The following is a 55,781-nucleotide window of genomic DNA, read 5'->3' as shown; positions in this document are numbered from 1 at the left end:
CGAGGTGCCCCCACCGGTGATACACATCAAGTCCCGCCAGTTGGTATTGGTGTTTTCGACCGCTTGTTTTCTCAGTGCTCCCACAAATTCAGCGGTAAACCCGCCGTTGGAACCGTTGAGGTCCGTATTCTGATTAAAGTTTTCGAGTTCGAACCGGCACTCGTAGTCCAAGGTCAGTGTTTTGCCATTGGGCAGGTTCAGGGCTGCAGGCAGTACGTCGCGGGCATAGAGGGTGGCAATGGTGTTGATTTCATGGCGGTTAACGTTGATATGCGTCATCAGCCCCATTTCGGTAATGGCAAGGTCGCCCCCCGAGTCGTTGGTAAACGGGGCAGATACGGTAAAGACGCTTTTTTGCTGGTCGGTAACTACGCCGGAAACTGTACGAGCTCCACGAGCCAGCAGCGCGTCGATAGGGTTGTGGAGTCCCAGGTCAGAGATGCTCACGGGTCGATTGCCTTGTCCAATCGTGGGCAAAATAACGCGAAAAGGTGGGCAGTAGCTTTCGGTAGTCGTAATGGGATGGTAGTGTTTGGCAATAACTTGCGCCTGGTCGGCTACGTAAATCGCTGGGTCAAAGTTAGTTGGCGCGTCTTTCAGCCGGATATAATAATCGCCATGGGTACTTTCAATCTCCCAGGTGCCGTTGATCTGCGGGACGGAGCTGCACCCCCAGATGTGTACCCACACCGGTTTTTCCCCGTTGGGATTGACCCCGTTCATGCCGTTAAATATATATTCCAGATAGTACTGGCTATAAATTTCCAGCGCCCCATCTACAATATGCAGGGATGTAATTTTGCCGTCCTGCACGAAATCGTCACCGGGGCTAATCAGACGATCCGTCTTACCGCCGTGCATCATCCCGTGAACGTCGCGCAGAAGGTTGCCCACGAACGACTCGCAGTGCATCCGAAACAGGTGCTCCCCGTCGATGCTAACGTTACAAAACAGGTCCATCCCTGATTTGGGTGTGCCAATAGAAAGGGTTTGATTAATGGTATTCATAAGTTCAGGTAATAATGGTAATGGGGTTGGTCGTGGCATTGCTGCTGGTGGCTCCGGTCAGTTCTGACAGGTTTATATCCGTTGATAGTCCACTTGTAAGAGATTGTGATATGGCTTCCGGCTGGTGGTCCGCTCGGATATCCGTCACTGGGGTGCAAACTAGATACTCTTCTTGCTCGTCAATAGGTTGCAGCTCTAAGATGACTTGGCCGGTCGGAGACTGGGTAGTCCGCTGGACATCATTGGGGGTAATAACCGAGTAAATACGGGATTGGCCGACCTGCCCACCTGCGGTCTTGGATCGAACCCGGAAGTAATGGCGGGCATCCAGGTAGGTGATGGGGAAATAGAGCGTGTGGTAGCGGACCATCTCCGCAGCCTCGCGGTGATATTCAGGGGTCGTTGCCAGGTTCTCTGGATCCAAGCCCCAATCCATTTGGGATGAGGCTTTTTTGCCGGTGGCCCAAGATACCTGGATAGAGCCGTCGACCAGCATGCCACTGACCACGCGCATTTTAAATCCTTCGGAAAACTCTTTGCCGGTAATTTCGCTCATGCTAGGTGGTCCAGAAGATTTCGGTTACGAGGGCTTTTGAGGTTTCCAGTGCTCCGCTAGTCTCATCCCACAGGCCCATCATGCCGCCTTTGTAAAGCTCTTTAAACTGTCGCTCGTCCATGTGCAGGGTTTCCCCGGGCTTCAGCCGAAACGTATAGTACATGTCGTCGATGCGATTTTCGTCCAGGGCGACCATGAATTCTCCGTCGCTGTTATTTTGGATGATGACCCCAAGGCGCATTGGGTTGCCGTTCACGAGTTTGATAGGACTTGCCCCCTGCTTGAGGACTGGGGAAATAGAGGTCCCGATACGTCCGGCGGCTCCGATCCCGATGGAAGGTGCATTTACCTTGAGTTGATCTAATAGGGCATCCATTTTCTGGGTGAGCTCGCAAAGCGACTGGATGAGGCTGTTCCACATCTGTTATACCTCCAGCGGGTTCGGCTCGGACTTCTGCACCACGTAGGATTCACACAGAAAACTTACGCCAGCCTGCTGCGCTCCTTTGTTTGAAGCGTACACCTGAAACGGCATGTTGGAGCCAATGATAAAGGGGACATTGGCATAGAACTGGCCGAACTCGTCGTTAATCTGCTCCAGGAAGACCTCGTTGCGGATAGTCGTATTATAGACTTTCAGGCTGGCAGTGATATCGCCCGGTCGGTCGCTGCTCATGGCCAGGCGTCGGGCTTCTACGTCGATGCTTTTGGCTTTGACGCCCATATCGATATTGACTGCACCCGGGGCCAATGCGGCTTGCCCGTAGAGAAAGCGTGGTTGGGGCATCGGACTGCCAATGTCGGCGTAGATGTTGATCAGCTTGGTAAGGCTGTAATGATCGTAGCCAACCAGCTGGATGTTCACCGTCTGGGCCGCGTTGTGGGTATTGGTCAGCTCGAAGACCAGGCTGTTACTTTTTTGGATAATAAATGGGGCTAACAATCCATCAATGTGGTGGAACAGCCGGTGTACTACGGAAAGCTGCAGGTCGCGAAACAGGTACAGGTCTTCATTAAGACGAGCGGAGACAAACACCTTGTTCATATCCAAGGCATAGGGCAATATCTTTCGGACGCCAAAACTTTCCCCGCCCATGCCATTCATCATAATATGTCCGGTGCCCCCGGCTGGGATTTCAACAGTTTTGGCCGGATTAAAAGGCGTAGATTCGGTTGGTGGAATAAAATTCTTTACAATTTTCATTTATGGTCAGCTAGGAGTTAGGGCAATAAAAAAGCCGGCAACGACCCGATGGCCGCTGCCGGATAGAGGGATTATTTTTCGGGCTTCATTTCAGCCACGACAATGCTTGCGCGCAGGTACAGCAGGCCTTGGCCAGAAGTCGTCCAGTTTTCGTCACTGGGGAACACTGAGGAATCCTCGAAGTGAACTGATAGTGACAAGGTCTGATTGACCGCCAGATCAAACGGATCTGCCAAACGGTACTCGTCTGCTGAACGAAGGGCAGCGATGCGTTTGAAGACCACCGGAGCATCAACGGTATTTGCCGTGCCTGCTACCAACTGCACGTCCGTGCCGGAGAAGTTGGAATGCTTGGAGATGGGCACGCGCAGGAACTCCTTGTTGTCATTATCGGCCTGCAAAATAACGCCGGCATCTTTCAACGAGTTGACGATCCCGCGGGCATCGATGCCGTTGGCCTCATCGTCTTCGATGAACTGCTTGGTCACCTCGAAGGAAAGGGCCAGAACGCGACGTTTAAGCTCTCCCGGGAAGGGATTCCCAACATAATTGTTGCGGGTGATTTTCCGCGTGGAGTTGGGCGGGAAGAAGTTGACGACAGCGCCGTTTTTGGTGACTTGCTGGGTATCAAAATAGGTTTTGATGCGCGCGCTGGCGGGGACAATAGCTTTTTTAGAAATTTGGTTACTCATAGTTCGTTGTTAGTTAAAAGGGTTGTAAGTGGGGCCTTTGTGGCCTACTGCTTGTTCCCGCAGGCAGTCCCTAGTCAGCAAGAGCTATGAGAAAAATGGGTTGCCGATTACACCTCCACGGTATCTTCAAATACGGTTTCAATTTGAGAAACGTGTCCGGTTTCGACAGGAAGTTGTACTGGTGGTGTGGGTTGTGGAGTGAGGTTTTGCTCATCCCATAGGTATTCACTTCCTTCCATTAGTCCCTGGGAGGGGGTCCAGTCAGGCATGACGAACTTGATCAGCTCCATCACGCCTTGCACGCCTAGACCCATGGCCAGACCGCGAAGGTGTTTGTTTTTGGTGAACATGGTAAAGGCCATGCCTAGGGTGAGCGGGAGGCCAACACGGGCCGCTTGCTGGACGGTAGCTGAGCTTCCGCCAAGGATAGCGGGTACGGCCAGCCCATTAAGCTGCGCACCAATTGCCTGGCCGCCCACAATATATCCGGCAGTGATAAGCTGCTGCTTAAATTCGCTGACAGCTTTTTCGGTTGTTAGTTGTTTTGCCATAGTTGCAGGTTTTGGGGTTGTTGGGTTTTCGATTACATCCAAGTGAGTTGGATTTTTTGCAAATATTCGTTGGGTCATGGTTGATTTTCTGATAGTTAATTAAGGATGCCGCGTCCGTCAATGTTCAGGTTCGTAATGATGTATACGTCCCCATATTGGAAGACAGGACGTTTGCCGTCGTCGAAATAATGATAATAATGATGGTCGTCTCCTTTCTGGTCGCCCGAGTAGATCACCTTGTCGCTGCTGTACATGATGCGTTCGGCATGACCGATAGAGACGAAGTCAGCATCAACCGGTGGAAACAGTTCGTAGTCGTAGCCGTCGGCCGGGAAATGGTGGAACTCCTGGTACATCTGTTCGGCCTCGCCGCTGGTGTAGGCACCTTTGATCAGTTTCATGCGGGTGGTCGGAAAGGCGAACAGCGTGGTTCCTTCGGCGTCGATAATCATGGCTAGATCCTCATCCTCAGAAAGTATGCGCTGCATAAATCCTTTAGGGTCAATAAACTCCAGTTCACCAACGGAGCCCGCGTACACCAGTGGGTCGCCAAATAAGGTTTTCAGAGGCATGGGGAGAGATTTCGTTGTCTGTTTACTAGATCGATTCGGGCGTATTTTTTCCTCCGATGAACTGTCGCGATAAATACCAACCTCACGCACCCGAACGGTTCCTTCCACGCCGTAGGTAGGCGCAATACGGTTAAGCTCTTCGTACAATTCAGACCGGTCAGTAAACTTGGTTTTCACCAACTCGTTGACCACATCTTGGAGCCGGGTGACCGTGTCCTGGTTGGTGGTGAGATAAGACTGGGCTTGCTCCAATTCTTTTTGGGTTTGCTGGTGGGTAGTCTCCAGTTCTCGCAGCGTCTTCTTGGAACGGTCCAGCTCTGAGGTAATCTGCTCAATGCGAGTCTGGGCCGATTGCTGCCAGCCTTGTTCCAGGGCCAGGAAGAGTCCGGCCAGTTTTTGTTTTATGATCGGCAGCCAGCGCTCCGTTTTGTACATGCCCAGCTGCTGCTTGATCTGGTCGTAGGTAACCTCGCTGCCGTCCGGGCCCGTTTTCTGTTTTTCGGCCTCGATATCTACCTGATAATGGGCGAAAAAGTCAGATTCGTCGGCGATGATATTCCCTCTGTTTCCCGCCAAGCTTCTGCCTGATTGGACCGGCTCGTCCATACTCCAGCCAAATTGGTTATTTAGCTGGTCGCCTGCCATCTGTTTGATGGAACTCCATTTAATCTTATTGTAGAAACTACGATTCGGAGTATTCGGATCAGGAATGAGGTTAAACAGCACCCTCCCGTTGGCGTTATTTTTAGGCACTTCCAAAGCCAGCTCATGGCGGAATCGGGGGATACGTTTGCCGTCGGAAGACAGGTTGTTTTCAATGGTGCCAATTTCTCCGCTGTAGTCCAGCCAGCCGATGCGAATGAGTCCTTGGTCAAGGGCCTGTTGGGCCGAAGCCGGCAGCTCCGAATCTATAAGGGATTGCTCTCGCTGGATAGCCGACTTCATGCGCTCGGAGCGCTTGGTAACATCTTGACTTGCCTGTCCGAGGGAAGACTCCAGGCGCTGGGTTTCGCTAAGCAGGGAGTCAATGTGGGCTTTCAGCACCTTGGTTTGGGCTTTGGACTGGAAAAACTCTTTGACTCGGGGATCGGAATTGGTGGCGGCCACCATCTGCTCGTATTCCAGAGATTCTCCTTCGGCATCGGCGGAGGTTTCCCGGCCGTCGCCAAAGAAGAGCTCATCTATCCAGCTTTGCTTCTTGCTGACAAGCTCCAGGCGGTACTGATCGAAGGAATCTTTCATCAGGTAAAAATGGATATTCACTTTTCTGTGTTGGTTTCCCTGCCGGAGCCCGCGCCCGTTGCGCTGCTGAATTTGTGAGGGCGTGTAAGGCACGTCCATATGATGCAGGTCGGTGGTCCATTTTTGCAGGTTCATTCCTTCGGCGATGGATTGGTTGCCAATCAGCACTCGGTACTTGCCAATGTTGAAATCGTCCTGCACTTCTTTCTTAAGTGCTTCCTTATCATTTGAGGAAGAGACAAAATAGTCTTCTCCTTTGGAGTCGGTGCCAATTATAGAGCCGTTAATGATGGCTATTTCCTTAGCCGGAATGCCTGCTTTCGTCAGTTCCTGCTTTATGAGCTGGTGGTAACTGCCGCCTTTTTGGCCTTCCACGGAGATCCAGTCGCAGAAGATGATCTGGTTGCGAATTGCGGGAGTTATCGGATTCTTGCGCCCGCTATACAACGCTTCGACGATCATCACCGCCCGGTCAAAGGTTTCTTCCATGGGGTCGCTGCCACCCGAGAGCTTTTCGCGTTGCTTCTCGATTTTATTCAACAGGAACTGCTTGCCTACTGGAACCTCGTGGAGATTGCCTTCGGTGGCTTCGATTTCACCGGCCACTTCCCCAAAGTATCCCAGAGATTTGAGCTCTTTAATAAGTTTGTGACGAGGCTGGCCCTCATATGGGTTCGGATTTTCTCTGGCCAGCGGTACTTTTGAAAAGTAATCCCCATAGATGCTTTCTGGGATTCTGCTTGGGGCGGGGTTTTCGCGGAAGGCGTAACTTTCGGCTACGTTGTCCACCAGGGCCCCAAGCTTCAGGAATTTTCCATCTACGCCAGTAAAGCTGTGGTCATAGACGCGCAGGTCGGTCGCAATCTTGCTGCCATCGCCGGTAATCACCAGGAAGTTGTCTTTCGTCTGACACCCGCGCTGGCGCATGCAGTCCAGAATATTATCGGCCCGGAGAATAATGTCGTCAAATAACAATTTGTGAATTTCACTGGGCTCGATGACCTGCTGTTTGGTTTCCGCCTCGGGGCGTCGAAACTTCGGTTTGAGCGCTTGGGGGTTGCCTTGCTCGTCGTTAAGAATATTCCCCAATGCGTCTTTTTGGTAGTCAGGGAACTTCTCATAGAATCCCACCAACTGGTCATAACTTTTGATGTCCATCACCTCGTCGATAATGGAACGCATTTCCGGTAGGTTATAATAGCCGGCCACCACGCGCTCGGTCCGGTATTCGCCGTTGGTCTTTTTGACGATTTTTTCTTCCTCGCGGACAAACTGGTTGATGAAGTTGTCGAGGTTGGCAATCTGGTATTTGTCGAGCAGATCCGGAGCGCACAGGTTGAGCATGTGCCATACCTCCACCGGAGAGTTAACAACCGGCGTGGCCGTCAGAACAAAGACGTTTTTGTAGCCTACTTTCGAAAACAGCCACTTGGTCTTCTGGAGGGCATCTTCGGCTCGTTGGGAAGGTTTGTTAGCCGCAATACCCAGCTTGGCGGCTTTGGCGCTGCCCAGCGCATTCTTGTAGAAGTGGGCTTCGTCAAAGAAGAGGGCGTCCACGCCGAGCTCATCAAAAAAGGTATCGGTGTCCAGACGTTTGGCACTTGCTACATTGCGGAGCTTGGCCTCCCATTCTTCTTTCATCTTCTCCAGGCGCGTAACCATCGACTTCTTAGCCGTGGAGCTGAGAGCATCGTCTTCTTCGATAAGCTCGTCGAAGTTTTCGATCATCTGATCAAAGTATTCCACGCGCTCGCTGTACATATTCTGCTGCACCGATGGAGAAAGAGGCAGGCTCTTGAACGCATGGTCAGCAATAAAGATCGCATCCCAGTTATAAAGCTGGGCCATAGTGAGTTCCTTATGGCGTTCGGAGCCGCTCATTTTCATGTTGAGAATCTTGGCCTCCGGGAACAGCATCGCGTATTCCTCGACCCACTTTTCCTGAACCTTTCCAGGTACTACGAACATGGGCTTGTTGCAGGCGCCCTGCTGCAACAGCACTTGGGAAGTGATAATAGAAGAAAGCGTTTTTCCGGCGCCGACGTCGTGGCAGTTGGCGCCGCGTCCGTTCCAAACCAGTTTCTCGGCGACCGCGCGGTTGTGTTTGTACACCGCAAAATCTTTGACGCCATAGAAGGTGTCCGACATCCCGCGCACGCGAAGGGTGCTCCCATCGAACTGAGGATTGATATGAGCGTTATACTCATGGTTATATGCTCCCTCGATGAGTTCGCGGATTTCCGTGGAGGCTTTGGTGCGTACCCATTGGTTGAACTTTTGGGGCACGCGCGTGAGCATCTGGTCGTTATGGGTGCGCTGTTTGGCGCGGGAACGCTCGATCAAAGCTGTAAAGCCTTTTTCTTCGGCTCGTTTGAGCGTCATATTCGGGAGCACGTTGTCGTCCTCGTCGTAGAAGACCAACGGGAAACTGGAATCCTGGATATAGTTGTTAATGATCTTGCTAAACGGCGTCTCGCCCCAACCTTGGTTCCAGTCGTCGGCCGTTTCCTCACCACCTTTGATATACCGCCCGCCTTTGCGGAGTTTCATATAGAAGCGGTTACCGAGCTCGGCTTTGTCTTTGACGAGGCCGATATGTACGTCCCGGTAGCCCAGTTCATCTTTTATCCACTGGGTAAGGACTTTTGTTGGCAAGTAGGTGAAAATGTGGCGCGGATCGACGGTAATGCTGTAGGCATCAATCCAATCGGGGAGAACTGCCTTCAGGGCCTCGGTATTTTTTTCCAGCTGGTTGTCTTCGGCCAGCTCTAATTTACGGCGAACATTACCGGCCAGATATTGATAACGAAATTCGTAACTGTTGGTCTCGGGATTGTAGAAGAAATCTGGGTGCTGCTTAATGGCTTTGAGTAGATCGGCACGACTGGCGGTTCCGCCTTTATAGGTGGACTGGTAGAAATCCAGGCTCAACTCTTCGCCGATGGAGCGGCCATACATGGCAATTTCGGCCAAGTCATCGGAGTCGGAGACCGCAGGCACGTAATTGCGGTTGAATAGGGAATCCGCATCGATGATATCAGCGTAAACCAGGTCTCCGCTGATGGGATCGCGCTTCACAAAGGTCGTCAGTTTATACAACCGGTTGTCGTAGCGGAATATCTCGCGGATATCCTCGTCTTCATCAGGAATCCCGTAGGTGTCGATGTGGCTTTTGAGTAACTCTTTAAACTCCTGGCGTAGCGGCTCTTTCTGCTCGTTGTCTTGGGCCAGCGCCGTTACAAAATCATCGTATGTATCCAGCATTTGGCAGGCCGAGCTTATCTTGGCGCGAAGGCCGTCACTCGCTTTATCCGATCCACCTACGGTAACAGGTTTGAAATAATGGCGCTGTTTTTCGTAGAATTTCTCCCCGTGCCAGACAATATTCCCGGCGTGATAATCGCGGGTCGTCTCCAGGCGCACGCCCTCATCGGGGATCCGGTAGAACGGCCTCTTTCCCGGAAGGGGGTACGGGAAGCGAAGATCATCTCCGAGAACCTTACTGGTCAAAGCCTCATCAACTTGACCTTTTACGCCCATACGAGTGAGAAACTGCATGTCGTGGCCTTGGATGTGCTCGCCTAATACCTGCTCGGGATATTTCTGGTAATACGGGTTATAATAGGCCCCGTAGGATTCGCCGTTATGTTCGGTGATGTTGACAGCAAGTTCCTTATAGGCAAAGAGCTGATTTAATTCGCTACTTACGTCAGGATGAGTTTCGCCGTCAACATCCGGATATTTTTGAAAGAGAATCAGATCCGTTGTAACCAGCGTATCGGCATTGTCTTTGAATGCGGTGGACGGGAGCCGGTAAGCACCTACAAATCGGGCCCGCTGGACCATGGCCTGTCGGATGGCCGGATCCTTCTTGTCCATCGTACCGACCGAAGTAATAACCGCCAAAAATCCGCCGGGCTGAAGGGCGTCCAGGGATTTCAGGATAAAGTAATCGTGGATGCGTGGATTTAGGGAAGCCAGCGGATCCCGTTGGGTATGAATTTTGATATCTCCAAAGGGGACATTGCCTATGGCTCCGGTAAGGTTGTATAGCGAGAGGTCGGTCTGGGCAAAATTTTCGTGGCGGACCAGCTGGCTTGGATGCAGCAGCTGGGCAATGCGAGAACTTACTGCCGAACGCTCAACCATCAGCATGCGATAGGTCTGGCGGTTGGGAAGGAAGCCTGCAAAATTGCCTATCCCGGCCCCGGGTTCTAAGATGTTTCCGCTGTCCACGCCCATGGCCTGGAGTTTATCCCAGATGAGTTTGACTAACGGGTAAGAGGTATAATGTTCGTTGAGCAGGCCACGCTCGGTTCCGGTTGCGTCCTCACCGTACCCAAGGCCACCGGCGCCAGTGTAATGGCGAACAATATCCAAGTCGGATTCTGTAATCGCGCGATCTTCTTTTTCCAAAACAGCCAAGGCCGCTTCGTTGGCTTTTCGGCGCTCGGATTTCGAGAGTTTGATAGGCTGAAAATTCTTCAGATCGAGGCCAGAAAAATGGCTTTCAAATCCCGATTCTCCCGCGCGATCTTCGGTAGGTTGGTATGATGGATCGTCTTCTTTTTCAGGGGGTTTCGCTTCCTGTTGGGCCGAAAATATCTCGTCGAAATCGACGCCGATGACTTGCCCGTGCCCCCGAAACAATTCCAATGCCTGCTCGCGGTGCTCGTTGGGAAACCTGTCGAAAGAAAAAGCCAGAGCCAGTTTCTTTACGGTTTCAATAAAGGAGTCTTGGAGCGCCTGCAGCTGGTTCGAAGGATTCTCGCGGGTCGTCAATTCGCTGGTTAGTTTTTCTGGATTTCCAAGAAGGGAGTCGATCGCACTGGCTGCCTGCTCATCACCTTGATCAGCTTGCCAGGCAAGGTCGGTAAGCTCGTGCATGCGCCGGGTGTTAAGCTGTCCGTTTTTGTACGGCGAGTGAGCGGCGCTTGCAATTTGTGCCATACGCTGGGTTTTTACTTGTATCTCGACCGGAATATCACCGGCGGTGCCAGCCATCACGATAAAATGGTGGGCGCGGTAGCCACCAACAGGTTCGGCGTATTTGTCTTCATGCTCAAAAACTTCTCCGATTACTCCGGAAGAAATTTGGTTGACTACTTGATCCAGATCGGCTTGACCCGCCAGCACGATCATGCACCCTGCCATATCGGTCAGGCCCTGGGTGTAGAGCTCACCAGAATTAGCCTGCTTGATATCGGACTTAATACGCTTGCGACGGAGTTTATTGATGACCGAGTACGGGGATTTGACCCGGCCTTTGACCGTGGCTTCCGGTTGCAGGTCTTTGAGCTTGCTGGTTACCTCGTCCAAGGCTTGCTGGTAGTCGCCTCGCAATTCGATCAGCTGTTTGATTTCGTCGGTAAGCTTGGTTTCTTCGACCGTATCGGTGTCGCCAGCCCGTTGTGGGTTGGGATCGTCGGCGTTGGCGATCCCGTCCCCATCAAAGTCGCCAAAAATGCCGGGATAGTCCTCAGTTGTAATGTCTTCAAAAGGAGTAACAGTCGGATTGTCTCGCATGGGGTTAGCCTAATACTTTGGTTAGGAAGGCGTCCAGTTTAGCCTGACTTTCTTTGGCCGCTTCAATGTCTACTTGTTGCTGAGGTTTGTTAACCGATGAAGTGCTTTTTTTCGTTGATTTTTCTTTTAGCTCGTCAGAAGCAGATTTGGGTTTAGCAGCTGGTTTCTTCTTGGCCTTTGGCGCAGGTGAGTTGGTCGCAGTAGATTTTTCTTTTTTGCCAAGCGCGCGTTCCTGGCGTTTGTACTCTTTGGCGCCTAGCACGACTTTCGCGTGGTCCTGCTTATAAATTCGGATCTCCAGGTCGCCATATTTGTTGACCAGTTTTTTCCAGCACGCTTTGAGCCCGCCCCCTTTGCCTTCCGTGCAGGCTTGGTACTCCAGGTGCCCGTCCAGCAACAGATCCATGATATACCGCTTCTTGGGATAGTCGGCTGTGTATCGAATCGACAGGTGGGCATTTTCGGATTCCCCCGAATGCTTGGGCGCGTAACATGGCATTTTGCTTCCAAACATGGAGTTGATGCGTTTCCAGGATCGAATCTTGTGAAGCTTGTTGATCTCTTTTAGGGTAATCTTAAAAGGGGTATCCACAGGATTCTCGCGGGTGTCTGGGTTGCTTTCTTCTTTGGTGGTAGATTTGGCTGGTGTCACCTCGCGATCTTGGGCCGTAAAGGGGACGGCAATAGCGGTCAGTTCGCGGTAGCGGTTTTTTTCGGTTTCAGCGCCACCTTCCTTGGTGACTTTAATCTCAATATCACACTCATGGGCAATACTGGTGTTGCCTTTGTATTGCCCGTCCTTGGTGGCATGGGAAACCATGACAAACATGATCCCATTTTCGCGGCACCACTGGGCCAGCTCGACCGTTTCCTTGGCGTTGGCATCAATCACCGAAATGGAATCGAGGATGCAGGCGAAGGACCGGTTCTTGAGCAGAATTTCTTTGAGGGCCTGAATCGATTTCCATTTGGTGAAATTCAGGTTCCGGTGGGTAGCTCCCAGGCGTTTTACGCGGTCGACCAGGGTTTTCCCAAAATGTTCTTCGGCGGGGATATATTCGATGCGGCCATGTTCGGCTAAGGCGTCAGCGAGTCCCAGGCTCATCGTTGATTTACCGGCTCCTTTTTCACCCCAGATAAAAATGACGGCATTCTTCTCGGGTTCGCCGAGCAGCCGCCCGTAGGGTTGTGCTACTCGAATGCCTTTGATATTCAGTTTTGCAAGCTGCTGGGCAGTCATGGATTCCATATTAATGTCGTTTCGTTCGTTTGATTGCGATTCCAATTCCAATAAGGGCGATAGTCCCTATTACAAGGAGAGCTGGTTTGGGTAAGGCCCCTTTTGTTGGCACTTGTAGGGATTGTTGGGTAATGCCGAGCCTTTTGAGTAATATTTCATCAGCTGTTCCACTCGGTGGTAGTCCCAATTTTTGTTGGGCTCGGGTGACGGCTGCCTGCGTTTCCGGGCCAAAGATGCCGTCGACGCCATATTCGGGAAGCCCGATACCAAGGGCTTTCAGTGCTGATTGCAGGTGCATAACCTGGGGACCTTTGTCGCCTATGCTAAGAGTCATGTTGAAGATCGTTTTCTGTTATATAGGGAAAGGCCGGCCACACCAATGGCAATACCGGCCGAGAGAACACCTGCATATTTTAGTGCAGCTACGGGTTTGCTTTTGGCTACTGTATCTTCCAGGCCAATCATATCGCTTACCGCCTGCAGATCGACGTGCTCGAAATACTGGTTGATGACGTCGGCGTTTCGGGTGAACACTCCCTGGAAGGAGCGGCTGTCTTTGGTCAGATCAGCCAGGACAAGGGCCGTGGTAGCGGCTTGTCCTTTTCGTCCGCTAAGGGCGCGGTCGGCCAGGCCGATTGCTTTTTTAAAAGCGTTTCGACTGGTTTGGCGAAGGTAACTGCTGAGATCACCCATTCCGTCATCAACGATCTGGTAGTCTCGGCCTTCAATAAGCTCATCCATTGGGCTCCTCCTGTTTCTTGTTGCGCCCGGCCAACTGCTTTACGCTGTCTCGAAGGCCGGGCATGAGGGGAGCCAAGAAATACGCACCAGCGCCAATACCAATCAGCCATAAGGCTTTGGTGAGTGTACTGTTGACGCCGCTGAATGCACCCACTGGGTCCGGAAGGTTGAGTTCATACCACGACTCGGTGGGCTGGGCATACACTCCGCTTTGTTGGCCTTCCTGGATATCCAGATCAAGGGTCATCACGTTCGAGGAGGCGAGTGGCTTGGCCTGTGAGATATTTGCCTCCGTAACATTGCTGTAGTGAAGCTCAAAAATGACGGGATGATTTCGGTCCGGTCGAAACGAGCGCCCAAAAACCAGGCGGGCTTGGCCGCGACAGCCGTCCCACATGCTGGTAACAATACGGGATATTGCTAAGACCGATCGGTTTTGAGGATCCAGGGCTACGACTACCACATCCGGGCAAACGACAAAAAGGAACGAGTTCCAAAAGGTGCGGTAGATATCGACCTCCACATCCACTGAAAACGGTACTCCGGATTTCGGCAGCCCGCGCTCGGGGTGACGTCCGATGATACGAAGTTCTCCGGCCTCCGAGCTTATGATATTGCCGGATATGGCCGCCGAGCCTAAGCTGTTGTCACTATAATTAGAATGGCTCACTGGTTACCTCCTTCGTGTTATGATTCGCAGTGCCAGGTATCCACCGGCGATCCATCCCAGCGTAGACTTGTTTCGATCAAACCACGCGCGAATGCCTTTGGTGGGATCCTCTTCGGCCAGGCGCCCGCAGAGGGTTTGCTTGGGTTGATCCGTTACTTCCGCACCCTTCGCTACTTCTTGCAACTGGACGGTTGGTTGCAGGTATACGGTTTCTTGCGAAGTCGTTGGATTGGGATACCGCCCGTTGGGAATATGTCCGTCAATAAAGTGAGAGATCCCAACCGGCTGGTTTGTTGTTTGGATAGCTTCGGTCATATTAGGATTTCTTTTTTAACAGAGTGTACATAATACCTCCGCCTACGACGACAACACCGCCAATAAGCAGGAGGGAGGTCATATTTCCATTTGACTTCTGGGCTTGCATTAGCGCCATCTGTTGCTCAGGAGTAAGGCCAGTGCCCCCAGATTGGGATTTTCCGCCATTAATAACTCCATCCACAGTTACGGCGGTATCGGCCGCTGTGGTTAAAAAGCTGGACAGGTCATTGAGGATACTGCCAAACTTGGTTTTCTTTGAGGTGCTGGTTGTGGATCCCACGGGAGGGAGGAAACTGTTTGTGTAGTTAAACGGCTGGGTCGTTTGCAAAAAGTCTAACTGATCGTAGGAGCTGCTGTTCATAGGGATTGGGATATGCTTATTGGGATTTCAATTTTTTCTTTTTGGCGATAAACATGATGGCGGCTCCCAGAATGGCAACCCCGCCCACCGCTGCGCCCGCAATCATTGCCGTACTTGCGGTCTCTTGTTTGGCAGCCGTATCGGTGACGTTATGCTGTAAGGCCGTCATGAGCTGCTGCTTTTCCTGTTCGATTTTCTTCTTTTCGGCTAGCTTGCGCTCGTGGGCTTTGCAGAGGGCTTGTGATTTTTCGCGCTTGCGCCTGCAGCTTTTGAGCTTTCCGAACATTTTGCCCTTGCAGCTTTGGTTGGCATATCGGCAGGGATCATCTTCTTCCCAACCTTCCAATCCACCGTCTGGAAGCTGGCTCGATATGATCAATTGATCAGTTTCGGGTTGTATAGCAACGGGTTGCAGATAAGAACTACTCATAAACAATTGTTAATGGTTGAGGGCCCAGTAGCTGATCCCGCCAAGCGTAAGTAGCCCGGCTGAGAGTCCGCCGTACAGGAGCCATTTTTTGTTTCGGGATTGTTGTTGGCTGGCCAGGAAGCTGTTGTCCAGGCTTCCAAATTTGTTCAAGTAATCAACGGCCGGTTGCCCATGCTCTTGGATAACCATAGCGTACTGCTGGAGGATGGTGTTATCCTTTTGGGAAAATGAAATCACGTCCGAACGAACTCCTCGGGCCATTAGGTAATCCCGCCATTGTCTGCGCTGGGTACGTTCGCCCTTATCTTTGGCGCCAAACCATTTGGAAAACAGCGGTTTCATGGTGACGCCCATTTGCAGTGCTGACGAAGCAGCAGCGGTGAGGGTAACGGGGTCAATGCCTAATCCATCCGGCATCCGGTTGGGCAAATGCTTGGACTTTTTGATCAGTCGCTCATCAAAGGTAAAACCGGGATATTTAGCGACGGTGGTATCAAAAGATTTCCACCCTTCTGGTGATCGGAAGACGGTATAAATATGATCGTAGGTTCGCCCCGTTCGGCTCACAATGCGAAAGCCGGTTTGGATGCCCAGGCTTTGCAGCAGGGCCGCCGACAGGATCGCGTGGTCGTCGCAATCCCCGGCTTGTTGCCGAATGGTGACATCGGGGGATTGGATCCGCTCGATATTCCATGGGTCCCGCACGTAGTTGATATTTTTCGTTATCCACTTGTAAATGGCACCCGCAATTTGATCTACATTACGTAGATCAGGAAGACCGGTGTTAATATTCCTGGGAACCTTGCGGGTAATTTTTAGCGCTAGTCCGCGGATATCCTCGCGTCCGGTATAGGTGGTAACCAGCTTCGAGGCCAATTCCAGGACGCCTTCGATTCCCGGGTATTGCTTGCGCTGGGCAATAATAGAGGCGGCAGCATCTCCTTGGGGGGAGCCTGCTGCCGCCTTAGTGCTCGTCACTGAACCATGGGTCGTGACTGCGTTGCGGGAAGTTGGTATGGGATAGCTGCTACTCAATAGTTGGTGATATCGTTGATATGGGTATGATTACCGGCTGGATTTGACGAGCTTCTGCAACTCAGCGATGACATCGGTGAGCAGTCGCTGGACCTGCGGGCTGACACTGGTGCTCGTAAAGCTTAGCAGTTGGTTGCAAGCGAAAGGGGCAGGGATATAGCAAAGCGTATTAGCGTGTTGCCCTAATCCATCCACAAGGGGATATATTGTTTTTGCAATGCGTTCGGCTCCTATATCCCTGCTTATCGCTTCCACAGAAAGTATCTTTGCCATCTGGACCCAATCGGCCATAGTAATGGGATTCCCGCCCTGTTGCATTAAGGCCAGCTGCGAGGTTATGCGCTTGGCATAGCAGGCGTATCCGCAAGGTTGACCCGCCAGGTATTCCAAGGCTATTTTCAAGAGGGTTAGTTGTCCGGGATTCATCGTGGTCGTTACAGGCTAATGGTTGGTTCGGCGTGGCCGTTGGTATGGGGCGGGTTAAACATGCCGTTTAGAGTGGCTGGGGTTTCAAAATCGTCGGATTCCTCTGAGTTCTCCTCGGAGGGAAGGTGCCGAGGAGTTGCCTCCCCGGCACCTTTGGGTTGGCTCGCCTCGTCGGTAGAGGGGCTATGGGGTTGTTGGGGTAGCGAGCCAGAAGTGGGTCGTAGTTGGTGTTTGAGCGATTCGGCCATGGCCTTGGCCTGCTCTTCACTGATATCCGGAGTGCCAGTCGGCATATTCATTTGTTGATTTCTTGCTCCCTGACCGGCAAACAGTTGGGAGATCACGGTAAAAAACATTGGGGCATTTTCTTCCAGCATATCCAGCATGCGGCTTCCGGCATCGCGGCCGCCGGCTCGTTGTTCCATTTCCATGCGGAATTTCAGCTTTTCCAGTTCTCCGAGCTCTTTTTCGAGGGCCTTGAGGTTACTTCGTTGAATTTCTTTGAGGCGGTCAATTTCGTTGCGGTGGGATTCCTTGAGGTCGCCCAGCTCTTTCTGGTGAGTGAGCAGAGTGGCTGTTTTGTCCTCGGAGAGCTGTCGCTTTAGCCCCATGATTTCATCGACGAGCTGGCGAATCTTGCGATCGGCGTCATGCAGCTCACCTTCCAGGCGGAGGGCTCGTTGCTGGTAGTAGTTTTCGTGAGCGGTTCTGCTGTCTACGGCCGGTTCGTTGGCTTGAGTTTCTGGCTGCTCGCTGGCCCCGTCAATGCGAAAACCGATCACAATATCTTCGTCAATGCCGGTGTGGAGTGAATACAGGCCTGATTCCAACTTAAAAATGGCTTTCACTACGTTGAAAGGCTGCCGAAAATTAAAGGGGAGCTCCTTCTCTACTTGCTGGAGCCCGTCAGTGGTGCCGGTAATCCGGCCAAAGATCGGCAGGCCCTGCTCCAGCTCTTGCAGGCAGGTGGCATAGTCTCGCTCTTGGGTCTCGTTCGGCAACTTTTCCAGCGTTTCAGGCATCGACTTAGCGTTGGTTAGCGTAATGCAATAGCATCACTGTGGTCAGTAACTGATGCTAACGTAACACTAATTCAAATCAGGGAAAATACCCCGGGATGGGCTGGAACAGGGTGTAATAGGGTGTTATAGAATGGGACAGATTGGGACAAGTTTAAAATAGATGTGATTGATGAATGAGTTATATCGAAGAAGCTTGCAAGTTCAGATTTCTCGATGTTCTCACTTACTTTTATCCAGACTTTAACTCACATTAACTCGCAAGGAAGAGTTGTCTTACTCCTTATCAGGAACTATAAAGTGGTAAAATTTGTATATATAACAGAAAACACCACTATATAGTGGTTATATACTTGAATTTGGGTTGGCATATTTATTATCTTAACAGTGAAACACTGAAACTAAGATAGAATGTCAACAAATCCCGAAGAAGTACAGCAATTTTTAACACGACTGAAAGGCCTTACGCATGGTTTCGATATTATCTATCTCGATAATCGACCTAAAAACTCACAAACGCTAGCGGACTTAGAAATCACAGGTCGTGAAAGAGATGAACATATCAGAGATCTTGAAGTTGAGAATTATTCCGAAGGCCCACTACCCGAAGAGTTTCATGGGGGCAAAGAAGAGATGTGGGTCTTCGGGAAAGTGATCAAGGGTAATGAAGTATACATTAAAATTACTCTCGGTGAGTTCAATAGTAATGTGATTTGTATTTCATTTCACATTGCTGAACACAAAATGAATTATCCACACAAATAAGGGTGTAGGCTATGAAAAGTCCAATTACAGGAGGAGAAGTAAAAATACAAACGTACCTCGAAGAATTAGAATTTCGAGGAGAAAACTTTGATATCGTTTACCACAACTATAAATGTGTAGATACAGGTGAAGAATTTACTACTTCCAAGCTTGATGATTTAAACTTAAGTCAACTCCACAACAAGTATAGAGCCAAACACAAAATCCCATTTCCAGAAGACATTCAATCAATACGTAACAAATATGGAGTATCCCAAAATAAAATGTCTCTCATCTTAGGTTTTGGGAAAAATACGTATCGGAAATATGAACACGGAGATATACCCTCACTTTCAAATGCCAAATTGATTAAGATTGCGAAAGATCCAGAGGAGTTTATAAAATTGGTAGAAGATTGTGATGAGTTAAAGGATTCTGAGCAAAAAGATATTATAGAACGAGCAGAACAAGAGTTAGACGGCAAAGAATCAAAGATTTTCTTTGGAGTTTATCATTGGCTATTTAATAAATATTCAGAACCAAGTGAGCTTAACGGCTTTACTAAACCTTCGTTAGATAAGTTTATTAATATGGTCAAATTCTTTGCCTCAGAACGTGGTCAAGAGCCATATAAAACAAAACTAAACAAACTGCTATTCTATTCTGACTTCTTGCATTACAAAAAGCATGGCAGGTCAATTAGTGGGGTGAATTATAGAGCAATCACTTTGGGACCAGTACCAAATAGGTATGACTCTTTATTTGATCTTGGCGTTGATCGAGATGAGTTTTCAATTGAATACATTAAATACCCAAACTATGATAATCCCGCAGAGAAATTTATAAGCCAAAAACCAGTTGATAATGACATTATTGGGGATAAAGAAATTGAAACACTTCAATATATTAAAGACAAGCTAGGAAGTTTAGATACCCAAACATTAGTTGATATGTCACACGAAGAAGAAGCTTGGAAAAAATATCAGAATAGCAATGAAGCAATCAATTACGAAAATGCTTTTAAACTTAAATATCCCGGATGACTAAACGTAACAGAATATAAATAAGAAGCCCAGCCACGGGTGCAACCGGGCTGGGCTTCAGAAACAAATTTCAGCAGGATAACTGATTATGGTACTACTGCTGATTATATGTACCCACGAGAGGAGACTCATGGGATTTTTTGGTTGTTAGGCCAAATCCTTTCTCTCCGTCTCGTGCATTAATTAGAATACTTAATTGCTAAGAACTAATTAGTACAAGACGGACCCATTTGCATACATAAACAGGTATTAGTTGTAATTGTTCCTTGTTCATACTTAATCCTTTCAATGGACAATTACAAACCCAATATCAATTGGAAGCAAAGTATACTGTTTAAAAGGCATAATGTAAACCTTTCTTGTATGAATAGTTACTAGCACAAACCAAGTAGTTATGAACTATATAACTTTATATACATACAAAGAAGGTGAACTAAAACCCAAACGAACAAAAGTACCTGGAGGGAAAAAATTAAAGGATCTACCTGACGATCCTGATAGTTGTCACATTTTCCATTGTGAAAAAGACTGTGGGGACGATCACAATTTAGCTAAGTTAGATCCAGACTTAACAGTCAATGAAATAGGTTTCAATGAACGGGACTCGGTCCTGTTTCATAAGTGTAAGACCGTTGAAGTGACTGTAAAGTTCAATGGTGAAAAAAAATCGAGAAGATTCCCGGTGTTCAAACCGGCCAGAGATGTTTTAAAGTTTTCTCTCAATAAATTCAATATTGATGAGAATGAAGATATGGCCCTGGCACCTAAAGAAGGGGTTAGGGAGGCTATAAATTTAGAAATCCCAATTGGTTGTTATACCTCCGGGCAAACTTGTGAGGTTACGCTCTATCTAGTTACTGAAGAATTCATCCAGGGGTTTAACCACCCGGGAGTAGATATGTTATCAAAACATATCGAAGATCCACTTTTTCAACTCGGAATTGATAAAGAAAAGTGGGGAATTGTTGGTTCAAAAGCTGATATAGAATCAAATTGGCCAAAACTAATTGTCTGGATTAAACCCGCACAAAAGAAAGGTGGTCCTGAGAAATATTATTTGCGGTTCGATCTCTCAGGTTATCCAGAGAAAGCGCCATCTGCGACACTATGGGATGTAGAGGATGATAAAAAGTTATCCTTTGACAGTTGGCCTAATGGTCGTAATCGATGGGTAAACTCTGTTTTTAAACAGAACTGGAAAAATGGGGACTGCTTATATCTCCCATGTGATAGAAAATCATGTGAAGGATCCCATCGCCGGGACTGGAAGAAGAAACATCCACATCTCATGTGGGCCACTGGTGAAGATACCCTTTACAAGTATGTTTCTTATGTCCACAAAGTTCTGAACTCAAAGGACTATAAAAATGCGTAGACCACTTAAAATATCTTATTACATGTGGTTTCGCATTCTTCGGTCTTTAAGAATCAGAGGAGAGGGTGTCCGCGAAAGCGGCGCCTTTCTCCTGTCTGATTCTAACCAGAGAAAAATATCTGACTATCTCCTTTATGATGATATCGATCCTCATGCTTTAGATAGTGGTATTGTTGATTTTAACCCTGCCCTAATGGGGAAAGTATGGGAATACTGTGAGCAAAATTCATTAAAAGTTGTTGCAGATATTCATACACATCCTAAAGGTGCCAGCATCCGACAAAGCGGATTAGATAAAAAGAATCCTGCTATCCCTAAGCCAGGATATATCGCCATAATTGTCCCAGATTATTCCGAGAACTGGTTCCTACCCATTAACAAAGTTGGGGTATATAAATATCTAGGCAATAAAAAGTGGGATACAATTACGAACAGTAATGAAGTAAAGCTAACCTTACTATGAATAACCAGATTGATTCAACAAGATACGATAGAATTCTTAAAGCACTTATGATTGAGTATGGGTGTAGCAAGAAAGAGGCTTTAAATAGACTAAAGTCTTTAACGATAAAAATTGAGGCAGGTCCTTCTATCGAAGAGTCACTTCCTCTTCAAGCTGCTTTATTGACAGCAGTTAATACGGCAAAAAGAGCCTTTGCCGGTGGTTTGATAATTGATATCCCTCAGGGGATAAGTTTAAAACTGCCACTTGATGGATATTTAACAATGGATGAAGCTATTGAAAATATAGCTAAAGCCAACATTGTTAATGCCTCAGAAGCTGGTAGCCCAGCATTTACTCTTTTATTTGGCAAATCATCCAATTCTTACTCCGAATTAGAGGTGGTTTGTAATGGATGGCAAGGTGGTGTTGTGGCGAAGAATGAAAATATAAGTCTTGAAAGTATAAACTCATCGTTACCGTTAGGAGGTATATATGCTGGTGGCCTAGGTGTGGCATGTGCATTTAATGTGGCCGCACATTTAGATATAAAAGCAGCAGATAAAAGCAGGGGGTTATCCTTGTGGAACTTTAGTTCATCCGACTCGTGGCATTTACCTGAGAATAATGGTCAAAAGGTCAAAGTCCTACCGCCCAATCTTTGGCTGTTGGGCCTAGGTCATATCGGACAAGCTCATGCTTGGACAATTTCGCAATTACCTTATAGTAATAAGAAGCCAAAAATTTACCTCATGGACTTTGATTCCATTGAAGATTCTAACCTTGGTTCTGGCCTTGTCTCATTTGGCGATCATATTGGAGAAACAAAAACATCAGTAGTTTCAAATTGGTTAAAAAGTAATCAGTTTGAGACACGGATTATTGATCGTCCTTTTACATCTAATACACGCATTGAGCCTAAAGAGCCATTCAATGAGCCTCTTCTTGCTCTATCAGGTTTTGATAATGCGGTTCCTAGAATGGCTTTAAGTGAAGCGGGTTTTGACGTGGTCATCGACAGTGGTATAGGAGGTGAATTGCATAGCTTTGATTCTATAGCAATTCGCATTTTTCCTAACCAGTTTCGTACTCCAGAAGAAACCTGGACTGTTAATGAAAACGGAACAGCGAAACATGAATATGACTGTGATGATTTTGGGGAGTTGATGAAATATGAAATGGAGGACAAAGCAATTTCAACATCATTTGTTGGTGCAATAACAAGCAGTATTGCTTTTGCAGAGCTAATAAAAGCTCTACATGGAGAAGCATCAGATTATTCAATTACGTATAAAATACGTTCTAACCGGGTTAAATATTTATCGGACAAATCTGTTTCAGAGCCATTCAGAAGGCATTATATAGAGGTATAAACAACTTATAACTTTAAATTTTAGTAATAGGAGGTGAAACATTATGGCGACTAACCCACCGTCCGGAGACGGGCATCGAAATGGAGCGGTCCGTAAACGGTCTCAGTTTAAAGGTCCTGATGGAAAATGGATCAAAAGAGATACTGAAACCGGTAGAATTATGGACCGAAAGTCAGATAGTGAGCCCTTTAAAGGGGTTCGGAAAGAAAAATAATAAATAAAAAAAGAGGGGGTGTTAATATGTAATACCCCCTCTTTTCACATAAATTTTTTTTAAAGATCCCACTCAACAGATTTCAGGCGTTCAGCGACTCTTTTAATATCACTAAGAACAGCCTCATCTTCTGGAAGGTCACCGATGACCAACTCTTTAAATGTTCCGTTATAAACAGGCTTGATCTTATTCCAGGTTTCTTCGGGCTTGTTAAAAAGCAGAGCTGAGGCGGGATGCTCATATAGCCAGTCGTACTGGTCGCCATAACTTTCGATATCATCGGCTCCTACTTGAAGCAACATCTCATCCAATTTTTCGCTTTCAAAGAAATCTTGAATCGTGGGTTGCTTTAACAGCATGTGAATGTCATAAGTGTGCCGGACCTTATTTCCAAGATCCTCATAGGGATTTTCAGCATGAGAAAAGCGGACCAGAGACATTATTTTTTCGCAAAAGGTCCGTTCTATAGTTAGTACTTTCAAGGGAAAGGGAGCTAATCCATATTTTTCAACAAGCTCTCCCTGACTTCTCGCTTTCATCATGTCAGCAATGAAAGAATGGACTTCTACCTTTTTATGGGGCTCAAAATGTCCCAGCCTTGAAACCTCAACAATGATTTTATCCCGAATCTGGCCAAAGGCTTGGTCATATCCATGTTTGGCATACTCGTAGGCTACTTTCCTGTTTTTACCACGTTTCATGGTAATTCCCGGTAATTCTACTTCCTCCAAATCAGTATCGTCAACCACCTTGCTGACATCCCTGACTCTTTTGTCCATTTGGTTGTTGGATAGGTCGGGATCTTCTAACACCACAAGATCGATATCCTCCGAAAACCGGTTGATAGCCTGGTAACATTTGGAAAGTGAGGTGCCACCCTTAAATACGGCAACGTCTTTCATATCGGAATGAAAGATCGCATGAAGGGCATAGGTTACCCAGTAGTCTTTCTCGATATAGATTTCCCGAATATTCTTATGATCAGCGGTAGCCCTTATGGCATCCCGAAAGATTTCGGCATCTTCGTGTAGGTTCATCTAAACAATATTCCAGTTTTGAGCTGTAGGCAAGCTACTGCTTAGACTGCCGAACTCGTAATTCGACAAGGGATTCAAACTATTCTTCAATTTTGGAAAGGCGCTATTGAATTCCTGGTCGGTAAGTAAGGCTCCCAGCAGCGCACGTACGCGGGGAGGGTATTGCAGGGCAAAGGTGATCAGCTTGTTTCTGTCGGCAGTACACAAATCACGTATGCGGTCTTGCAATTGCCCGATAGCATTATCAATATCCAGGTCCGGGATTTTTTTGAAATCCTTTATGGCATCCAGTATCTCCAGGAAACGGATGTTCTTGTCCGTAGGATCCACGTAGCTTTTGACCGATTTTATCTTAAGGTTATCGATCTGGGTATTGATCCTTTTTTTATTGCAGGCCAGGGTAACGGTTTTGGGAACCTGCGTCGTAAGTCCCATCCGATTGTACAGAGACAAGCCTGTGATATAGGCTATGCGATTGTCGCCTTCGTACATATAGGGCTTGAGTAGCTGCACTTCATTGGGTTTTAAATCGCCAAACAGCGACTTTTTGGGCTTGTAAAACAGCCCTTTGGAAATTCTTTTTACGACATCATTAGATATCAACCGCTCGATGGCCTTGGTAGCAGCTCCGTATTCGCTGTTATCTATGCCGAGCTGCTCATATTTAAATGTTGTTCCCTCGTCGAAGGAAGAAACTTTGTCTTTTATTCTTTTGGCGGTACTCATAATGCTATGTGTTATGGTAATGGTTTTTAACAGCTTGTATAAATATAGCATTTAATTGTTAAGTATGTCAAGTTTTTTACGTTGTTTACTTGACATATAAAAGAACAATTATTTTACACAGTAACCTTTGTAAATGCTTATTGAAATAGGGTTGCCTGGTTTTCTTGGGGATCAATGGTGGGATAGAACACACCGATTATCACAAACGGATTGGTAGCCTTTCTTCTATGCCATTGTAGAGTTGTACCTAGAAATAAGTATAATTCCTTTTTTGACATAAACTCATCCCAATATTTTTTCCGAACCTGTCTTAATGCTTTTTTTTCATTGCCATCAGCACGTCTAAGACAATTCCAATAGAGGGCTCCAATCTCCCAGTCTTCGATCATTAGTCGAGATGTTTTCCCATCCTCGTCTTCAAATTTGTAGTAAAATTTATAGGGCAATTTATTAACAACATCGGTATCCCCTTCACCACCTCGCTCATCAAATAGATCTTTTTGTTGAATATTCTTCTGAAAATTACCTTGCCATTCTCTCTCATCTTCTTCCCATTCAAAATCGATAAATTTACTTGGTTTAAACGTTGCTAAAGAAATATGCTTTGGCTCTTTAGAATCCTCAATAAGTTGTGACTTGGAGGTATAAACTTTAGGCCCATCATCTAAGATAACATCCTTTCTTGCCTTCCAATGATTGTTTGTATCAAGACTTTTAATAATTTGTATATCATTAAGACCAGTATCGACAGGTGAATAACTTTCAGGTCTAAAGTCATCTTCTCTCTCTTTTAAATCTAACTCAACCCATTGGTATTTACTATACTTGCCTTCAGTATCTAAAAAACGAAAAGGGACAGGATATATCCGAACCCACTCCCCATCTTCGGTAATACCAGCAGTACAAACTAATTCGTCATATGATCGTGAAGGTAAAGGATAGGCCTTTACAGTTATGAGTACCCTCTTTCTATCTTGTCCCAATGTAGCCATAAAAAATTATTTTTTATTATAAATGTTCAATTGGTACCTCATATTTTGAGTTAAGGTAATCAGATACCTTGTGACGGTGACAACTGGTGTGCTCTTTTTCAAAGCAGGTGATTGCCACACGTTTATATTCTTTGAATAGGGAATAAAGCTCTTCTAAATGTTCGGTTCGTTCTGGTAACGTTTTTTCATATTCCTCAAACAGTTCTTCATAATCAGCTTTGGAATCCAGATTTTTTCGCTTATCAGACTCAATACCCAGCTCTGATAAGTGTATGAATTCTATTCCCAGCTTCTTGCACATGCTTTTAAGCTGGCTCTTGTTAAAACCATACTTCATACTCATTGAATTTTTGCGGACATCGACTAAAAGTCGTACATCTTTGCTGACCAGCTTATTCATATATGCTTCCGCTTTGATTCCTTCGTAGCCGACCGTATAAAGCTTTTGGCTTTTGTTTTGAGGCCGGACTAATTCGATGCTGTTTAACCCGGTAGCATCCAAATATTTTGATGCAATTTCACTGTTAATGGCATAAAACGGATACTCCCGGTAGGTATAAGATACCAAGTCTTTGTAATCGGCTGCCTTGAACCGACTATACAGTTCTTTTAATATTTCCTGATCTGTAATTTTTAGTTGACTGATGTAATCTTCATCTACATTTATTTCCCAAATATCACTGTCTTTGAGTTGTTCATATTTAATCATTGTCCCTTTATCTGAGCGGGCCTGCATGGAATAAGCTCCATATTTATATGGAATAAACTCATAGGCGGGATTTTGCTGCTGACGGGTGAAAATAAGCAACAACTTTTGGAAACGTGTAGGCTTAAGTTTCCCTCCAAATTGTTGCAATAATGCTAATATGATTTTACGGCGGTAATACATCTATTGATAACTATTTTTCTTCTATTGATTTTCTTATGGTTTTTGAGTTACTATTTAATTTATCGTGAACTTCATCTTCTTTAATTGTTTTCGTTGCTTTTCTTTTAATACGTTCACCAGGAACGAATATGTATAATATCGCTAATAATTGAAGCATTAACATTACACCGGCCCATGCAAATGAAATAGATTGAAGCATGTCCGAATATGGTTGGAAAAAGGGTAAGCTCTTCACAACTGGGTATGCGACTAAATATATTAATGAAGAAATGATAACCAATGTCGATAGATACATTGGGATCAAAAGGTGTTCAATATTATCATAAGCTGCCTTCTTATCGACCAAAGGTACTTCAGATGAAAATATTATTTTTATGCTATTTGAAAATACAATAGCGATCCAAGCACCCATTATTCCAAATACTATTCCAGATATCCTAATCAGATTTATATAGATTTCTTTTTGTGTTTCCCCGTTAACATAACTCCCAAATAAAAAACAGACGATACTTACCCCAATAAGGAGTATTGAGTAGAGTATTTTTCGTAGTGAAAGGTTCATTATTCTAATACATTAAGCAATTCTTCTCGATTTTGCTCTATCGCAGATAACAAGGAACTCCCTTCAACAACTTCGGGGTTTAGCCTATCTATGTTTAACGGATAAGTAACTTTGGCTAATGAGCTACTTAACCAGTATGTTTCCCCACTTTCCCCTGATAATTTAAAACCTATGTCATCCCAATTCCCTTCATGGGTTTCTCTCCAAAAATCGATTGTAGAATTTAATTGATCGAGAGAAGGTTGGTAATTAACCTCATATTTAATTTTGTGTTCTTCTTCTATAAAGTCATTACCTAAGTTCATTATCCCCATTTGTGAGAATAGGTTTTGGAAAAGATTTCTTTCATTCTCTATTGTATAGTTTAAATCATCTTTCCTGATAATTTTGAAAATGTCATTATGCCTATTACGCAGATACTCTATTTGCCCTTCTTGCCTCTTAGGAGACGATTGAAATGTACCATAAAGTTCTTCCCTATAAGTTTCTGGAGGACCTTCAGTATAACCGGCAATTTTATCATCAAATTCTTCTTCTACTTCATCACTTTTTATAGCATAGGAAGAAAACTTACATAAATAGTCATTTAAGTATCTTTGTAAGCCTGGGTGACCATTTAAATTATTTCCAAATCGAATTGTTGCAAATAAATTAGTATTACTTATAAACCAAAAGTATGTGGCATAACCTGGAATGTAACCGTCAGGTACTTCTTGGATTTCAATATCGGGTTCACCTACTCGGGATTGCCCATTTATACTTGCAAAATTTCCTTGATCATTTGGTGTCTCATTCCATGTTGTTAACAAATAATCACCTACATCATTATCAATTAAGTTAAAACAGTAGGTTGGGCTTAAGTTTTGATAATCATCGAATTCAAAGAGTTTTGTAAGAGCATATGTTTTGTCGTCAGCCCATTCACTTAAATCAGATAAAGCATCATCTATGGTACCGAATTCCGGATTATCGCTCCCTCTCTCATAGAACCCGCATTTATCAATTTTGTAAAAATTTATTGAGGCGTCTTCTATCATGTGAACATATCTTTGATGAAAAATTAGTATTTCCAACGTTGTACTTATAAACACATGTTGTGAAATACTTACATCGCATTCAACTTATCGCCGAGATAGTTTTTTAAATTCCATTTTTTAGACGTATCAAGGGCTCTCTCAAGACAGATAAATTTTAGCTCATCATCGCCTTTAAAATGCTCGACCGTTTTTTCGTGCAACTCACCATCCAGGCAGATCAGAGCTTCTCTGTGGTCGTCTTTTGCTAAATAGACTTTATTTTCTTCAAACTCCTCTTGCTCTTGAATTGAATAGTCCAGCATAAAACCGTTTTTAAGTAACACTTCGTCAATGATATCCTCTTCATTAAACATGGTTTGCATACTGGATTCTTTCTCGTTGATATAGTCTTTTAAAGCCTCCACATTTTCTTCTTGGGATTTCTCGGGATCGGGCTTGAACTCCACACGTGGAAAGTTCGATTTTGCCAAGGTATAAACTTTAAATCCTGAATCAATAGGTTCTGGGTCTTCACCATAACCTTTAATAACACGCTTGTTCCGTTCAATTGTGATATCACTGACTTTTTTAAATCCAGCCTTTTCTGCCTCACTATTCTCACTTACTGATTCTGGTAATTGGGCAATGATATATCTGCGATTACTATCCTCTTCTTTATTTAGTTTCATCGTTGCATGGGCTAAACTACCTGAACCAGCAAAGAAATCCATAACTAAACTATCTTCTGCTGATCCCATCCTTAAAACCTCCATCAGTAATTCGGTAGGTTTTGGAGTATCAAAAATATTTAAGTTTCCTAAGATATCTGCCATCTCTGAGGTAGCATTATTGTTATAAGCTACATCATCCCAAAGGGTACTGTACGTAACACCATCTCTTACATCACAAAGAAAGCGTTTCAATTTAGGTCTACCTTCTCCATCTTGACCAAAGTAAATCTCATCGTTATCAAGTAGCTTCTGCATATCCTCCTGATTATAGCGCCAATTCCCATTAGAAGAAGGATAATGTTTCTCACCTGTTTCGGGGTTTTCAATCGGATAATAAAGGGATTCTACATAACGTCCCCCTTTGACATTTGCCATTAAATCTCCAGATGTCCATGGTCCTTTAGGATGATTATCGGGATTACTATACCGAGCTAACTGTTCTTCACTGCGGGGTTTTAAGTTTAGCTCAACAGAATCTATATCTTTGGCACAGAGCAAAATATATTCGTGAACTGCCCCGATTCTCTTATCGTTGGGAGGGCCATTTCTCTTTTTCCAAATCACTGTTTCTAAATAGTTTTCTTCCCCAAAAACTTCATTTAATAGCTTTCTCAGGTTAGCAACTTCTGTTTCATCTATTGAGATACAGATTAATCCTTCAGGAGATAATAATTGCCTAGCAACTAACAGTCGACTATACATCATCGACAGCCAGTTGGAGTGAAACCGCCCCTGTGTTTCACGATTTGTATCTACCTTAATGCCTTCTTCTGTAGTACCCGTCTTTTCCCAATAGGCTTTTTTATCCTCACTGTAATTGTCTGAATAGACAAAATCTTTACCTGTATTATAAGGTGGGTCGATATAGATACAATCAATTTTTTCCCGATAAGAGGATCGCAAGAGTTTTAGTACTTCTAAATTTTCTCCTTCAATAATTAAGTTCCCATTCGCTTTCTCAGGGCTCTCAGATCGATCTTTATCATATTTTAATGTAGCATTACTTGGTGTAAAAGCCTGTCGTTTAGCTTGGGCCTTACCGAACCACGTAAATTCAAAGCGCTCACTTTGTTTAACATTATCAGCATCTACAGCCTTTTTAATCTCTTCAAGATCGAGCTTTCCTTCTTCGGTAAACCAATCGGGGCATTTATCTTTCAACAATTCTAAACGTTCTTGGTTGATATCCGGTGTTTCGGGCATATAGTCTTTTACTGTTTCACTCATAACTATTCTTGTTCTTGTAGGGCTTCATATTCAATATCTGACTCGCTTACAAAAGTTTTCCAGTCCTTAATGGGTCCTTTAAAGCTGGCATAATTGATTTCTAGGTTTATCCCTATAGCCTCAAAATGCTTTTGGGCACACTTTATTTTCATTCTTTCACTTTCACTAATTGCAGATGGATCATCTATGTCATTGGTATTTTTAGTCTCAATAATAAAATGAAGTTCGGTTTCCTTATCGGACTTAATCCCACGCTTTCTAATAACCACCCCAAAATCAGGGTTGTAAGTCCCCCCAGTAGGTATTGGAATTTTATAGAAGTCCGGCAGCTTTAAAAAGCATACGACTTCATCATCATTATCGGCATATCCGGCAAACTCCTTCTCTACTTTACTGTCATATACAATTTTATTATAAATGCCTCTTTTAGGAGTTGGTTTAATATTTTCGGAATGGGTTTTCACTTTCTCCTTGAGAGCAGAGATATCAAACTGCTCTCCGGTCGTATCATACTGCATCACACGGACCATTTCTTCCATTTCGACCTGGTTGATTATACGGCTTGCTTCCTGTACAAATCGTGGTGGATTCTTAGCTATCTCAGTTTCATTGGCTAACCCACTCACTATAGCCATTGTTGTATTGTAGGATAGGCCCGTGTTTTCACTTAGCTCTTCCACAATATCAATTGGAGCAAAAAACTTCTTAAGCTTTTTAGACGTAGATCCAAGATATTCATCTTCTAGTTGATCGCTGTGCAGCTCTTGAATACGATTCCGTCGAGTTTCAACCTCATATTCAGGGATAGTAAGATGATTTATTCTCTCAGTAGCTTTTTCAACAAGCTGCTCTTCATCAAAACTTACCGTATAATTGGTTTTTCGTGCTAAGCGGTCCCAGAACTCTTCAAAAGACTTGCTCTCATACAATTCATTATTTCGATGAATTGTTTTCTCAGAAACTTTATCACCCTTATGTGTATGACGAGTCTCTGCACCGGCATCAGCCGTACCAAACGACTCTTTAATTTGTTCTTGGTACTGAGAGACAAATGATTCGTACGTTTCATTAGGAACTACGGTGAGTAGATTCAGCTCGTTACCTTCCTCGACATCGTCCTCATCATAAACTCGCTGGCCATCTTGATTGACACATATCCGGAGCCCACGCCCAATTTCCTGACGTTTTTTAATTTCACTATATGAATGGTTTAGGGTGGCGATATTAAACACATTTGGGTTATCCCATCCTACTCCTAGGGCCGAGTGCGAAAAGATAAACTCTATGGGATCATCAAAATTTAGCAGAGCTTCCTTATCATTGAGAATACGGTCATATATTTCACTATTTACGCTCATCGAGTACTCATTATCCGTATAATCGCCTTTGGTAGTCTTAGCAAAATAGCTGCCCTGGACCTTCTCTATATGCTCTTTTGTAGGCTTTTCTCCGTATTCTTCTTGATAAACTTTGGCATATTCCTCTTCAAAAAGCTGTCTTACCAGCCCATCTTCTTTGATGTAATTGTCAACCTTATCAATAAAAATAAGCGAAAGGCATTTTATCCCTTGCTCACGAAGTTTATCCCGCTTTTGAAAATGACTCCAAATTAGCCAGTATAGCTGTTCTCGGAAGATACCGGAGAAATCTTTAGTCTGCTCCTTTTCAACCAGTTCTATATCGTTTGTGAACTTAACCTTAAACTGCTGATCCCGGATATCTTTGTAAATACGGTCTATCTCAAATCCCTGGTAGCTCACATTATCCGTAGCTTCAAACAAGCTATCGCCTGCCGTAAGCCAAGGTGTCTCTTTAAAGTCATACGCTTCCTTACTCTTGCTCCACCGCCAGGCATTTAGTTTCGCCTGCGGGTCCCCATTTTCTCGTGTCCGTACACGTGTCACCTCCAGCTTTAGCGTAGCCTCATCATTTTTCTCGGCCACTGAAAAGACTTCAATCTTTTTCACCAGTCCTTCCTCATACGCATCATGGGGCGTAAGACGATAAAGAAGGTTCTTCATCACCTTATGAGTAGCCGAATAACGAAGCTTATAGAGCGGATTCAATTTGGCAATACGCTCTTGGGAATTTTCGGTATCCATTCCCTCTTGGGGTTCATCCATGATAATGAACGGTTGTGTTTTCCCAATCGCCTCGATGTAAGGAATATTATTGAAGAGATCTTCACGCTGCTCACGATTCAGGATATTGTCATCTTTATTAAAGGACTGCAGCGTCATAATCATTATTTGGGGATGCTGCTCTTCAATAAAAGATCGCACGCGGTTTAGGTCATCACTATCATATTCAAAGTAGTCAGGAATAAAACCGTAAATCTCTTCTAGCTGGTCACCAAAGTCTTTTAGGGTTGAAATAACACCTTCTCTAATAGGTACACTTGGTACTAATATGATAAACTTTGTGAAACCATATTCTTTATATAGCTCAAAGATTGTTTTCAGATACACCAAGGTTTTACCAGTACCGGTCTCCATTTCGATACAGAGATCATTGTCCGTAGAGAGTTGAGCCATCTCTTCAGGAATACCATTCCTTGAAATAACCTCTTTGATATTCTCCTGTATCTCTTCCTGAGAAAGGGTCCCTATATTAGACCGAACTCCATAATGGCAGGCATTATCAAAAGTATTTTTCTCTTGCCCTTTAAATACATCGACTACCGACTGTATAGCTTTTTCCTGATATGGTAGTTGTTCGAGCTTAAATGCCATACGTACTAATGATATTTACTGATAGCTGTTTTTTACTTTTGCAAGATGTAGGAATATAAAAGAAGGCGCAAAGAGTTTTGTTATCTAATTGTACTAAATAAAGCGCTCGTATTGTTTTAGGAAAGAAATAAGATTGCCTGCGTTGATATCATTCTTATTAAGGCCTCGTTTATTCCATAACTCAATCAATTTACTTTCTGGCCGATTAGGTGGACGTCCACCCCCTGAACTAATATTTGAACAAGTTCCACTAGTTAAGGGAAGATTCACGTCACCCTCTCTTATGATCATTTTAACACATACTGATTGCCCATTTCTTTTGCGAAACTGTTGAGCAATCCATCGTTCTTCTATATTACCGTTTCTTCTCTCTTCATTGCCAATCTTGAGTGAAATCATATTGCTTTCCTTAGTTTATTAAAACTAAAATGGAGACTAATATTTAAACTAATACTGTCAACATAGTGTCAGTCTTATTTTAACATGATTGGTAAAGATTTTATCCCAACTTTTTTTGCCACAAAATAAGTCGAATTCCCATCCACAATATCAAAAAGACCTAGTTCTTCTACACTTGGTCTAATAGAAATAGGTTTTCGCCTAGGTATTATCCCTTGATACGCTTGTCTCATGTAGATAAAGCCGTTGGCAATTCCCTTTGGACGCTTTCTTGTTGGGCAAAGCCAGCTGATAGGTACAATGGCCGTAGCTTCATCCATATTGAAGAAACGATCCAGTCGGTTGGGATCCAGGCAGAACATGCTCTGGTAATTGTAGAGGTACGTCCCAACTTGTTCCATATTAAGCCAGCCTGTTAGCGGGGTACTGGTTCCAGCGTCATTGATATAGTCAATCTGAAAGAATTGGCCCGTACCATCTATGAGTACATGCAGTTTGTTGTAATCGTGATATTGGCGATTGATTTCATTTAGCTGATCAGAGAAATGTCTCAACAAAGTAGATGGTTTAGTGGTATCGGGGGTTGTTTTCATATATCCCATCTACAGGTTTTCCGCCTGCGGATTCTCCCTAATTAGGGTAATTAGGTCGTCCACTTCTGATTTTCGGCACAGCTTAATGGCCTTGCGCCCGTTTTGGATGTTGCGGCCATAGCTGCGGACGGTCAGCATCTTGCGATAACCGCAACGGTAGAACGAGGTCCGGGATATACGCCCCAGCTGTTCACACATGTAACCGATGGCTTCTCCGATGGTCATGAAGTCTTCTTGGTTGGAGCCGGTTCCCGCCGGTAAATAGTTTATCTCTTCAGGATTTTCAAAATTAGACATTATCTATCTTATTTTCTTAGAGGGTGGTGTTAAGTGCAGTAAAATTCAGTAGTTACCTGTCTAAGAAATCGGGAAAGATTCATCTTAGATATCTTAGACCGATCTTAGACTTCTTAGTCGTTTCTTAGTGGTTTTCTTAGATATATTATTATTTACTAACTAACTATTATTATTATACTTACAGGGTGTTATTCAGGCCGGATTTTGAGTTTCTAAGAAAATAAGACGCTATTTCCAGTTTCTTAGTAATTCTCATATTCCCGGCCATTTGGGTCAAAAAGGAGCCGCCTCACTGGCTCCCGCAACAGCGTATTCAGCCGGTCCTTGTTGGGACTCGCGCTGCATCATCAAATTGGCCTCTTCCCGCCGGCCAAAAGCCCGCAGCCACGACGGCGTAAGGTGCTTCCGAGGAATATGGTAGCCGTGCCGATTTTCTTTGATGGTACCCTTTATCGGATCTTCGTAGCTATAGTAGTTGGTTTTCGCCTTTCCATGCAGGTCCAGTGCTTCAATTTCTTCCCGGATGATATCCTGGCTGATATAATCGCGTCCCTTGTTGTAGTTGGTGTAGGCGTCCCAGATACCGCTCCAGTACATCACCAGCCCATCCTTGCTGTTCCAGCCGTAATAGCGTTTGGGGAGCTCCCCGTTATCGTTCATGACTTCTATGCTGGCCAAGAATTGCTGAAGCGGGGTTTGGTGGACTTCGCGCTCAGCGGAGTTGGCCAGGAACTGGATCCCGTACCGAAAGATCTCGGTGGACACTCGCGACTCCCGAAGCAGGTCCTGCATCTCCCGGAGGTCTTCCTCGCTTGCAGCCGACTTATCCTTCCCGGAAAGCGATTGGCCGACGAATTCGGCGAATTGCACGTCACTGGGCCGACAGACAAACAGATCTACCGTAATAAGCGCCGCCATATTTTCGATTTGACGGTCTTTAATCTGAAATCGCACGCCTTCTTGGTCGCTTCGTCGTCCCAGCTCTTCCTCCACAGCTTCAGTCAGCAGACGTTTGGTCCAGAGCAACTCGCTTTTAAACAGCTCCCGGTTAAAATCATTATAGGTGTAAAGCAGCGACAGGAAGAGCCGTTGCATCTGGTTTTTATGATTCTCAAACCACCAAAGGTTCTGAACATCTCCCCGTTTGTCTTTCGCGTATTCAATCATAATACACCGCGACCGGAAGTGATCTTCGGTCGGTTTGTAGTTGGAGATGAACATCAGCTGCGAACGCACGGGGCTCCAAGCGTTTTTGGTCCGATCATGGGAAGCACTTACCCCACGTTGTCGCAGCTCGTACCACATGTTAAACACCTGTGGGGTAATCTTTCCTTTTCCGGGGACGAACTCATCCATGATGACCGGAATCTTGCTGTGGTTGGCTAGCTTGTTTTCAGCGGATTTAAGCGTAGGGTTGGAATCTACGTCTGTAAACGACTGGCCGAAGAAATTCAGCATGATCTGCGAGAGCTGCCCTTTTCCCGTAGAAGGCTCTCCAAACAGGTATAGAAAGACGACATGCTTGAATACGTCATAAATCTCATCAAAGAACAGGAACGAGAGCATGTAGGAGAAGATGAGGTATCCCTCAGCCTTTTTTTCGGGTTGCTGGCCGGCAATGAGCTCCCCAAACTTATCCCGTACGGTATCGATAAAGTATTGTAATTCCTTATCGGTAAACAGATGATGTTCCTCTTCACTGTAAAATCCATCCGTGGGGGGCGACAGGTCAAACAGGGGCGCCGGTTCAATCCGGCCGGGCTTCACGTAAAAGGTAGTGTCGGCAGCTACCATGGGGAACAGCCCGGAATCCGGATTTGGAGCAATGATGTACTGGGGCTCCCGCAGGTGATCATTGGGGATGTTGATTAAGGCATTACGGGTCAGGTAAAACTTGTAGCCATGATGCTCAATAAATCCATAATAATTGAACTCATACACTGTCTGGGGTTGCCACCGATTGCAGAGAAAACTCATAAAGAAGAGGATTTCATCATCAGACTTAAACCGGGCTGACTGGTAGGAGTGCTTAAAGATCTGGATCTGAAACGCTTTCTTAGACAAGAGGTCCTCAGGCTCCAGCACAAAGAGCTCGCTTTGGGTTAGGGTTCGCGTTTCTGGAGTAAGCCAGCTCACCTGGCATTCATAAAGTGTGGAATCCCATTTAAGGGTCTCGGGATTGTAGCGGATGATCTTGGAGTGTATTTCAATGTCGAAGGTGCCGATGCGGCGACTGGTGCCATCGGTTTCATTGCGATACCATCCGAAATCCAAGGGATCGGAGCTGTCGATATATTCAAATGGTTCTTTTTGAGAATCAGAAACTACAGGTGGTTCAGACTCATCTGGGTGTTGTGGATTATTGGGTGATAGTAGCTTTAGAGAGCCTTCCCGGCTGTTGCTGCTGCTCATTTATTCGTTTTTGAGATATTAAAATTTTGTGTTCACTCACATGGTTGAGGTCATATAGATTGTCTCCATATCCGTAAATCACCCAGAGGTCGTAACCTTCTACGATCTGTGTTTCGATCATACGGACGGTTTCTTTGCAATGGATGCCATCGCTGTCAAGAAATTCAATGGTATCCCCAAGGGTATAGCGGGTGCGTATGGTAGCCATGGTCATTTGTCAGGTGGATAGTTGAATGCCTTTGGCTTTGCGAAGAGCGTCAATAGAAAGATCGAACTCATCGGTAAGCCGAGTGGTGAGCGTCTGCTCTGAAATCCCTAATGCTTGCTCCATGTTACACAAGCGCTGGTCTGAAATGTAGTATGGTTTTTTGAACCACTGTCGAAAAGTGTTAAGCTTTATCTGTGGGTATACGGCCCTCCGAAACTCATCAATGGTGTCGTATTGATCGATTATCTGGCCTTTGATGATGCTTAGCCGTAGCTGGTTTATATCATATTTGGTTATAGCTGAGTACACTGAAAAATTCTCTTTTTAATAATGTTGGTTAGCAGTATTATAAGCGCGTTATCGGTAAACATTACCGTTACCGCAGGGCCTAATTTAGTGACGCGATAACAACGAAACAATAAAAATATGTCGCGATTACAACATTTGACTATGAAGAGAGAATGCAAGTACGGCTAAAACAATCACTTAAGTAAGGACAAAAAAGTGGAAGAAATTGAACAGGATATCCTCCAGGAAAATATTCAATATTTGCTGGAGGAATATTATGATGGGAACGTTTCAGAAATGCAGCGCCAAACGGGAGCTAATCGCTCCGTCATATCTGAACTGAAGAATGGCACGAAAAGTGAGGTGAATAGCTCCACGTTACGTCATTTTGCCGAGGCAGGTATTAATATAAATTGGCTATTGACCGGAGAAGGGCCACATTTTGTGATCGGCAATGAGGAGGAGCTTAAAACCGAGCTGAAGCAAAAGCAGCTACTTGAGAATAGGATGGTGGAGATCAAAGGATTGGTGTCAGAGATAGATCAGCAGCTGGAAGAACACCCGGAGCTGAAACTTGACCCGGATGTTATGTCAGCCCTGTTGGACTTGCTGAAAAGAGCACTGTAGGAGCGACTGCCAGTTTAGCCGTTCTGTTTAAACATCCGTTCTATCACACGCCGCTCAAAGTATTTTCGACGAGCCCCTGCCTGAAAACTAGGAATATATTTCTTATGACCCGGAAGGAAATTGCTCCGGTTTAAAATCGTGCGATGCGAAATGCCAAATTCTGCCTGAATCTCTTGGGCCGTCATATATTTCGATTTGTCGGGTTGTACCATGATGGAGTCTAAAACAAAATCGAGCTTGGCTTCCAGGGTAGCTATAGTTTGTAGAAGAGAATCCTTGGGGTCTTGTGCTGTCATGAACATTCCTTTGATGCGTTTATTATTGCCGCAAAAAGAAATGACTTTTCAGAACAAAATGCACTTTTAAAATCAACATTTTTTAAGAAATTCTAACCTATTGATTTGGTTATAAGTCCATTCCTATTAGCCGTGTTTAGCAAGTCATTAGCTACGAGGTGAACATATTTGTTGGTTACCTCCAAGCTTTTGTGCCCCAACATATTCTTCACTTCGATTACATTAAAACCGTTGCGTAATAGGAAGGTAGCACAGGAGTGCCGGAGACCGTGAAAGTGGATAGAGTCTTTTAGTTTGGCCTCTTCGGTTGCGTAATACTTGAATCGTTTCGATACATTATCACCCATTAAAGCAAGTTCACCATTGGGTACTGATCGCGGACTGGGGAACACAAGTCCCTTTTTAGGTTTTCCGTTAAATATGTGCCACTTACTTAATTCCGTATAAAGTTTATCAAAAATGGGAACCGTGCGTTCATAACCATTTTTAGTGTCGGTAACTCTGAGAAATCGATTCTTCAGATTTACATGCTCCCATCGAAGTTGAATAATCTCCTTTCTGCGAAGTCCGGTGTAAAAGGCTAAAGTAATAAGCGGGATAAACCAATGTTGTTTTTGCTCATAGGTAGAGATCGCGCCAGACTTTTGGTGCTTCTTCTGGTATGCCTTGAACTTTTTGAAAATTTCGTTGAGCTCTTCTTCATCAATAATTTTGTCAACGAGATTATCTCTAGTCTTAGGCAAGCCAACCTTATCACAGGGATTGACTTCTAATACTTCTTTTTCGACCACCCAATTAAAGAATGCTTTTAAGTGTTTTAGGTAATTTCTTTTTGAAGCGTTTGCCAATTTAGGTCGCAGGCAAAAAGCTCTGATATCATTGGCGTCAATCATTGTGACTGGCATACTATGGCCAACCTGATCCATGAATTGCCGAATGATGTATTTATATGTTCTTCTCGTTTTCTCAGTAACGTTAGTTTTCTCCCTCAAGAATTGCTTCTGAAGGGTATTAATTATTGGACTGGTTAGAGAGGTTCCTTCCAGCTCTTGCTCTTTTTCATAATCCTGCAGATTCCAATTGTCATCAAATGGATTTATTTGACCAGCATCATAAAGCTTCTCGTATTCCAGTTTCTTTTGCTCGGCTATTTTTTTGTATTTAGTACCGAGGGCATAGGTCTTTTTATAAGACTTACCATTTAAGGTGGATTTAAAAACTATCGAGTAGTACCCGTTTCTCTTGGTTAAACTTGCCATGATAAATTAGTTCGGATTTGTTTAGGTGTACACCAGTAATGTAGTACCATATGTAGTACCGAACAAGGAAAATAGGGGTTATTTGGGAAAAGATTTCCCGAAAAGTGATAAAGGTATATATGGTATATACCAACAAAAAACCCCGCTTATTGTTAAATAAGCGGGGTTTTTGAAGTGTTTTAGAGGAGTACGCCCGGAAGGATTCGAACCCTCAACCTTCTGATCCGAAGCCAAACTGATATATAGCTTTATGGTTCATAGAGGTTGGTTTTGGGAGGCTATGTAACATCATTTGTAACAACAGTTAGGAAACCCATGAAAACTATTCATTGGACATAGTTGCCTCCTGATCCGTAATCTATGTGACATTTTTCTTTGCGTGAAATGGGCCGCGATTTTGGGATTTAATATAGTACTATTTGTAGTAGTACCGAAAGGGAATAAGGGGAAACAGTTTCCCGAAAATATTGGATAAAAATCTTTTCACTTACTACTAGAAATAAGTGAACATTTCTTCCTTTGACTAATATCCATATTTGGGACAGGTAATAACCATTATATGAATATAGTTTTTGAATTTGAACGTATTTGTTTCAAACTTGATTGTTTAGTTGTTGACGAATCACAGGAATCTATTAACGTTATGCCCCGAAAAAAAGAATATGATCCAAGCGAAGTCCTTCAAAAAGCGATGTATGTATTTTGGCAAAATGGATATCGCTCTACTTCGCTTCGCATGTTAGAAAAGGAGCTGGGAATCAATCAATTTTCAATTTATTCCAGCTTTCAAAACAAGCATAGTCTTTTTGTAGAAGTGCTGAAAAAGTATCGCGAACACATGCGTGAGGGAATTGTTCAAATCCTCATAAATTCAGAAGGAGATCTTAAAGATATTGAGCATTTTTATAAAGCCTTTATTGATGCTGTCCAAAATGGAGAGTCACCCAATGGATGCCTTGTTGCAAATACCGCCGCCGAGATTGGATCATCAGATAGTCAAATACATGAAGCACTTAAAGCATATTTTGGGATGATGGAAGAGGCCTTTTATGAACTCTTGAGAAAAAGTAAGGCTAAGGGGCAGTTGGACGAGGATATCGATCCGCGTGAAAAGGCAAAGTATCTCGTAACTTGTACTGAGGGGTTGTCCCTTTCTTCCAAGGTTATGGATGAGTCTGATCTCCATTCATTTATTTCATCTGTGATAGCTTCATTGCAACGCTAATTTTTTTGGGCTTGAATCTAAGTGAACGCTTAGAAAAGAACTACTGTTATTTTTTCTTATTTCTAAGCAATCGTTTAGTAACGCCAATCAATAAACCGATCAATACTATGAGTAATACTGAAGCAATAACGCTCGAACCCGCTACACTTGATAATGCACCTGACAGCTCGAAAGAAGTACTAAAAGAAGCGAAAGGGAATCTTGGATTCATTCCCAATATGTACAAGTATATGGCTCAAAATCCATCGCTGTTGGATTCATACTACCATGCTTATAACTCTTTTCGAGAAAAAGCAGGTTTTTCTCCACAAGAACAAGAAGTGATTTTATTATCCATCAGTTATGAAAATGGGTGCCACTATTGCATGGCTGCACACAGCTTTTTAGCAGAGAATGCGTCCAATGTGCCTGAAGATGTAACCAGTGCTATACGCAATGGAGACCTTGTGCCAGATACAAAATTGGCAGCCTTGAGTAAATTTGTTCGCACTATGGTAGTGAACCGTGGAGAGGTTTCCGATGAGGAACTGGCAAACTTTTTGGATGCCGGCTACGAAGAAAAACATATTCTTGGTGTGATCACCGCTATAGGCGTAAAAACGTTGTCAAATTATATGAACCACGTTACCAAAACACCCGTCGATGATGTTTTTGAGGGACACTCATGGAGCAAATAACATGAATTACTAGGCAAAGCCCCGGCTAAAATCCGGGGTTTTTAAAAAACTGTAAGAAGAATTGGTTACAGGGCGTCAAAATTATCATAAGCGTGGAGAAATAATTTGTTGCCATTCAAAAGTGATAGCGCATTGTTTTATATAGTTGATTTGAAAAATCATATATGCTCTCTGTAACAAACCGATCTCAACAATTTCAACATAACTCAAATGACAACCCCTGACTAACGTCAGTAAAATAAAAGCCAAATGGTTACATCAATGAATAAATTCACAATTCTAACAGTACTTTTAGGTCTATTATTTATAACAGCTGCATGTTCATCTGAGAAATCAGATACGGCTAATCAGACACAACAAGCTGATACTGATTCGACATTACAGGAAGCTCCTGATTTTCAGGTTACAACTATTGAAGGCGACAGCGTTAGTTTAGAGCAATCGATGGCCGATAACAAACCTATGGTTGTCTATTTTACCGCCTCGTGGTGCCCGATTTGTGCCAAAAACTGGCCAGTCCTATCGGAAGTGTATCCCGATTACGAAGATAAATTAAACCTTATTGCGATCGGTATTGATCCGACTGACACGAAAGACGTGATGACAAAGCTTGCAAAGGAAGAGAACTTTAAATTTCCTACTACCTGGGGACATCCGCAGATTATGGTGGACTTTGGAGTTGAAAGTCAGGCGACGACGGTAGGGATCAACCGCGATGGAAAAATTGCCTTTCAGAAAAATAAGACAGCTCTCAGCGAACAGGAATACCGGAAGCTTTTTGACCAGTTAGTGAGTCAATAATTATGGAATTTATTTACTTCTCCTTTATACAAGGAGTATTTGCTTTCTTAGCTCCCTGTGCGGTAGCGCTGCTGCCTGGCTATATCATTGCCTTTATTTCACGCAACTCGCAGAATGATCCTGGGGTAAGTAGACGGCTGTATCGAGGATTGAAATTAGCACTATTGAGTATACTAGGAATCCTGGTGGTATATGCCATTGCCGGGGGTCTCATCATCGTAGCAGCGCAGGTACTCAAGGATTACATGAAATGGATTACTATGGGAATGGGAGGCGTATTGATCGTGATGGGGCTATTCATGGTTGCAGGAAAAGATCTTTCATTTTCCATTAACATGAATAATCCTACAAGTCAAACAGAAGCGGTGGAAGCCTTTGTGTTTGGGGTTGCGTATGCTATCGGTGCGCTGGGATGCTTATTTCCCCTCTTCCTCGTAGTCGCCACGCAGGCGATGGCCGCCCCATCGCTTTGGCTGGGGGCATCGTACATTGGGGCCTATTTTGTGGGTATCAGTGGGATGATGGTTGGTGTTATTCTCCTTTCTACCTTTGCCAAAAATTGGCTGATGAAGTACCTGCGCAAAATCCTGCCGCATATGGAGCGCATTACCGGTGGATTGCTCATTTTGGCCGGGACGTACGTGATTTATTATCAGACAGCGCTGCTTTAAAGTAAGATAAGTAGTGTTATAGGCATCAATAGGAATAACATATAATCATTAAACAAAACGGGATTATAATATGGATCAATTAAATAAACTATCGGGAATAGCACATTGGTTACCACGTCTTTCGTTGGCGGCAATCTTTATTTATCATGGATTTCCAAAAGTGGCGATGACAGGAGATGTGGCAGCAATGATGGGGATGCCGTTTATTATGGTATTGATGCTTGGGCTTGCTGAAATAGGTGGAGCGTTGCTCATGCTTTGGGGTGGATTTGGCCCGGACTGGGCGACAAGATTATCCGGACTAATTTTTACCGGCATTATGGTCGGTGCTATCGTGATGGTTCACGCCCAATATGGATGGAATTCGATAAATATGGGTAATAATGGTGGTCGCGGAATGGAGTTTCAAGTACTCATAATAGCTGTTTCTCTTCTTTATGCCTTCAAAGGAAATGCGATTCAACAAAAAGTAGAGGCAACCACCTAGACCGACTTACCGTACCACAAAACATCCCATCACAAACTCGATAGGGGAAGGCTGGAAATGTCTTCCCCTATTTTTATTGATTTGCTGTCAACTTCGCAGCTAACTGTGCCAAATTTGGTTCAATATAGTGTGGGTCTGGTGCCAAGGGATACAACTGTTGCCCAGATCGGTTCAGAAAAGCTGCTTTCATTCCTGCCGACATAGCTCCCGCGACATCCCAACCATGAGCAGCAATAAAAAGGCATTCTTCAGGTCTTGCCTCCATTTGTTGTGCGGCCCATCGATATACAAGGCGGTCAGGCTTATATAATCCGATGTCCTCGACACTAAACTGGCGTTCAAAATAGGTACTAATGCCAGAATTCTTCAGCTGTTGTTCCATCCCACCTCGAGGGGAATTGGTAAGGGCCGCCAGTCGATATCCGTGTTTTTTTAAGTCTTTAAGGGCTCCGGGTACTTCAGAATGAGGCGGAGTGGTGCGAATTGGGAGTAATACCTCCTGAGCGGATGCAGCATTTATAGCTATGCCCCTTTGCTCTGCCAGCATTTGCAGCACTGCTGCTCCGATATCTCCAAAGTTGTGATATTCATCGCTGGCGTTTGCAACTAGCGAGTAATGTAGCATCATCTCAAACCAGAGCGATACGACTTCATCACCGCCCTCTAATGCCTTTGCAACAGAACGACGAACTTCTGTAAGGTCCAACAGTGTTTCATTAACGTCAAAAAATAGAACTTTTTTATAATGAGTGTTCATAAAAGGGATAATTTATTCTCTGTGGCCTGGGTTCCGGTCTCAATGGGATTTTTAGGATCATTACACCATTCAAACCATCCGCCATCATAGACCGAAACACTGGGCCAGTCCATCAGCCAGGCATTCATAAAAGCTTCACTGCCCCGCCATCCGGTGCCGCAATAAAAAGCCACATATTTGTCGGGGGTAATCCCGCCTTCTTTCCAGGCTGATGCAACTTCCTGGTATTCACGCATGGTGTGATCAAAGCTGCGATAGTTTTCCATGTGGTAGGCGTCGCTTCCGCAGTTGCCAAAAATAGCGCCCGGGATTCGTCCTTTTTTCTCAATGTAGTGGTAGCCGCTGCGGTTGCCGATAAATTCCTCCCAACTTCTGATGCTGACCAGCTCTCCCTTGCCTGATGCCAATAATTGCTTGGCCTCGGGGGTATCAATCATGTATTCGGGATGGGCAGGAATATTTGTACCAAAATCATCAATAGGAGTAGGATCATGCTGCTCTGTTGAGAGCTCATAACCTTCTGACTCCCAGCTTGTGATGCCGCCATTCAGTATCCTGATGTCTTCTACACCTGCATACAGCATAATAGCAGCACATCGCAGGGCGCCAAGATGTCCGGCGCTTTTGCCGGGAAACTTCTCTTCATCATACACGGGAGCGGAAAACCGGCCATAAATCACCACGGTCGTATCGCAACGAATGCCCAGACCTTCCAGGGTGTCTCGAAGCTCCTCGGGAGTACGACGGTTCCAGGTTTCGGTTGACTCCAGGCTGTTGGTGTCCACCGGTATCGCACCGGGGATATGCCCCTTGTGGTAATCTTCGATGTGGTCGTAATGGGAGTGACAAACAACGTAGTCGTCATTGTTGTAATGGGGCGGTTGCTGCCCGTCAATTAACTGCTTTACCCACTCCGGATACACCAGGTGCTTGTATCGAGGTAACTTGTCCAACGGCAGATCCGGATTGGTAGTCCATTCATCCGCAAAATTATTGTATGTCATGACCTGTTGGAAGCCAAGCTCATTTAATTTTTGAGCCATCTGTAAACTATCATCACTTTCATAGCCATACACAATAACCGGCTTTTCACGGCTGATGCTTTTCTCTTCCAGCACTTCCACCCAGTCCATGTATTGGGTCCACTGCAGGGGAATACTTTTTGCGCCGGGAATATGACCGCCCCGCTGCTCGTGTTGCAGCGCCCATCCATTATAAGCGGCAATGGGCCGAATATCGATGAGGATAGCATTGGTTTCTTCAATCTTGGAGATAAGTTCTTGGGTAGATAAAGTATTCATGAGTAATTATTGGATAATTAATTGTGTAGCTACAGAGGCTGTTAAAAATTAATGGGAATTACTTTTTCTGCAGGTATTGAATTGAAAAATAGTCGTTGGCATCAGTCCATATCTTTTCTACCGAAAACCATGTGCTTACTAAGTTTTCAAACTCTGCAATGTTATATTTGTAAGAGTTTTCGGTATGAATGGATTCTCCCTTCTCAAAGGGAAAAGCTTGTCCTTCAATAGCTACCGTTTGATTTATTCTGGAAACCAAATGCATTTCTATGCGCCCTTCTTGACGATTGTAGAAGGCCTTGTGGCTAAATTTGCTCAAATTAAAGTTGGTATCCAGCTTACGGTTGATATGCCGAAGTATATTTTTGTTGAATTGTGCCGTCACTCCCTGACGATCATTATAAGCAGCTTCCAGTACATTGATATCCTTTTTCAGGTCAACCCCAACAAGCATACCATCTCCGGGGCCCATAAGTGTGGAAAGATTCTTTAAAAATGCTTTCGCTCGTGGAGGTTGAAAGTTCCCTATCGTAGAGCCCGGGTAAAAGAATACGATGTTGTTATAAGGTTCTGAGATGGCAGGTAACTGAAAGGGCGTCGTATAATCAGTGCAGACCGGATTGATCTGCAAATCGGGATACTCCTGATTGAGATTTTGGACAACCTTTGCCAGGTATTGCTCAGATATTTCTATCGGGACATACGAAGTGATACACGACAGGTGATCCAATAGTAGGCGCGTTTTCGTACTACTGCCGCTTCCCAGTTCGGCTAACACGATATCACTGCCAAGTGTACGTATGATATCGGGCATATTGTTTCGCATTATGGACATTTCAGTCCGCGTGGGATAGTACTCATCGAGCTCTGTGATTTCTTCAAAGAGTTGGGACCCACGTTGATCATAGAAATATTTGCTCGGCAAGGTTTTTTGATCTTTTCTTAATCCTTCGATAACCTCCTGCAGCATTGTTGGAGAAGGTAACGTAACCTGCTCATCCATAGAAAACCTATATTCTAATTATTGAATTCAAAATTAGTAACGATTAGCGATGTTCGGGATTGGGGTGATCAAACTGGCAGTCCGCTTCCCATTCCGAACGCTGGTTGCCATGCGCGGGCAGGCCACCCGCCTGATCGAGCATATGGGCCATGTGCATCAAGTTCCAGGTCATAAAGGTGGTATTGCGCTGGGTGAATTCGTTATCGAACCCCACGGGACCGTCTTCTCCTTCGTCTCCATAGCTGGGGCCAGGACCGGCTTCGCCAATCCATCCGGCATCGGCTTGCGGAGGGATCACATAGCCCAAGTGCTGCAGGCCGTAGAGGATGCTCATGGAGCAGTGCTTAATGCCGTCTTCATTGCCGGTGATGAGGCATCCGCCCACGCGTCCATAGTACGCATACTGTCCTTTATCATTAAGTTTGCCGGAATAACCGTACAGCCGTTCAATAACTTTGGTGGCCACTGAAGACTTTTCGCCCAGCCAGATCGGGGAGCCGATGACCAAAATATTGGCATCCATCACCTTTTGTTGGATTTCGGGCCAGTCGTCTTCCTCGAACCCGTGTTCGGTCATATCCGGATAGACACCCGGGGCGATATTGTAATCTACGGGACGGATGACTTCGGTAGATACATTATTCTTTTCAAAAATGGATTGCGATACTTCGATGAGCGTTTCGGTATGCGAATCGTTGGGATTCGGTTTGAGCGTACAGTTTAGAAAAAGGGCACTCAAATTGGAAAAATCCGTTTCGTTCTCGTCGCAAAGTTGCTCTTGTTTTTCTGATAAGGCCATGGTAATTCAGTGTTATTTAATAATGTGGTTTAATAGTGTCAGCTAATTCCCTGCAGCGGTTTGGGCAAACTTTTTGAGGGCGCCGCTTACCTTTTGGAGTTCTTGGTCACATCCCTTTATACCATGTCGCTTTTTCAGGTAATCTGGAGAATTATATCCTACCTGGACCTGCCCATCCTGATCTTTCCAAATCAGCATTTTTTGTGGGAGATCAATAGCGACCGTGGGAGTGCATTGCATCAGTGGAGTACCGAGGTTGGGATTGCCAAAAATGAGTAGTGTTGTTGGCGGTAGCTCCATATCTACTGAGGCTGCGCCTTCCTGATGATCGACTTTCCTGAAGATGGTAAGTCCGTTCTCTGTCAAAGCACTTTCTAGTCGGTTGGTAGTCTCTTCGAAAGAGTAATTGCTTTCCAGCGTAACCATACCATCTTGGGCTATACCTTCGCTGATAAACAACCCTGTTAAGAGTAGAAATGTTAAAAATGAAGTGATTTTCTTCATGATAGCTTGGCTCTCGAATTAATATTTATATCCTTGCATTTCTTCTTCATTAGTCTCTACGCCTAGTCCTAAAACCATGCGATTCACAAAGTTGAAATAACTGATTACTAAAACGGCATCAAGAATAGCGCGGTCTGAAAGGCCAGTATTTTTAAGAGGCTGCAGATACTTGTCTTCGTCCATCTTATCAGGATGTTTGGTTAGCACTTTGGCTAGCTGGCAAAGCCGTTTATCCACATTGTCCAGATCCAGGTTGTCGTAGTCTTCACGAAGTTTTTCCACACGCTCACGATCTTTCCAGTAGTGATTAAGTGCCTGCCCGTGATGCTGTTGGCAATATTCACAATCATTTGCAGCCGAAACGACCACCGCCATCATTTCCCGCTGCGCTCTGCTTAAGGGAGATTGGCTAAACATGACGGACATATACAGGTCCATGTGCGCTGTTATGGTCTCTGGATTGAGACTCTGTATTTTGTGAATTTGTGCCAGTTTGCCCCGCTTCTTTTTTAGATCCTCATAAATTTCTTTGAGTGTTCCTCTTGCGTCCTCAGGTTCGATGATATCTATAAATGCCATTTCTAATAATTTTTATTGTAAGATCGACAGAAGCATACATCCATATTTTAAGATGAACTATAAGTAAGCGTTCTTACGAAGATTGTAAAAACAGCGTTCAATCTTTGATCTAGGTATTACGTAAGATTAATAGTGCTTTAATAGTCTGTGTATCTAAATAGTAACAGATGGGGTATAGTTAATGGATGGAGATCAGCTAAAACAGAAGCGGTTTTACTTGAGTCGAAGGCTTATTGTGGTGGTAGGCATATTTATCCTAGCCGCTAGTGGATTGACAGTGCTCACTAACTTTTCTATCAATATCATTGCGGCATCCGGGGATTATTCGACCTTAATTTCACAATGGAACCGCCATCACTACCAGTCTGCTATGCATGTAGAGCGATTGGCTCGAACTGGTAATCCGGAGCACTTCAATGCTTACCAAGATATACAGACTCAAAAGAATTCGCTACAGCGGACCGTGGATGAGCTTTTTTCGGCTGATCCTGATGTAGCAGGAATATTTCAGACTTTTGATAATGAGCAAATAAAACCCAACGAAATTAGTGGCTTGATTACTGTCTTTGATTATTTCCACTCGTCGGACCAAGTCAGTGAGCTAAACCGCCAATGGGAAACGCTCAAAGAAGTAGAGAATCGGCAGCATGCATTGGTTAAAGAGTGGTACAGAAATTTCCCAAACAAGGATATAACAGAGAATCGTATCCAAAAAAAGCTGGAAAACTATAATGCGTTGCATGAGCAATGGACGCAGCGTAGCAAAACACTGATGGCTTCCGTCGGTGATGCGTCGGGCGTGATCAAACAGTTTGGGCTCTGGATAAGCGTTATTCTGGGCATTTTGTTGGTACTGATTGGCGTAGTGTTTACCGTGCGCGCAAATAAAAGCATTGGCCGGTGGGAGGAGGCCTTACATGAAAAAGATATACTACTAGCTGAAATCCACCATCGCGTTAAAAATAACATGGCCGTTATTTCTGGAATGCTGGAGTTGGAAAGTATGAATGAGGGCAATGCAGATCGGGCATTGCGGGAAAGCCGTGATCGCATCAAGTCCATGGCGATGATTCATGAAAAGTTGTATCAGTCCAAGTCGTTTTCAGATATTAATCTGGCGGACTATTTAGACGAGCTTACAGATTATATTTGCAGCACATATATCGGGCATCAAAAGGAGATTACCGTCGAGACGAATTTTGATCCTGTACAGCTAAATATTAATCAGGCCGTGCCGGTGGGACTTATCATCAACGAAATAATGGCTAATGCCATTGAGCACGGCTTTCAAGAAAATAGTACCGGTACCATTACGATTTCAGTACATCAAATTGAAGATAAGGTGCAAATCCAGATAAGTGACGATGGGGATGGATTACCTGAAGATGTGGACTTTACCAGTTCCGATAGTACGGGTTCTGCTATCGTAGGTGCCTTAATTCAACAAATAAATGGCGACTTGACGGTAGAAAATGACAGAGGGCTGAAGGTGAACATCGTTTTTCAAAAATCGGACGCCACCGGTTCTAGTAATGCCTTATTCTAACGTTATCTAAAATAGGCTATGGTTATGAGAAATAGAATAAAGCGAATGTTTAACATCGCCTTGACAGGCTTTATGGCCAGCTTAGTTATGTTTTTGTTCATTTATGTAGGAACCGATGTCACGGGCATTGCGCCATTTAATGTGGCCCCATCTTATGCCTTCTTATATAACTTAGGGATAGAAGAATCGGGCTATGCTCTGCTGCTACATTTTTGTTATGGTATTTTATGGTCCTACGTCTTGGTGTACACCTTTGATGACAACCTTTCAATTATGAAGGCTATCATGTTGGCCATGGTCCTCTGGTTGTTTATGATGTTTGTGTACAGCCCGTTAATAGGCTGGGGTGTGTTTGGATTCGGCTATGCCCATCACCTGCCATTGAATCATCCGCTTTATTTGGAAGGAGCGCTTTCTTATATCCTGATAACGTTATTCGTTCACCTGGTGTACGGATGGGTACTGGGATACATAAGCAGTCGGTGGCTTGGGAGAGGGTATTCTCGGTAAGTTCTATTCTCTTATACGGTCATTACTTTCCATTTTCAATTGCTTGAAGGGCTTCGAGCAATGCCTGGTACTCTTCGCGACAACTGCCGCATTTGTCAAGGTGATCTTTGACCAACGGTTTAGCTTCTGCTGGTGATTTGCCCGCCAGTTCCAGTTCGGCAAACTCATGGAGCTCATCAAAGCAATCATCGCAGCCTATCTCATGGTCGGCCGCCATTTGCGCCGATTTAATCAGGCTTTTTAATATGTTGGGTGTTAATTTCATCTATGATTAGTGATAAATTCTTTATTTATAGCTATTGATGAGGTTAACTCCATAGTTCTTACAGTTTATTCAGCATCTCATCGGGATCGATCCCTTCAATCTCCAACTTGTTCTTAATCTTAAGTCGTGCATCGTGAACCAATTTGTAGAGCGCATTCCGATTGGTATCCATTTGCTTAACAACGACCGGAACGGGAAGCCCCTGGATCATGAGGGCATTAATGGCTCGTTTCTGTTTATCGGTTAGCTCTTCGTTGATGATGGTCATCACCTTATCGACTAAATCCGATTCGTGTAATGAGCGGTCGGGACTGGTTTCATTGCCGGCCACTGAAAGTGAAAAGACCTCTCGGCTGTTATCGTCCGGCTTCAAATCCTCGATGGAGATATCATCGTAACGCTTTAGCCGGAGTTCGGTCAGTCCTTCCCTAACGGCAATTTTCATGGCCCAGGTCAGGAGCTTACTATCACCACGGAAGGAGTCGATATTGTCCAGCACTTTCAACAAAGCATCTTGGGCAACATCCTCGACAAATTGATCGAGTTCGCGGTCAACATATTTATACAGGGCCGGTTTAAGTCCCCGAATTAACTGCTGTCGCAGCAATTCAACGGCACGCTCATCAACAGGTGGCTTGAGTGCTTCGATCCATTCTTCATTTGTCTCGTAAGAAGATTTCTCCTTACGACGTCTTTTAAACCAGTTAAGCATGCAGTTGTGTTGTTCTTATGATTAAGCCCGTAAATAAAAAGAGCTATGCTTCCATTCAACCCGGTTCAACTAAGTTATATAATAATCCTGTGGTTTGGAATTGCATTCGTAAATGATACCAATGCCCAAAAATTACAGGGATGGGATACGAATACTGATAAATCGCTAATCGACCTTGGTGAACTTAAACAAGGAGGTCCGCCAAAAGATGGTATTCCATCTATTGATGATCCGAAATTTGTATCCATCTCGGACGCATCTTCATGGATATCAAACCAAGAACCGGTAATTTCAGTTGCGTATGAGGATGAAGCTCGTGCTTATCCTTTGCAAATTTTAATATGGCACGAGATAGTAAATGACAAGATTGGGGGTGATCCGCTGCTGGTTACTTTTTGCCCGCTCTGCTATTCGGCCCTAGTGTTTGATCGAACAGTAGATAGAGAGGTTTTGGAGTTTGGGGTTTCCGGCTTTCTGCGCCATTCCGACTTAGTGATGTTCGACCGCAAGACCGAAACACTCTGGCAACAGTTTATCGGCAAGGCTATTGTGGGTGATTATGTGGGGACGACCTTGAATCAGCTGCCCAAGTCAAATTATCTCGTTTGCTCAATTCCAAGAAAACTATCCCGATGGGAAAGTGTTATCTCGTAATACCGGTTATGACCGTAATTATGGAGCTAATCCATACACAGGATACGATGATATTAATAATACGCCGTTGTTTGGGGCGGGCAATGACGACGGGCGCCTACCGCCCATGGAGAAAGTAATTGGCGTAAAGATGGGTGAACAGCAAAAAGCGTATCCCTATTCTATTACTCGAAAAGAGCACGTCATCAATGATAAAATTGGTAACGCTCCGGTGCTTATTATACATACGGATGGGGCAACCTCGGCTTTGGATGCGACCCAAATAGCGGAATCCAAAGAGTCGGGATCGACCGGGGTTTTCAAACGAACACTCAAGGGCCAAGAATTATCGTTTGCAGTGAAAGATGGGAATATTATAGATGAGCAAACAGCTTCGGTATGGACCGTAACGGGCAAAGCTGTTAAAGGTGAATATAAGGGACAACAGTTGGAGGCTGTTACCTTTGGGGACTATTTTGCGTTTGCCTGGCTGGTCTTTTGGCCGGAAACAGAAATTTATAGTGATAACTAATACTCAATTATTATTTATGGACAGTAAGAAAATCGAATTTCCCGGAAGTCAGGGAGTAAAACTATCAGCGCGAATTGATGAGCCGGATAATGGAATAACAAAAGGAGCCGTTCTTTTTGCACACTGTTTTACCTGTAGCAAAAACCTGCGGGCTGTGGGACATATCAGTCGGACATTAACAGAGCACGGCATGGGGGTATTTCGCTTTGATTTTACTGGTCTGGGCGAAAGTGAAGGCGACTTTGCTGACACCAATTTTTCATCCAATATCGATGACCTGCAAGCAGCTGCCCGGTATATGGAAAAGGAGTGGGCGGCACCTCGCATGTTGATTGGTCACTCGTTGGGAGGAGCCGCGGTCCTTCAGGCAGCCCATCATATTTCCTCGGCTGAAGCCGTAGCGACGATTGGGGCTCCGTGCAATCCCGAGCATGTCACGCATCACCTTATGGATAAAATGGATGAGATTGAGCAAAAGGGGGAGGCCCGCGTTAAACTGGCCGGACGTGTATTTACAATTAAAAAACAGTTTCTGGATGATCTCAAAGAGCAGGCTATGAACGATATAATTAAAAACCTCGACAAGCCGCTGCTCATTTTTCATTCACCCATTGATCAAACGGTGGGAATTGATAACGCTGCCCATATTTATAAACTGGCCCAACACCCCAAAAGCTTTATTTCATTGGATGATGCTGATCACCTTCTTACCAACGAAGATGATGCCCAGTACGTCGGTTCAGTAACAGCTGCCTGGGTGGACCGTTATTTATGATTTAGAAAATAACTTTTTAAAAATAAACTCCTGATGATTCCTGTATTAAGTGGTTTAGGCTATCGATTAGCGCGGTTCCTTACTCAGCCAGACGAAGAACAGGAATCTGTAGCTACTTGTTCCAGAGAAGCCTTGGAGAAGACGTTGCAACCGGGAGATGTGTTACTAATTGAGGGCAGCAGTCGAATTAGCATGGCCATCAAATATATCACGCAATCAACGTGGTCGCATGCTGCCATTTTTATAGGAAAAGTTGAATCAGATGGGGATTTGGGTACCAAGCCGTTGCTTATTGAGGTGGATGTTAAGGAGGGCGTTCGGACGGTACCGCTTAGCAGGTATTGCCAAAACCATACCCGCATTTGTCGTCCTGTGGGGCTAGCTCCCCAAGAGATGAAGCAGGTAATAGATTTCATGAAGGAGCGGCTTGGCTACAAATATGATTTAAAGAATATTTTTGACTTGGCTCGCTATCTTATTCAAACTCCACCGGTCCCGCAAAAATATCGTCGGCGGCTGCTGGCCCTGGGTAGTGGGGATCCCACAAAGGCCATTTGTTCTTCATTGATTGCCCAGGCGTTCCAGTCAGTAAAGTATCCCATACTGCCAAGTATTGATATCGATGAATCCAGTAGCAAGGCTGAAATCAACTCCCAAAAAGAAATCCTTCATATTCGTCACCACAGCTTGTTTGCCCCGCGTGATTTTGATGTGTCGCCTTATTTTGAAATTGTTAAGCCAACTATTCAAAGTAAATTTGATTATCGAAATTTACGATGGGCGAATGGCTAACAGATTTTTAGCAACAATCTTTTTCTTGCTGAATAGGTGGACACGGGTGGTCTCCATAAGAACAGAAAACACAGCAGTCTCCCTGTTTAGCTTTTAGAAGCTCACCGCAACGGGGGCATCCCCAAAAATACTGGCACGAATCTTCCGGCATAGTTTCTTTGGTCTGTTTCCCACAATTAGGACAGATTATTTCAGATATGAGTGAAATCTCATTCATAATGTATCATAGTGGTAAAATTTAAAGCTTCATTTAATCCAAAGGCTCAAGATTCTCAAGCATCGTGGGGATAAGCTCTGAAACCGTCGGGTGGATATGAACCGCATCTCGGATTGTGGTGTATGGTTCCTCCGCGTACATGATATCAATAATAGAGTGAATAATTTCATCGCCTTCGATACCTAGGATAGCAGCGCCAAGTATTTTTTCGCTGTCGGCATCAACGAGGATTTTCATAAAGCCCTTTGTTTCTCCTTTCTCTTTGGCCCGGGCAATGCGACTCATCGGGCGCTTGCCGATCAGCACATTTCTGTTAGACTCTTTAGCCTGGGCTTCGGTCATTCCTACGCGACCCAAGGCGGGATCAATATACAATCCATAACACATAATACGGTCGGACAGGCGGCGAGGATTATCATCAAATAGGTTGGCAGCTACAATTTCGAAATCATTATAGGCTGTGTGGGTGAATGCCCCTTCGCCATTGCAGTCGCCCAGGGCCCAAATATCTTCTGCGGTGGTTTGCAACTGATCATCAACTTGGATAAAGCCTCGTTCGTCGGTTTTGATCGTGGTATTTTCGAGTCCCAGGTCATCGGTGTTGGGTCGGCGTCCGGTTGCCAACAGCAGGTGTGACCCTTCCACTTTAGGAGGACCCGCTTCGCAATTTACGTCCACAACCACCTGCCCATTGTCACTAGTTCCCCCGATGCATTCGGCTCCAAACCGAAAAGTAATGCCTTCATCTTCTAAAATCTCTTGGATAGCATTTGATACGTCTTTATCCTCTTTCGGAAGCAGTCGATTACCCTGTTCAATAATGGTAACCTCGCTGCCAAATCTGCGATACATCTGCCCGAATTCAAGCCCAATGTATCCGCCACCTACGATAATCAAATGCTCCGGCACTTCATCCAGCTCCATAATGCTGGAGTTGGTAAGATAATCCACATCTTCAAACCCATCCGGGATAAACGCACGTCCGCCAACATTGATGAAAATCTTTTCGGCGGAAAGCTTCTTGTTACCCACAGAAAGAATTTTTTCATCTTCAAAACGCGCATGTCCTTGGTACACCGTAAGGTTTTCGGTGCTTTTAAGCCAGTTCTCAACTCCTTCCGTCGACTCTTTCACAATGGCATCCTTTCGGGCTTTTACTTTCTCCATGTCCACGGAGATTGATCCGTTGATCTCAACGCCGTAATCGTTCATCCGGTTGGCCATGTGCGCGGCACGGGCGCTGGCAACTAACGCTTTGGTGGGCGTACATCCCGTGTTTACACAGGTTCCCCCAAATTTATCACGCTCAATAACTGCAGTATTCAATCCCTCTTCGGCACAGCGGGCTGCAAGAGAAGGTCCTGCCTGTCCGGTACCGATAACAATAGCGTCAAACTGTTCCATAATTGATGTAGTGGTCTGTTTATTAAATGAATTTCATTTGCGTAGATGGGGCTTATTCGAAGATTCTTACAATCTTGTATTACTTATCGTAAGAATATTGAGGGTATAGCTATCTATAAGTTCGATTGAACGTAAATACTACCAGGTAACAGATGATTAAAATCTACCGAGATACCGAGTTCGATAGCCGGATTGCATTAGCCGATCAGGAAGCTGACCTTCATCGATTTATGGGAAAAGACTTTTTCAAAGTGATATGGAATCGCGGGACGAAGATGACGCTCGATATTGACGGCGAACAGCTGCCGCTGGAGCGTGACCAGATGATCTGCCTTACGCCCATCCAAAACCCCAATATATCTAACCTTGAAGGTGATTATTATGTACTCTTATTTAATCGGGAGTTTTACTGCATCCACGAGAATGACCATGAAGTTTCCTGCGAAGGCCTGCTTTTCTGGGGATCCTCAGAGTTGCCGGTAATACAGCTTGATGAGGAGCAAAAACCGAAATTCGAG

General features: G+C 44.8%; 62 protein-coding genes and 1 pseudogene (1 of these 63 running past the window's edge). 20 read left to right on the top strand and 43 right to left on the bottom strand.

What is annotated here, in order from left to right; translation table 11 throughout:
* On the bottom strand, positions 1–447 hold the 5' portion of the coding sequence (locus tag ACQ76V_RS10420; RefSeq protein WP_441000438.1) for a hypothetical protein. It extends 444 nt beyond the left edge of the window; 447 of the gene's 891 nt are visible here — the first part of the coding sequence; it begins with the start codon at positions 445–447; its stop codon lies off the left edge, out of view.
* A gap of 75 nt (positions 448–522) precedes the next feature.
* Between ACQ76V_RS10420 and ACQ76V_RS10415 the strand changes: the two genes are divergently transcribed.
* Positions 523–966 carry a hypothetical protein gene (locus ACQ76V_RS10415; protein ID WP_441000437.1) on the top strand — a complete coding sequence of 148 codons (444 nt, stop codon included), beginning with the start codon at positions 523–525 and terminating at the stop codon, positions 964–966.
* Positions 967–1,012: 46 nt separating this feature from the next.
* Here ACQ76V_RS10415 and ACQ76V_RS10410 read toward each other — a convergent pair whose 3' ends face one another.
* The 16 genes from ACQ76V_RS10410 to ACQ76V_RS10335 form a co-directional block, all read right to left on the bottom strand.
* A complete protein-coding gene (locus ACQ76V_RS10410; RefSeq protein WP_441000436.1) occupies positions 1,013–1,564 on the bottom strand; it encodes a hypothetical protein in 552 nt (183 codons plus the stop codon).
* A 1-nt stretch (position 1,565) separates the two neighbouring features.
* Complete coding sequence (locus ACQ76V_RS10405; protein ID WP_441000435.1) at positions 1,566–1,985, bottom strand: hypothetical protein; 420 nt, start codon at positions 1,983–1,985, stop codon at positions 1,566–1,568.
* A 3-nt stretch (positions 1,986–1,988) separates the two neighbouring features.
* Positions 1,989–2,768 carry a hypothetical protein gene (locus ACQ76V_RS10400; protein WP_441000434.1) on the bottom strand — a complete coding sequence of 260 codons (780 nt, stop codon included), beginning with the start codon at positions 2,766–2,768 and terminating at the stop codon, positions 1,989–1,991.
* 71 nt (positions 2,769–2,839) lie between these two features.
* On the bottom strand, positions 2,840–3,460 hold the full coding sequence (locus tag ACQ76V_RS10395; RefSeq protein ID WP_441000433.1) for a hypothetical protein: 621 nt from the start codon (positions 3,458–3,460) through the stop codon (positions 2,840–2,842).
* A 107-nt stretch (positions 3,461–3,567) separates the two neighbouring features.
* On the bottom strand, positions 3,568–4,089 hold the full coding sequence (locus tag ACQ76V_RS10390; RefSeq protein WP_441000432.1) for a hypothetical protein: 522 nt from the start codon (positions 4,087–4,089) through the stop codon (positions 3,568–3,570).
* Between the two features lie 17 nt (positions 4,090–4,106).
* Complete coding sequence (locus ACQ76V_RS10385) at positions 4,107–11,351, bottom strand: helicase-related protein (RefSeq protein ID WP_441000431.1); 7,245 nt, start codon at positions 11,349–11,351, stop codon at positions 4,107–4,109.
* Between the two features lie 4 nt (positions 11,352–11,355).
* Positions 11,356–12,600, bottom strand: a complete 1,245-nt coding sequence (locus ACQ76V_RS10380) for a hypothetical protein (protein WP_441000430.1) — start codon at positions 12,598–12,600, stop codon at positions 11,356–11,358.
* 1 nt (position 12,601) lies between these two features.
* On the bottom strand, positions 12,602–12,925 hold the full coding sequence (locus ACQ76V_RS10375; RefSeq protein WP_441000429.1) for a peptidoglycan-binding domain-containing protein: 324 nt from the start codon (positions 12,923–12,925) through the stop codon (positions 12,602–12,604).
* Positions 12,922–13,332 carry a hypothetical protein gene (locus tag ACQ76V_RS10370; protein ID WP_441000428.1) on the bottom strand — a complete coding sequence of 137 codons (411 nt, stop codon included), beginning with the start codon at positions 13,330–13,332 and terminating at the stop codon, positions 12,922–12,924. The genes ACQ76V_RS10375 and ACQ76V_RS10370 overlap by 4 nt, the downstream gene beginning before the upstream one ends.
* Positions 13,325–14,002, bottom strand: coding sequence for a hypothetical protein (locus ACQ76V_RS10365; RefSeq protein ID WP_441000427.1), 678 nt, complete (start codon positions 14,000–14,002; stop codon positions 13,325–13,327). The genes ACQ76V_RS10370 and ACQ76V_RS10365 overlap by 8 nt, the downstream gene beginning before the upstream one ends.
* 3 nt (positions 14,003–14,005) lie before the next feature.
* Complete coding sequence (locus ACQ76V_RS10360) at positions 14,006–14,317, bottom strand: hypothetical protein (RefSeq protein ID WP_441000426.1); 312 nt, start codon at positions 14,315–14,317, stop codon at positions 14,006–14,008.
* Between the two features lies 1 nt (position 14,318).
* A complete protein-coding gene (locus ACQ76V_RS10355; RefSeq protein WP_441000425.1) occupies positions 14,319–14,681 on the bottom strand; it encodes a hypothetical protein in 363 nt (120 codons plus the stop codon).
* Between the two features lie 16 nt (positions 14,682–14,697).
* Positions 14,698–15,111 (bottom strand): hypothetical protein, encoded by a 414-nt coding sequence (locus tag ACQ76V_RS10350; RefSeq protein ID WP_441000424.1) that lies wholly within the window; start codon positions 15,109–15,111, stop codon positions 14,698–14,700.
* A 9-nt stretch (positions 15,112–15,120) separates the two neighbouring features.
* Positions 15,121–16,146: a transglutaminase-like domain-containing protein gene (locus tag ACQ76V_RS10345; RefSeq protein WP_441000423.1), complete on the bottom strand. Its 1,026-nt coding sequence runs from the start codon at positions 16,144–16,146 to the stop codon at positions 15,121–15,123.
* Between the two features lie 30 nt (positions 16,147–16,176).
* Positions 16,177–16,572, bottom strand: a complete 396-nt coding sequence (locus ACQ76V_RS10340) for a hypothetical protein (protein WP_441000422.1) — start codon at positions 16,570–16,572, stop codon at positions 16,177–16,179.
* An 8-nt stretch (positions 16,573–16,580) separates the two neighbouring features.
* Positions 16,581–17,594, bottom strand: a complete 1,014-nt coding sequence (locus tag ACQ76V_RS10335) for a hypothetical protein (RefSeq protein WP_441000421.1) — start codon at positions 17,592–17,594, stop codon at positions 16,581–16,583.
* A 408-nt stretch (positions 17,595–18,002) separates the two neighbouring features.
* Between ACQ76V_RS10335 and ACQ76V_RS10330 the strand changes: the two genes are divergently transcribed.
* From ACQ76V_RS10330 to ACQ76V_RS10305, 6 genes are all read left to right on the top strand, one after another.
* The gene (locus ACQ76V_RS10330) at positions 18,003–18,356 is read left to right on the top strand and encodes a toxin (RefSeq protein ID WP_441000420.1); all 354 of its coding nucleotides are present in this window, start codon (positions 18,003–18,005) and stop codon (positions 18,354–18,356) included.
* A gap of 11 nt (positions 18,357–18,367) precedes the next feature.
* Complete coding sequence (locus ACQ76V_RS10325; RefSeq protein ID WP_441000419.1) at positions 18,368–19,378, top strand: type II TA system antitoxin MqsA family protein; 1,011 nt, start codon at positions 18,368–18,370, stop codon at positions 19,376–19,378.
* A gap of 394 nt (positions 19,379–19,772) precedes the next feature.
* Positions 19,773–20,753: a DUF7665 family protein gene (locus tag ACQ76V_RS10320; protein WP_441000418.1), complete on the top strand. Its 981-nt coding sequence runs from the start codon at positions 19,773–19,775 to the stop codon at positions 20,751–20,753.
* 22 nt (positions 20,754–20,775) lie between these two features.
* Positions 20,776–21,216: a hypothetical protein gene (locus ACQ76V_RS10315; protein ID WP_441000417.1), complete on the top strand. Its 441-nt coding sequence runs from the start codon at positions 20,776–20,778 to the stop codon at positions 21,214–21,216.
* Complete coding sequence (locus tag ACQ76V_RS10310; RefSeq protein WP_441000416.1) at positions 21,213–22,568, top strand: hypothetical protein; 1,356 nt, start codon at positions 21,213–21,215, stop codon at positions 22,566–22,568. The genes ACQ76V_RS10315 and ACQ76V_RS10310 overlap by 4 nt, the downstream gene beginning before the upstream one ends.
* Positions 22,569–22,611: 43 nt before the next feature.
* Positions 22,612–22,782 (top strand): hypothetical protein, encoded by a 171-nt coding sequence (locus ACQ76V_RS10305; RefSeq protein ID WP_441000415.1) that lies wholly within the window; start codon positions 22,612–22,614, stop codon positions 22,780–22,782.
* 59 nt (positions 22,783–22,841) lie between these two features.
* On the opposite strand, the gene ACQ76V_RS10300 is transcribed toward ACQ76V_RS10305, so the two are convergent.
* The 14 genes from ACQ76V_RS10300 to ACQ76V_RS10235 form a co-directional block, all read right to left on the bottom strand.
* Positions 22,842–23,819, bottom strand: coding sequence for a nucleotidyl transferase AbiEii/AbiGii toxin family protein (locus ACQ76V_RS10300; protein WP_441000414.1), 978 nt, complete (start codon positions 23,817–23,819; stop codon positions 22,842–22,844).
* Positions 23,820–24,545: a type IV toxin-antitoxin system AbiEi family antitoxin domain-containing protein gene (locus ACQ76V_RS10295; RefSeq protein WP_441000413.1), complete on the bottom strand. Its 726-nt coding sequence runs from the start codon at positions 24,543–24,545 to the stop codon at positions 23,820–23,822.
* A gap of 137 nt (positions 24,546–24,682) precedes the next feature.
* A complete protein-coding gene (locus tag ACQ76V_RS10290) occupies positions 24,683–25,537 on the bottom strand; it encodes a hypothetical protein (protein WP_441000412.1) in 855 nt (284 codons plus the stop codon).
* 16 nt (positions 25,538–25,553) lie between these two features.
* On the bottom strand, positions 25,554–26,426 hold the full coding sequence (locus tag ACQ76V_RS10285) for a DUF488 domain-containing protein (RefSeq protein ID WP_441000411.1): 873 nt from the start codon (positions 26,424–26,426) through the stop codon (positions 25,554–25,556).
* Between the two features lie 10 nt (positions 26,427–26,436).
* A complete protein-coding gene (locus tag ACQ76V_RS10280; protein ID WP_441000410.1) occupies positions 26,437–26,988 on the bottom strand; it encodes a hypothetical protein in 552 nt (183 codons plus the stop codon).
* The gene (locus ACQ76V_RS10275) at positions 26,988–28,025 is read right to left on the bottom strand and encodes a hypothetical protein (protein WP_441000409.1); all 1,038 of its coding nucleotides are present in this window, start codon (positions 28,023–28,025) and stop codon (positions 26,988–26,990) included. Before ACQ76V_RS10275 ends, ACQ76V_RS10280 begins: the two co-directional genes overlap by 1 nt.
* A gap of 68 nt (positions 28,026–28,093) precedes the next feature.
* The gene (locus tag ACQ76V_RS10270; RefSeq protein WP_441000408.1) at positions 28,094–29,962 is read right to left on the bottom strand and encodes a site-specific DNA-methyltransferase; all 1,869 of its coding nucleotides are present in this window, start codon (positions 29,960–29,962) and stop codon (positions 28,094–28,096) included.
* Positions 29,963–29,964: 2 nt separating this feature from the next.
* Entirely contained in the window at positions 29,965–32,694 is a 2,730-nt protein-coding gene (locus tag ACQ76V_RS10265; protein ID WP_441000407.1) for a DEAD/DEAH box helicase family protein, read from the bottom strand.
* A 93-nt stretch (positions 32,695–32,787) separates the two neighbouring features.
* Positions 32,788–33,093, bottom strand: a complete 306-nt coding sequence (locus tag ACQ76V_RS10260) for a hypothetical protein (RefSeq protein ID WP_441000406.1) — start codon at positions 33,091–33,093, stop codon at positions 32,788–32,790.
* A gap of 74 nt (positions 33,094–33,167) precedes the next feature.
* Positions 33,168–33,686, bottom strand: coding sequence for a hypothetical protein (locus tag ACQ76V_RS10255; protein ID WP_441000405.1), 519 nt, complete (start codon positions 33,684–33,686; stop codon positions 33,168–33,170).
* Between the two features lie 9 nt (positions 33,687–33,695).
* Entirely contained in the window at positions 33,696–33,983 is a 288-nt protein-coding gene (locus ACQ76V_RS10250; RefSeq protein ID WP_441000404.1) for a hypothetical protein, read from the bottom strand.
* A 273-nt stretch (positions 33,984–34,256) separates the two neighbouring features.
* The gene (locus ACQ76V_RS10245) at positions 34,257–36,395 is read right to left on the bottom strand and encodes a hypothetical protein (protein WP_441000403.1); all 2,139 of its coding nucleotides are present in this window, start codon (positions 36,393–36,395) and stop codon (positions 34,257–34,259) included.
* Positions 36,343–36,603, bottom strand: a complete 261-nt coding sequence (locus tag ACQ76V_RS10240) for a hypothetical protein (protein ID WP_441000402.1) — start codon at positions 36,601–36,603, stop codon at positions 36,343–36,345. Before ACQ76V_RS10240 ends, ACQ76V_RS10245 begins: the two co-directional genes overlap by 53 nt.
* Before the next feature lie 9 nt (positions 36,604–36,612).
* Positions 36,613–36,912: a hypothetical protein gene (locus ACQ76V_RS10235; RefSeq protein WP_441000401.1), complete on the bottom strand. Its 300-nt coding sequence runs from the start codon at positions 36,910–36,912 to the stop codon at positions 36,613–36,615.
* A 195-nt stretch (positions 36,913–37,107) separates the two neighbouring features.
* Between ACQ76V_RS10235 and ACQ76V_RS10230 the strand changes: the two genes are divergently transcribed.
* On the top strand, positions 37,108–37,518 hold the full coding sequence (locus ACQ76V_RS10230) for a hypothetical protein (RefSeq protein WP_441000400.1): 411 nt from the start codon (positions 37,108–37,110) through the stop codon (positions 37,516–37,518).
* A gap of 14 nt (positions 37,519–37,532) precedes the next feature.
* Here ACQ76V_RS10230 and ACQ76V_RS10225 read toward each other — a convergent pair whose 3' ends face one another.
* Positions 37,533–37,814 (bottom strand): hypothetical protein, encoded by a 282-nt coding sequence (locus tag ACQ76V_RS10225; RefSeq protein ID WP_441000399.1) that lies wholly within the window; start codon positions 37,812–37,814, stop codon positions 37,533–37,535.
* A gap of 92 nt (positions 37,815–37,906) precedes the next feature.
* A complete protein-coding gene (locus ACQ76V_RS10220; RefSeq protein ID WP_441000398.1) occupies positions 37,907–39,073 on the bottom strand; it encodes a tyrosine-type recombinase/integrase in 1,167 nt (388 codons plus the stop codon).
* Positions 39,074–39,632: 559 nt separating this feature from the next.
* Between ACQ76V_RS10220 and ACQ76V_RS10215 the strand changes: the two genes are divergently transcribed.
* From ACQ76V_RS10215 to ACQ76V_RS10195, 5 genes are all read left to right on the top strand, one after another.
* Positions 39,633–40,298: a TetR/AcrR family transcriptional regulator gene (locus tag ACQ76V_RS10215; protein WP_441000397.1), complete on the top strand. Its 666-nt coding sequence runs from the start codon at positions 39,633–39,635 to the stop codon at positions 40,296–40,298.
* A 107-nt stretch (positions 40,299–40,405) separates the two neighbouring features.
* A complete protein-coding gene (locus tag ACQ76V_RS10210) occupies positions 40,406–40,975 on the top strand; it encodes a carboxymuconolactone decarboxylase family protein (protein ID WP_441000396.1) in 570 nt (189 codons plus the stop codon).
* Between the two features lie 261 nt (positions 40,976–41,236).
* Complete coding sequence (locus ACQ76V_RS10205; RefSeq protein WP_441000395.1) at positions 41,237–41,776, top strand: redoxin domain-containing protein; 540 nt, start codon at positions 41,237–41,239, stop codon at positions 41,774–41,776.
* 164 nt (positions 41,777–41,940) lie between these two features.
* Positions 41,941–42,447, top strand: coding sequence for a cytochrome c biogenesis CcdA family protein (locus tag ACQ76V_RS10200; protein ID WP_441000394.1), 507 nt, complete (start codon positions 41,941–41,943; stop codon positions 42,445–42,447).
* A gap of 70 nt (positions 42,448–42,517) precedes the next feature.
* Positions 42,518–42,934 carry a DoxX family protein gene (locus ACQ76V_RS10195; protein ID WP_441000393.1) on the top strand — a complete coding sequence of 139 codons (417 nt, stop codon included), beginning with the start codon at positions 42,518–42,520 and terminating at the stop codon, positions 42,932–42,934.
* A gap of 73 nt (positions 42,935–43,007) precedes the next feature.
* On the opposite strand, the gene ACQ76V_RS10190 is transcribed toward ACQ76V_RS10195, so the two are convergent.
* Genes ACQ76V_RS10190 through ACQ76V_RS10165 form a run of 6 tightly spaced genes read right to left on the bottom strand, consistent with a single transcriptional unit; the run spans position 43,008 to position 47,877 of the window.
* A complete protein-coding gene (locus tag ACQ76V_RS10190; RefSeq protein ID WP_441000392.1) occupies positions 43,008–43,691 on the bottom strand; it encodes a haloacid dehalogenase type II in 684 nt (227 codons plus the stop codon).
* Positions 43,688–44,992 (bottom strand): rhodanese-like domain-containing protein, encoded by a 1,305-nt coding sequence (locus ACQ76V_RS10185; RefSeq protein WP_441000391.1) that lies wholly within the window; start codon positions 44,990–44,992, stop codon positions 43,688–43,690. The genes ACQ76V_RS10190 and ACQ76V_RS10185 overlap by 4 nt, the downstream gene beginning before the upstream one ends.
* A 58-nt stretch (positions 44,993–45,050) precedes the next feature.
* The gene (gene egtD / locus ACQ76V_RS10180) at positions 45,051–45,995 is read right to left on the bottom strand and encodes an L-histidine N(alpha)-methyltransferase (RefSeq protein WP_441000390.1); all 945 of its coding nucleotides are present in this window, start codon (positions 45,993–45,995) and stop codon (positions 45,051–45,053) included.
* 43 nt (positions 45,996–46,038) lie between these two features.
* Positions 46,039–46,794: a flavodoxin family protein gene (locus tag ACQ76V_RS10175; protein WP_441000389.1), complete on the bottom strand. Its 756-nt coding sequence runs from the start codon at positions 46,792–46,794 to the stop codon at positions 46,039–46,041.
* A 42-nt stretch (positions 46,795–46,836) separates the two neighbouring features.
* On the bottom strand, positions 46,837–47,298 hold the full coding sequence (locus ACQ76V_RS10170) for a DUF302 domain-containing protein (protein ID WP_441000388.1): 462 nt from the start codon (positions 47,296–47,298) through the stop codon (positions 46,837–46,839).
* A gap of 18 nt (positions 47,299–47,316) precedes the next feature.
* Positions 47,317–47,877, bottom strand: coding sequence for a peroxidase-related enzyme (locus ACQ76V_RS10165; protein WP_441000387.1), 561 nt, complete (start codon positions 47,875–47,877; stop codon positions 47,317–47,319).
* Positions 47,878–48,058: 181 nt separating this feature from the next.
* On the opposite strand from ACQ76V_RS10165, the gene ACQ76V_RS10160 reads away from it, so the two are divergent.
* Together ACQ76V_RS10160 and ACQ76V_RS10155 are read left to right on the top strand one after the other, a co-directional pair.
* Positions 48,059–49,423 (top strand): sensor histidine kinase, encoded by a 1,365-nt coding sequence (locus ACQ76V_RS10160; protein WP_441000386.1) that lies wholly within the window; start codon positions 48,059–48,061, stop codon positions 49,421–49,423.
* 24 nt (positions 49,424–49,447) lie between these two features.
* The gene (locus ACQ76V_RS10155) at positions 49,448–49,933 is read left to right on the top strand and encodes a hypothetical protein (protein ID WP_441000385.1); all 486 of its coding nucleotides are present in this window, start codon (positions 49,448–49,450) and stop codon (positions 49,931–49,933) included.
* 22 nt (positions 49,934–49,955) lie between these two features.
* On the opposite strand, the gene ACQ76V_RS10150 is transcribed toward ACQ76V_RS10155, so the two are convergent.
* A complete protein-coding gene (locus tag ACQ76V_RS10150; protein WP_441000384.1) occupies positions 49,956–50,150 on the bottom strand; it encodes a hypothetical protein in 195 nt (64 codons plus the stop codon).
* Between the two features lie 106 nt (positions 50,151–50,256).
* A complete protein-coding gene (locus ACQ76V_RS10145; protein WP_441000383.1) occupies positions 50,257–50,910 on the bottom strand; it encodes an RNA polymerase sigma factor in 654 nt (217 codons plus the stop codon).
* A 45-nt stretch (positions 50,911–50,955) separates the two neighbouring features.
* Between ACQ76V_RS10145 and ACQ76V_RS10140 the strand changes: the two genes are divergently transcribed.
* The 4 genes from ACQ76V_RS10140 to ACQ76V_RS10125 are packed head-to-tail and all read left to right on the top strand — an operon-like array spanning position 50,956 to position 53,642.
* The gene (locus tag ACQ76V_RS10140) at positions 50,956–51,564 is read left to right on the top strand and encodes a DUF3179 domain-containing (seleno)protein (protein ID WP_441000382.1); all 609 of its coding nucleotides are present in this window, start codon (positions 50,956–50,958) and stop codon (positions 51,562–51,564) included.
* On the top strand, positions 51,551–52,075 hold the full coding sequence (locus tag ACQ76V_RS10135; RefSeq protein ID WP_441000381.1) for a DUF3179 domain-containing (seleno)protein: 525 nt from the start codon (positions 51,551–51,553) through the stop codon (positions 52,073–52,075). Before ACQ76V_RS10140 ends, ACQ76V_RS10135 begins: the two co-directional genes overlap by 14 nt.
* A gap of 16 nt (positions 52,076–52,091) precedes the next feature.
* Positions 52,092–52,850: an alpha/beta hydrolase family protein gene (locus ACQ76V_RS10130; protein ID WP_441000380.1), complete on the top strand. Its 759-nt coding sequence runs from the start codon at positions 52,092–52,094 to the stop codon at positions 52,848–52,850.
* A gap of 33 nt (positions 52,851–52,883) precedes the next feature.
* A complete protein-coding gene (locus ACQ76V_RS10125) occupies positions 52,884–53,642 on the top strand; it encodes a YiiX/YebB-like N1pC/P60 family cysteine hydrolase (protein ID WP_441000379.1) in 759 nt (252 codons plus the stop codon).
* A 7-nt stretch (positions 53,643–53,649) separates the two neighbouring features.
* Here ACQ76V_RS10125 and ACQ76V_RS10120 read toward each other — a convergent pair whose 3' ends face one another.
* Both ACQ76V_RS10120 and ACQ76V_RS10115 read right to left on the bottom strand, forming a co-directional pair.
* Positions 53,650–53,859 carry a GDCCVxC domain-containing (seleno)protein gene (locus ACQ76V_RS10120; RefSeq protein WP_441000378.1) on the bottom strand — a complete coding sequence of 70 codons (210 nt, stop codon included), beginning with the start codon at positions 53,857–53,859 and terminating at the stop codon, positions 53,650–53,652.
* Between the two features lie 33 nt (positions 53,860–53,892).
* On the bottom strand, positions 53,893–55,263 hold the full coding sequence (locus ACQ76V_RS10115) for an FAD-containing oxidoreductase (protein ID WP_441000377.1): 1,371 nt from the start codon (positions 55,261–55,263) through the stop codon (positions 53,893–53,895).
* Positions 55,264–55,415: 152 nt separating this feature from the next.
* Between ACQ76V_RS10115 and ACQ76V_RS10110 the strand changes: the two are divergent.
* A pseudogene (locus tag ACQ76V_RS10110) lies at positions 55,416–55,781 on the top strand (AraC family transcriptional regulator); the annotation flags it as partial.

Origin of the sequence: Fodinibius sp. SL11 (genome assembly GCF_052060035.1) — a bacterium.
Lineage (GTDB): Bacteria > Bacteroidota > Rhodothermia > Balneolales > Balneolaceae > Fodinibius.
Note: the sequence above shows the minus strand (reverse complement) of the source record. Positions and strands in the feature narration are given on the sequence as shown.

What these genes read in the sequence shown, in the direction of transcription:
- ACQ76V_RS10220 (WP_441000398.1), bottom strand. Translation starts at nt 39,073, where the DNA reads ATGGCAAGTTTAACCAAGAGAAACGGGTACTACTCGATAGTTTTTAAA.
- ACQ76V_RS10265 (WP_441000407.1), bottom strand. Translation starts at nt 32,694, where the DNA reads ATGGCATTTAAGCTCGAACAACTACCATATCAGGAAAAAGCTATACAG.
- ACQ76V_RS10185 (WP_441000391.1), bottom strand. Translation starts at nt 44,992, where the DNA reads ATGAATACTTTATCTACCCAAGAACTTATCTCCAAGATTGAAGAAACC.
- ACQ76V_RS10270 (WP_441000408.1), bottom strand. Translation starts at nt 29,962, where the DNA reads ATGAGTGAAACAGTAAAAGACTATATGCCCGAAACACCGGATATCAAC.
- ACQ76V_RS10165 (WP_441000387.1), bottom strand. Translation starts at nt 47,877, where the DNA reads ATGGCATTTATAGATATCATCGAACCTGAGGACGCAAGAGGAACACTC.
- ACQ76V_RS10120 (WP_441000378.1), bottom strand. Translation starts at nt 53,859, where the DNA reads ATGAATGAGATTTCACTCATATCTGAAATAATCTGTCCTAATTGTGGG.
- ACQ76V_RS10150 (WP_441000384.1), bottom strand. Translation starts at nt 50,150, where the DNA reads ATGGCGGCCGACCATGAGATAGGCTGCGATGATTGCTTTGATGAGCTC.
- ACQ76V_RS10255 (WP_441000405.1), bottom strand. Translation starts at nt 33,686, where the DNA reads ATGAAAACAACCCCCGATACCACTAAACCATCTACTTTGTTGAGACAT.
- ACQ76V_RS10355 (WP_441000425.1), bottom strand. Translation starts at nt 14,681, where the DNA reads ATGAACAGCAGCTCCTACGATCAGTTAGACTTTTTGCAAACGACCCAG.
- ACQ76V_RS10125 (WP_441000379.1), top strand. Translation starts at nt 52,884, where the DNA reads ATGATTCCTGTATTAAGTGGTTTAGGCTATCGATTAGCGCGGTTCCTT.
- ACQ76V_RS10295 (WP_441000413.1), bottom strand. Translation starts at nt 24,545, where the DNA reads ATGAGTACCGCCAAAAGAATAAAAGACAAAGTTTCTTCCTTCGACGAG.
- ACQ76V_RS10370 (WP_441000428.1), bottom strand. Translation starts at nt 13,332, where the DNA reads ATGGATGAGCTTATTGAAGGCCGAGACTACCAGATCGTTGATGACGGA.
- ACQ76V_RS10325 (WP_441000419.1), top strand. Translation starts at nt 18,368, where the DNA reads ATGAAAAGTCCAATTACAGGAGGAGAAGTAAAAATACAAACGTACCTC.
- ACQ76V_RS10360 (WP_441000426.1), bottom strand. Translation starts at nt 14,317, where the DNA reads ATGACCGAAGCTATCCAAACAACAAACCAGCCGGTTGGGATCTCTCAC.
- ACQ76V_RS10130 (WP_441000380.1), top strand. Translation starts at nt 52,092, where the DNA reads ATGGACAGTAAGAAAATCGAATTTCCCGGAAGTCAGGGAGTAAAACTA.
- ACQ76V_RS10385 (WP_441000431.1), bottom strand. Translation starts at nt 11,351, where the DNA reads ATGCGAGACAATCCGACTGTTACTCCTTTTGAAGACATTACAACTGAG.
- ACQ76V_RS10375 (WP_441000429.1), bottom strand. Translation starts at nt 12,925, where the DNA reads ATGACTCTTAGCATAGGCGACAAAGGTCCCCAGGTTATGCACCTGCAA.
- ACQ76V_RS10175 (WP_441000389.1), bottom strand. Translation starts at nt 46,794, where the DNA reads ATGGCCTTATCAGAAAAACAAGAGCAACTTTGCGACGAGAACGAAACG.
- ACQ76V_RS10405 (WP_441000435.1), bottom strand. Translation starts at nt 1,985, where the DNA reads ATGTGGAACAGCCTCATCCAGTCGCTTTGCGAGCTCACCCAGAAAATG.
- ACQ76V_RS10190 (WP_441000392.1), bottom strand. Translation starts at nt 43,691, where the DNA reads ATGAACACTCATTATAAAAAAGTTCTATTTTTTGACGTTAATGAAACA.
- ACQ76V_RS10210 (WP_441000396.1), top strand. Translation starts at nt 40,406, where the DNA reads ATGAGTAATACTGAAGCAATAACGCTCGAACCCGCTACACTTGATAAT.
- ACQ76V_RS10330 (WP_441000420.1), top strand. Translation starts at nt 18,003, where the DNA reads ATGTCAACAAATCCCGAAGAAGTACAGCAATTTTTAACACGACTGAAA.
- ACQ76V_RS10140 (WP_441000382.1), top strand. Translation starts at nt 50,956, where the DNA reads ATGCTTCCATTCAACCCGGTTCAACTAAGTTATATAATAATCCTGTGG.
- ACQ76V_RS10415 (WP_441000437.1), top strand. Translation starts at nt 523, where the DNA reads ATGGTAGTGTTTGGCAATAACTTGCGCCTGGTCGGCTACGTAAATCGC.
- ACQ76V_RS10240 (WP_441000402.1), bottom strand. Translation starts at nt 36,603, where the DNA reads ATGGCTACCATACGCACCCGCTATACCCTTGGGGATACCATTGAATTT.
- ACQ76V_RS10275 (WP_441000409.1), bottom strand. Translation starts at nt 28,025, where the DNA reads ATGATAGAAGACGCCTCAATAAATTTTTACAAAATTGATAAATGCGGG.
- ACQ76V_RS10310 (WP_441000416.1), top strand. Translation starts at nt 21,213, where the DNA reads ATGAATAACCAGATTGATTCAACAAGATACGATAGAATTCTTAAAGCA.
- ACQ76V_RS10290 (WP_441000412.1), bottom strand. Translation starts at nt 25,537, where the DNA reads ATGGCTACATTGGGACAAGATAGAAAGAGGGTACTCATAACTGTAAAG.
- ACQ76V_RS10145 (WP_441000383.1), bottom strand. Translation starts at nt 50,910, where the DNA reads ATGCTTAACTGGTTTAAAAGACGTCGTAAGGAGAAATCTTCTTACGAG.
- egtD (WP_441000390.1), bottom strand. Translation starts at nt 45,995, where the DNA reads ATGGATGAGCAGGTTACGTTACCTTCTCCAACAATGCTGCAGGAGGTT.
- ACQ76V_RS10320 (WP_441000418.1), top strand. Translation starts at nt 19,773, where the DNA reads ATGAACTATATAACTTTATATACATACAAAGAAGGTGAACTAAAACCC.
- ACQ76V_RS10260 (WP_441000406.1), bottom strand. Translation starts at nt 33,093, where the DNA reads ATGATTTCACTCAAGATTGGCAATGAAGAGAGAAGAAACGGTAATATA.
- ACQ76V_RS10390 (WP_441000432.1), bottom strand. Translation starts at nt 4,089, where the DNA reads ATGACCCAACGAATATTTGCAAAAAATCCAACTCACTTGGATGTAATC.
- ACQ76V_RS10115 (WP_441000377.1), bottom strand. Translation starts at nt 55,263, where the DNA reads ATGGAACAGTTTGACGCTATTGTTATCGGTACCGGACAGGCAGGACCT.
- ACQ76V_RS10160 (WP_441000386.1), top strand. Translation starts at nt 48,059, where the DNA reads ATGGATGGAGATCAGCTAAAACAGAAGCGGTTTTACTTGAGTCGAAGG.
- ACQ76V_RS10280 (WP_441000410.1), bottom strand. Translation starts at nt 26,988, where the DNA reads ATGAACCTTTCACTACGAAAAATACTCTACTCAATACTCCTTATTGGG.
- ACQ76V_RS10305 (WP_441000415.1), top strand. Translation starts at nt 22,612, where the DNA reads ATGGCGACTAACCCACCGTCCGGAGACGGGCATCGAAATGGAGCGGTC.
- ACQ76V_RS10285 (WP_441000411.1), bottom strand. Translation starts at nt 26,426, where the DNA reads ATGTATTACCGCCGTAAAATCATATTAGCATTATTGCAACAATTTGGA.
- ACQ76V_RS10340 (WP_441000422.1), bottom strand. Translation starts at nt 16,572, where the DNA reads ATGAATCCCGGACAACTAACCCTCTTGAAAATAGCCTTGGAATACCTG.
- ACQ76V_RS10350 (WP_441000424.1), bottom strand. Translation starts at nt 15,111, where the DNA reads ATGAGTAGTTCTTATCTGCAACCCGTTGCTATACAACCCGAAACTGAT.
- ACQ76V_RS10215 (WP_441000397.1), top strand. Translation starts at nt 39,633, where the DNA reads ATGAATATAGTTTTTGAATTTGAACGTATTTGTTTCAAACTTGATTGT.
- ACQ76V_RS10380 (WP_441000430.1), bottom strand. Translation starts at nt 12,600, where the DNA reads ATGGAATCCATGACTGCCCAGCAGCTTGCAAAACTGAATATCAAAGGC.
- ACQ76V_RS10250 (WP_441000404.1), bottom strand. Translation starts at nt 33,983, where the DNA reads ATGTCTAATTTTGAAAATCCTGAAGAGATAAACTATTTACCGGCGGGA.
- ACQ76V_RS10195 (WP_441000393.1), top strand. Translation starts at nt 42,518, where the DNA reads ATGGATCAATTAAATAAACTATCGGGAATAGCACATTGGTTACCACGT.
- ACQ76V_RS10170 (WP_441000388.1), bottom strand. Translation starts at nt 47,298, where the DNA reads ATGAAGAAAATCACTTCATTTTTAACATTTCTACTCTTAACAGGGTTG.
- ACQ76V_RS10410 (WP_441000436.1), bottom strand. Translation starts at nt 1,564, where the DNA reads ATGAGCGAAATTACCGGCAAAGAGTTTTCCGAAGGATTTAAAATGCGC.
- ACQ76V_RS10205 (WP_441000395.1), top strand. Translation starts at nt 41,237, where the DNA reads ATGAATAAATTCACAATTCTAACAGTACTTTTAGGTCTATTATTTATA.
- ACQ76V_RS10155 (WP_441000385.1), top strand. Translation starts at nt 49,448, where the DNA reads ATGAGAAATAGAATAAAGCGAATGTTTAACATCGCCTTGACAGGCTTT.
- ACQ76V_RS10300 (WP_441000414.1), bottom strand. Translation starts at nt 23,819, where the DNA reads ATGAACCTACACGAAGATGCCGAAATCTTTCGGGATGCCATAAGGGCT.
- ACQ76V_RS10400 (WP_441000434.1), bottom strand. Translation starts at nt 2,768, where the DNA reads ATGAAAATTGTAAAGAATTTTATTCCACCAACCGAATCTACGCCTTTT.
- ACQ76V_RS10225 (WP_441000399.1), bottom strand. Translation starts at nt 37,814, where the DNA reads ATGACAGCACAAGACCCCAAGGATTCTCTTCTACAAACTATAGCTACC.
- ACQ76V_RS10315 (WP_441000417.1), top strand. Translation starts at nt 20,776, where the DNA reads ATGTGGTTTCGCATTCTTCGGTCTTTAAGAATCAGAGGAGAGGGTGTC.
- ACQ76V_RS10395 (WP_441000433.1), bottom strand. Translation starts at nt 3,460, where the DNA reads ATGAGTAACCAAATTTCTAAAAAAGCTATTGTCCCCGCCAGCGCGCGC.
- ACQ76V_RS10335 (WP_441000421.1), bottom strand. Translation starts at nt 17,594, where the DNA reads ATGCCTGAAACGCTGGAAAAGTTGCCGAACGAGACCCAAGAGCGAGAC.
- ACQ76V_RS10245 (WP_441000403.1), bottom strand. Translation starts at nt 36,395, where the DNA reads ATGAGCAGCAGCAACAGCCGGGAAGGCTCTCTAAAGCTACTATCACCC.